We start from the raw sequence: 57671 nt of genomic DNA, 5'->3' as shown, positions 1-57671 counted from the left end.
ATTTTTGCCATAATATTGATTTGCTTATAATGTTAGACAATTGTTTAGAGTAAATTTAAAAGCAAATCCTAAATTGTTTGATGTGAAAACCAGACATTCTTAATGGTGTATTTGGACAGTAACTTTTAGTACCTTTATATAAAAAAAAGAAAATGAAACAGCTTACCATTATAGTTCCTGAAGGAGATAATAATCTTTCAAGCATTTCTGGCGCGTACGAAATTTTTACCAAAGCAAATGCCTTTTATAAAGCAAATGGCAAAAAGGAATTATTTCATATCCAGCTTGCCGGAATTTCTGAAAAAGTAGAATTCAACCAAGGAATCTTTACTGTAAAACCTCATCTTCATATTTCTCAGGTCAACAAAACTGATCTTATCATTATTCCGTCATTAAACCACAATTATAATCTTGCTCTTGAACATAATGACGAACTGGTGCAATGGCTGCAGAAACAATATAAAAAAGGAGCCGAAATTGCCACTATCTGTACTGGCGCGTTTATGCTTGCCGCATCTGGGCTTCTGGACGGAAAAAGCTGTTCTACTCATTGGTCTGTCAAGGAAAATTTTAGCAAAATGTTTCCAAAAATAAACCTGCAAATTGACGAATTGATTACAGATGAAAACGGAATTTACACCAATGGCGGTGCTTATTCTTTTCTAAATCTAATGATTTACTTAATCGAAAAATATTATGGTAGAGCTACTGCTGTATATTGTGCAAAGGTATTTCAGATTGAAATGAACCGAAGCACACAATCGCAGTTTATTATCTTTTCGGGTCAGAAGAAACATGAAGACGAAATGGTGCTTCTTGCGCAGTCGTATTTAGAAAAAAATTTGGGAGAGAAAGTATCTATGAGTGATCTTTCTTCTAAATTTAATGTAAGTAGAAGGAATTTTGACCGAAGATTTATAAAAGCAACAGGAAATACTCCGAGCGAATATCTTCAGAGAGTAAAAATTGAAGCTGCCAAAAAAGCTTTTGAAACAGATCGCAAAACTGTAAATGAAGTGATGTACGAAGTTGGCTATTCAGATGTAAAAGCCTTTCGAGATGCTTTCAAAAAAATTACTGGAATTCCGCCAATGGAATACAAAAAGAAATACCACAAAGGGGCTGCCTAATTATTCTCTTCAAACTTCTCTTTATGAATCAATTAGACCAAAACAAACTTCGGTCTAATTGAAGGTCTTTCCTATTTGATTAAAAAAATGTTAATTAACACAGAAAATGCAAAAACACGTAATACTACTCATAGTAATATTCCTATAGATTGAATAAATTTACACTCCTTTTTACAAGCCACTATTTAATCCAAATGTTTTAATTCTTTTAAATCAAGTTATAAACCATTTTAATGTTTAGTAGAGAAATGACTTTGTGTATCAAAAACTATCGGTTAAACTCTATCAGATACTAAAACGGCTTTATAGCAAGAAAATGTTATTATTTATTTTTCATTTCGTATGATGTATTAGCAATACTATTTCATAAGAAGCAACACCCCCAAAAGATGCTCGAAAAAAAATCTATAGTAATTGGATGTGACGATATCACAATATTGACTGTGATATTGAATGCCATATCTATAGTCTCAGACTATGCATTTTCTACAGTTACTGTCTCCAGAGGAGTAGATTTAAAAAATACGATAAACTCTCTAAATCCTGACTTGGTAATTTTGGGTTTTAAACAAAATAAGCTTGTTCTAAATGACACTAATTTCAGTTCTGATAAAAGGGATATTCCAATTTTATATTTGACTCAAAATTATGAATGCGAATCTTTATGCTGGTCAAAGCAGAATATTGTTTTCACTTATCCGCATAATCAGATTCAAAATACCGACTTTTTAATTTATAGAATACGTTCTATTTTTCTCTTAAAAAAAACAGAATCACAAAATGTGTCCGTTACATCATTTGCAGAAGCAGCAATTCAGCAAAACGATTCAGATAAATTAAGCCATTACGTAATGGAACTTGACCAGAAAGTTGAAGTTCTATTAAAAATAAAAGAACGCATTTCTTATCTCTATCCTAATGTTGACAATGCAACAAGAATTGAATTAATGTCTATTGTAAATTCTATCAAAACGGTGGCAAACGACAATAAACTTTGGGATGACTTTAAAATCTATTTTGAACAGTCCAATCCTAATTTTCTTTTGGCTCTTGCCAAAAAACATCCTTCTTTGAGTTCTAGAGATTTAAAATACTGCTGCTACATTAAAATGAATATGAGCAACAACGATATTACCAATCTTTTGGGTATAAATCAAGACAGTGTTCGAACTCATAAATATCGTCTTAAAAAGAAACTAACGCTTAAAAAAGAAGATGATATTATTTCATACTTAAGAACAGTTTCTTAAAATTTTTTTCCTCTGTTTTACCTTTAATATTTCTATGCTTTTCTTGTACCTCAACATTACAAGAAACAGCTTCGTGCTTTCAATTTTTCTACTTTTTACTTCTTTAAATCTATACTTATTCTAAAGATATTTTTATAAGTATAACACGAAATTTTATTGCTTTAAATCGCAATCTGCAACAAAGTATAGACAAAAAAAAACTTTGTCTACATTTTGTCTACAAAAAACAGATAATCTCTTCTGGTTCTGTCTACAAAAAGTGCATAGCCAATTTTTCGTACAAATCTAATTCTCAGCTAATTTTACAAGTACCAATAGCTAATTTATTAGTTATGGCACTTAATTAATTCTAAGAGTTAAATGCGATGATCAATCAGGCACTTCAATTTACGAATAAATTACTGGGACAGTTTTTAAAAAACCGTTTTGGTTTGACCGAAGACAAAACAGTCTTGAATTACCTTATTGAACCAAGTGGGACTTTGCCAAAAGCAAATCAGAACAAAGTGGTTTTATCTCTTATCAATATTGAAAAAGAAACCAATCAGCCTTTTTATATCAGAAATCAGAAATTAGAAAGTGGCAACTATTCCAATTTTAATCCAACAGAAAGATATAATATAGACTTGCTCATTAGCAGCAATTTTGAGGATTACACCGAATCTTTAAAATTTCTAGATGCGATAATTGTCTTTTTTCAGATCAACAATTATATAGATGCTTCGTCCTCATCTTCTATTCCAGACGGTTTGAGCAGATTAGAATTTGAATACGAAAAAATCTCGTACCATCAGATGCACAGTTTATGGACAGCGATGGCAGCAAAATATCAGCCTTCGATTATTTATAAAATGAAACTGATAAAAGTTCAGGCACACGAAACTATGGAAATCATACCGTCTGTAAAAAACACCAGTAATAACATTGTCAAATGATACAGAGTAATTACATAAAGATTTTCAGCATTGCGGCTTACCATACTTTTTTTGATAACGGAAAATGCAATTGCCTTCACTTTATTCCAAATCATAAAACCGATAAAACATTGAAAAAATTCGGATTCAAAATGAATTCCGTTTCAAACGGATTTGATTTGTATTCTAATACAAAATCTTCGCTATCAGAATTATTAGATTATATTTCTAAAGCATCACAGCAAGATTATTTTGAGTTTGATATCAAATGCAGCAATCCCAATTTTATTCTCTTTACCACATTGCCCATGAACTGGATTGGAGCTATTACGTATTCCAGTCAGGATCCTAAAAACTTAAACAATAATGGTAAAATACTATTGAATCAAACATTAGAAAACAAGCCAGCATCTTCTCATTTTGGCCATTTAAAAATTTATTTTGAAGATATACTAACTGTCTATTCTCCTCTTTTTGAAATAAACTTTACTGCAAGAGCAACACAATGGCAATATTATTTTATTAATAAAAATGCTGTACAGCTTAACAATCCTTCGATTGCCGAAAAAGAAAACATACAATTTGACGGACCTCAAAATGTAACAATCCAAACCGGAGAATCGGCATTATTGTTTACTTCCAATAAAACCTATATCACGCTTAGCGAAAAACCTAAATATAAATTTGATTTGGTAAGCAGTTCAGCATCTGCCAATCAAAACAATACAAGGCCAAAAGTAATTATAAAAGGACTTCCGTGTCCTGATGTCTCCCGAGTCGGAATTATCGAAAATAGCGACCAAAATGAAGTCGCATCACCAATGTATATCTATTTATAAAAAACTATTAAAAATGAACACTAAAAACTAAAATCAATGAATTTATCTACCATTCAAACTCCTGGTGTTTACATTCAAGAATTAAATGCTTTTCCCAATTCTGTTGTTGGAGTTGCTACGGCTATACCAGCATTTATAGGGTACACACCACAGGCCGCATACGAAGGAAAATCGTATACGAATGTGCCAGTAAAAATCACATCTTTTGCTGATTTTCAGGCTTTTTTCTGTTTGCCGGATCCACCTGCGCCAGCAAGTCCGTCCAAACAATACAGCCCTGAATACTATCTGGTAGCAGAAAAGAGTCAACCCCTAAAGGGAGACTACATGCTGATTGCAGGAACGTATTATTCAATTGTTCCAGATCCTAACACGGTGTATTATTTATACAATAGCGTAAGACTATTTTATGAAAATGGCGGTGGAGATGCTTATATTGTTTCTGTTGGTTCTTATGGCCCTCCGTCACAAAAAGCAGGAACTCCAGGCATTCCTGTTGTAAACCCAAATGTACAGCTGAATGATTTGACAAAAGGTCTTTCTTTATTGCTGAATGAACAAGAGCCAACCATGTACATTTGCCCAGAAGCTACTTTACTAAGTGTAGAAAACAACGGAACTCTAATGCAATCTATGCTTCTTCAGGCGACACAAATGCAAACTTCAATGTGTTTGTTTGACATTATTGGCGGTGACGCTCCCGATCCTATTTTGTATACGGAGGATATTAGCAATTTCAGAATGAACACAGGTTCTGTTGGGTTAAACTACGGAATGGCGTATTATCCTTTTATAGGAACTACGATAATGCAAACTTCTGATATTGATTATACTAATTTGTTTGGCGGAGATTTGAAACAGCTCGAAGCGGTTCTTAATCCTCCAAGTGCTCCTAACCCAGCCGCTGCATCTATTATTGCCAATATCCAAAGTCCGTCAAGCACTTTGACTGTGACACAAAATCACAATGCATTGCTTATTGCCAGCCAGACTTACTCTCTCATGATTAAGCATATTTTGGCCGATGCCAATATTCTACCGCCAAGTGGGGCTATGGCAGGAGTTATTACTACTGTAGATAATGCCGTTGGTCCTTGGGAAGCTCCTGCAAATACTTCTTTTGTAGGTGTATCATCATTGCCAATTTCTCTTTCTGAAAGCCAGCAAGCCAATTTAAACGTTGATGCTGTTTCTGGTAAATCGATCAATGCTATTAGAACATTTAACGGTTTAGGAATTCTAATCTGGGGATCAAGAACACTAGACGGAAACAGCCAGGATTGGAGATATATTCCTGTGAGAAGAACTATGATTTTCTTAGAGCAATCTTGTAAACTCGCAGCTCAGGCTTACGTATTTCAGCCTAATGATAAAAATACTTGGGAAGCTGTAATTTCTATGATCAGCAGTTTTCTTAGTTCGATCTGGAAACAAGGAGGTTTGCAGGGAGCGAGTGCTTCTGAAGCTTTCTCTGTAGCCTGCGGATTAGGTTCGACAATGACTGCAGATGACCTATTGAATGGTTTCATGAATGTAACTGTAAAAGTTGCGGTTGTACACCCTGCAGAATTTATCGTTCTGACATTTCAACAGCAAATGGCGACTTCTAGTTAACAGAATAAAGACTCTCATAAATCAAGTAATTTTTTAATTTAAAATAAAATATTATGCCAACAGATGACGGAAGCGTACAAGGCGCAACATGGCCCATGCCAAAGTTTAGATTCGAAGTAGATCTTGGAACAGAATTGACAAAAGTAGCTTTTCAGGAAGTTACAGGAATGGATGTCGAAAATCAAATTATAGAATATCGCAAAAGTAACAGTCCTCTTTTTTCAGTAGAAAAAATGCCTGGTATTACCAAATACGGAAACGTAACCATGAAACGTGGAATTTTTGTAAATGATAATACTTTTTGGGATTGGCATCAGCAAGTCGTAATGAATACGATTAAAAGAAGAACGGTTCTAATAAAATTATTAGATGAAAAAGGCGGTGTAACCATGCAATGGACTTTAAACAATGCTTGGCCAACCAAAATTACCAGCACCGATTTAAAATCTGACGGTAACGAGGTTGCGGTAGATACTATAGAAATTGCACACGAACAACTGATCATTAAAAATGGCGGTAAGTAATGATTATCCTGTAAGCTTCTATTTTACACTCTCTTTTGCGGGTGTAGATGCGGCTTTCAAAGAGGTATCTGGAATTTCTAAAGAACTAAGCGTAGAAGAAATTGTTTGCGGAGGCGAAAATAGATTTAAATATCGCCTCCCAACCATTTCTAATAGTCAAAACTTGGTGCTTAAAAGAGCTATGGTGCCTGTAGGATCTCAGTTGGTCAATTGGTGCGCCAACTGTATCGATCAAGGATTATCAAACCCGATACAGCCCAAAAATGTGATTTTAAAATTGCTCAATGCCTCTGGTGTAGTTTGCATGCAATGGACTTTTAACAACGCTTATCCAGTAAAATATTCCGTTTCTGACTTAAACTCTCAGGAAAGCAATATTGCAATAGAATCTATTGAACTGGCTTACACCTATTTTGACATTTCTAAGAATACCAAATTCGATAAACTTTTTACGTAAACCATTATGCCAATCGAAATAAGAGAACTCATTATCAAAACGGAAATTGTAACAACGAATGCGAAAAATTCGGCTCTGACTAAAGAAAGAGAATTATCCATTTTGAGAAAACAGCTGCTGGAAGAATGTAAAAGATTAATTGCAGAGAAAAATCAGGAGAATAGCTATAAACGTTAAAGAATACCCCAATGGCAAGTTTAGAATTAATGAAAATTACGGGATATACAGATGAAGAATTTCAAAACAAATTCTCTGGAAGTCCGTATGCATTCATGATTAATCCTGACAATATCAAAATGCAGAAAAGCATCGAATACAACGAACAGCAAGCTCCGGCAACAAGTTCGGCCTCGCAAAAGTACAAAAGCACTCCAAGCGATAAACTGAGTTTTGAAATGGTGATAGACTGTACTGGAATCGTAGATGCCAAACGTACCAATATGGCCAAAGAAATAACAGCTTTGGAAACTATTATTTATACGTACAATGGCAAAATACACCGTCCTAATTTTGTAAAAGTACAATGGGGACAGAACATTACATTCAACGGTGTACTAGATTCTATTGACATCTCTTACACTCTTTTTAAACCAGATGGAAGTCCGCTGAGAGCTAAGATATCATTATCGTTCAGCCGTTACATTTCTCCAAAAACAGTAACTAGGACTGATGCTCCAGAATCTCCAGATCTTACACACATTGTAAGCGTTTCTGAAGGAATGTCTTTACCACAGCTATGCAAGAAAGTATGGAACGATGATTCGTATTACATACAAGTTGCACAGTATAATAAACTTAACAAATTCAGAAACCTAAATGGTATCGACAAATTAATTTTTCCACCTATAAACCCTTCTAATTAATGAGTGCCTCAACCGAAATAAAAAGTGGCGGAATCGCAACATTTGTCGTGAAAGTCAATGGTTCTCCAATAGCCGATGAACTAAGCGTGCTTTCTGTTCATATAGAAAAAAAAGTAAACCGAATTGCTTCTGCAAAAATTACAATTCTAGACGGAGAACCCAACACAGGCGAATTTGATGCCAGTTCTTCTGCTACTTTTGTACCAGGCGCAACGGTTAGCATTGAAGCAGGATATGACAGTAATAATACTGTTATTTTCTCTGGTGTAATCATGAGCCAGACCATTCGCATTGATAATCTTGTCGGATCGGCTCTTGAAGTTGAATGTCGTGATAATGCCATAAAAATGATTGTAGGCCGAAAAAGCCTTACTTTTTCAAAACAAAAAGACAGTGATATTATGACGTCTCTTATAGGAAACTATTCGGGATTAAGCGCAGATGTTACTGCTACAAGCACAACTTGGCCAGAACAAGTACAATTTTATGTTACCGATTGGGATTACCTTTTGGCTCTTGCCGAAGCAAATGGACTAATCGTAACCACATTAAACGGAAAAATTTCTGTATTTCCTCCTGATAAAACTACCACTTCTGTACTTACGGTAACCTATGGTGATACGCTGCTTGAATTTAATGCCAAACTAAATGCCGTTACACAGTTAGGAAATGTAGCTGCAAATAGCTGGGATTTCAAAACTCAAGCTGTTGTCACGGGTAATGCAGCACCAAATGTTTCTGGAACTGGAAATTTAACTACAAAAAAACTTTCAGAAGTTGTCGGACTTTCTACGTATCAATTGCAGACTTCTGCCCCACTAGAAAACGCAGATTTAACCAATTGGTCGAAAGCACAGATTATTAAAAGTGAATATTCTAAAATAATGGGTGAAGCCAAATTTCAAGGCACAAATTTAGTCGATCCCGGAAAATATATGACCTTCGCCGGTCTTGGAGATCGTTTTAATGGCGATTATTTAATTGGAGGCGTTGTGCACGATTTGTCGCAAGGAAACTGGGTTTCTGAAGTTTCACTTGGACTTTCTCCATTTTGGTTTACCGAAGAACCAGATGTTATGGCACCACCCGCTTCTGGTCTAGTTCCTGGGGCAAAAGGTCTCTTTAACGCAACCGTAAAACAAATGTATGAAGATCCCGATTCTCAATATCGAGTTTTAGTCGATGTTCCGTTGTTAGACCCGAAAGGTCAAGGAATCTGGGCAAGACTTACCAATTTTTATTCAACAAGCGGAGCTGGAGCTTTCTTTATGCCCGAAGTTGGGGATGAAGTCATTTTGGGTTTTATAAATGAAGATCCGCGTTATCCTATAATTCTCGGAAGCGTTTATAGCAGTACAAGCATAAAACCTTTTGCGGGCTTAGATCCAAATCAGAAAAACTCAATAAAAGCCATTGTTTCCAAATCAGGAATCTCCGTGCAGTTTGATGATGAAAACAAAATATGGACTGTTGCTACACCCAATAAAAACACCATCATCATTAACGATCAAGACAAGAAAATTACGATTCAGGACGAAAACAACAACAGTATTGTAATGTCTAGTAGTGGTATTGATTTGACAAGCCAAAAAAACATCAACATTTCGGCGAATCAAAATGTTACCATCAAAGGAAATCAAGGCGTTAACATACAATCAAGCGGCGGAGATGTCGCTATAAAAGGCCTCAACATCAAAGAAAATGCAGATATGCAATACAGCGCTCAAGGCGGACAAATGGCTCAAGTATCTGGAGGAATGCAATTGACATTGAAAGGCGCAATGGTAATGATTAACTAATTATGAGTTATGAATTATGAGTTGCGAATAATTACAATTTAAGCTTTGTCAAAGTTTAAAACTTTGACAAAGCTACACAGCATCGATTAAACAAATAGACGATTAACCAATTAAATAAAAAACTATGCCACCAGCAGCAAGACTTACAGACTTTCATCAATGTCCTATGGTTACTCCGGGAGTGCCACCAGTTCCGCATGTAGGCGGACCCATCGTAGGACCATGTGCGCCAACTGTTTTAATAGGCGGATTACCAGCAGCCAAAGTTGGCGATACGCTGGTTTGTGTAGGACCTCCAGATTCTATTATAAAAGGATCTGCGACAGTTATGATCTGCGGTATGCCAGCCGCAAGAATGGGAGATTCAACAGCTCATGGAGGTTCAATTATGCTTGGAGCATTTAATGTAATGATCGGTGGATAATATAGCACATAACGATACTGCCTTTTTAGGTTCAGGATGGGCATTTCCGGTGTCTTTCTCTGCAGATAATTATATGCTGAATTTGTCTGCCAATGAAACCAACATTAACGAATCTATAAATGTCATTCTAAACACTCGAAAAGGTGAACGCACTCTTGAATCTGAATTTGGTTCAGGAATACAGCAGTTTATGTTTAGAAAAATTGATAGTACGCTTAAAGGCGAAATTATCGAAGCTATCAAGTTTTCCTTATTGCGTTACGAACCAAGAATATTAGTACAGGACGTAAAAGTCGCATCGACTGATATTGTAAATGGAACAATTGAAATATTGATTAGCTACATCTATTCAAAAACCAATACAAGACACAACTATGTGTTCCCATTTTATGTAAAAGAAGGAACAAACTTAGACAAGAAAAAATGATTTTAATTGATCAAAATAGCGCTATAAATTCTCTCAACGAAGCACTCGTTCCAAGCCCGCATTTAATAGACGGAAGAACTGAGCAAGACTGGCTATACTTTTTGACAGAATTCAGCAAATTGATCAATTTCTATAATGACACCAACTCCATTCATGGCAACTGGAGTCCGTTTTTGCTAAAAGATCCCGTTTTTCTGATGGCTTCAATTTCAAAAACAAACTACAAAAAACTACATACAGATTATAAAAACAGCTGTACAGAAATTCAAAGATTAGTACAAAAAGAAAACGGAGGAATTCCGCATTCAAATGCTTTAAATAATCTCTTTGACCGCATTACGGCCGTTTATAAAATTATAGAACGCTGGGCATATTACATGCTACGAAATAGCGAAATCTACGATCTTAAAACGTATATTTTACAGGAAGTAAAAACCAGACTAAGCGTAGATTTTTGGGCAATTCAGTCCTTCAGGGAATATTTATATAAATTATCTGTAGATGGTTTGTTTATAGTTCCAGCGCCACTGCAAGACTTTAATTCTTTTGATAAAAGTATCTGGTTCGCCAATAAAGACAAGACACCATTCTGGCAAGTTTTCGGATTCGAAACAGAACATCCCATTTTACAGGAAACAGGTTCAATAACGGCATTCAGTCTAGATATTCTAACAAAAATCGGCGATAAATTATTTCAGTTTTTAGAAACCATAATTCATCATGCGGGAAAAGAATTCAAGAAATTAAATCTTAAAAAAGGACATTTTCCAGACACCGTTCTTTTGCGCTCTTTTGTAAAAGTTTTAAAAGTGCAGCAAGATCGTATGAATGGCCTTTCTGAAAAACATCTTGATTTTTATTATAGAGATATTCTAAAACAGACTAAGCTCCCTGCAATCGCAGATCAGACGTTTTTGTGCGCGACGCTTACAAAGCCAACCTCAGTATTTACTTTACCAGCTGGAACTTTGTTTAATGCAGGAATTGATGCGCAAAAGAATCCTATTCTGTTTGCTTCCCAAAAAAAAGTAAACTTAAATCCTGCTACGATTACAAGCGTGCATAAGCTTTTTTATCAGGATAAGAATAACGCATCTTATAATTTACAGACTGTTGATAAACCAACCGAAATTCAATTAGATGCAGAAAATAAAGCAATCAGTTGGGAGACTTTTGGTTCAGATGATATTTCACCAAATCCTTCTTTAATCGGAATTGGTTTTGCTTCGCCAATGTTGTTATTGCGTGAAGGAGAAAGAACAGTAAACCTCACATTGGAATTTGATTCTTCCATAGATATAAAAATCCTGCAAGAAGCCAGTTATTTTTTGAGCACACAAAAAGAATGGCTAAAACTGGATTTGGCTCCTGCAGATTTTACTGCAGACGCTACAAAGCAAAATACTGCTTTTACCCTAAAGATAGTTCTTGATGCGACCGTAACCGCAATCGAACCTTTTTTAGTTAATCCTGACGGATTGAAAAGCGATTGGCCAATGATGAAGATTTTGTTTCAGAATGTTCCAAATCCGCAAGAACCTCCTAAAATTACTTCGATAACTATTGCTTTGAAAGTAACGGGTGTAAAAACCTTTCAATTATATAATGATTTTGGTGAATTAAGCATCAAGAATCCCTACACTCCTTTTGGACCAATTCCGCTGGTAAATGCCAATTTTATTATCGGAAACAATGAAATCTTGAGCAAACCGCTCGATAGTCTAATTGTAGAAATAGATTGGGATAAAAGACCAGCCAATTTTGAAATGTATTATCAGCAATATAATGAATACCTGCATCCAACTAAAACAACTCCAAAAACAGGACTTGGAAGAACACTTAGAAGCATATTATCTAAACCTGAGGAGGATGTTGTTTTTCCAAGCGAATTCACAAACGCCAGTTTTACTGCCAATTTCAATATTATGCAGGACAAATCATGGCAAGGTTTGAAAATGACCAAAATTGAAAAAAGTAACGTTGATAAAGTATTTATTCCAACTGATGAGATTCCACAGCCTGTTTGTTTATTTGACCCTTTTCTATTAGGAGTTCCAAATAATATTCTAAATGCATCTAGCAGTTACTATATATATATTAAGCCCCTTCCAATTTCAAGTGCTACAGGAACTAATGCAAAAGTATGGCAGCCTGATCCAGATATTCAAAAAGAAGCTTTAAAATTTACTGAAGAAAGTTCATCTGGATTTATAAAAATGACTTTATCAAGTCCCGAATACGGTTTTGGCTCAGAATTGTATGCAAATGTCGTGGCTAGTATTGCTTTGCAAAACGGCAATAAACTTGCCATGGCCAAAGACAAAGAAGTAACAGATTTTCTTACTGCAGCCAATGTACCTTTTGCACCAAAAATACAAACCTTTTCAGCCATTTATAATGCTAGTGTAACCTACAAGCTTGATGGCACAGCTGGCGATTATCCGCTGCAGTATTTTATTTATGCTCCATTTTCAAACTATACTGTATTTGATAGTGAAACAGCTGACCAAACTGAAACCAATACATTGAATACCCAAATCATTGGAAGTTCTGAAAGCGATGCCGCAAAAGGTTTTCCGCTTTACCCTTCTTTTAATTATAACGGCGCTTTATTTATCGAACTAGATAATCTCATTTGTGATAGTACTTTGAATCTCTATTTTGAATTGGCTAGAAATTCGACTGCGCTTACCAATCAGAATAGCATTTCGTATTACTATTTAAGCGATTCGGGATGGAAAAATATTCAGCCATTGTCTGATCAAACCAGCCAGTTTAGATGTTCTGGAATTATAGAAATTCCTATTCCAGTAGATTGCAATAATAACAATACCATAATGCCAGGAACTAAAAACTGGATTTCTATTGCGGCTATTGGCAATCTTTCTTCGTTTTCTAAAACCACTTTTATGCAAACCAACGGTTTTAGTGTACAAAGAACAGGAACTTCATTTTTGACCGATACACAAAGTCCGCAAATAGATGCCAATGTAATCACAAAACCAGAAATCAAAATTCCAGAAATAGGCACCATCATACAGCCATTTGCTTCTTTTGGAGGAAAAGCTGCCGAAGACAAAACCGATAGAAACAAAAGAGTAAGCAATAGCATTAAAACCAAAAACAGAGCCAGCACCTTTACCGATTATTATACGCTGATAGCAGAAAAATTTGATACTGTATATTATTCAAAAGTAGTTACTAAAAAAAGCGATAACAGTACCAATGTTTATTTGGTCAAAAAAATAGCATCAGATAACGATTCAAATGCTTTTATTCCTTTGGTAACAAATGCACTTGAGATCCAGGTAAAGCAATATTTAAGCGCCATTTCATCGCCATTTGTAAACCTGAACATTTCCAATTTTAATCTGGAATATGTTTGCATCAATATCTCAATTATAGTCGATCCCAACTATCAAAAGACGTTGGTAAACAAAAATGTAAATCTAGCTTTAAAGAAATATTTATCGCCGTGGATTTCCAATTGCCCTTCTGAAATAGAAATTGACAAACCGCTTGTTGATGCCAAAGTGAGCACATTTATTCAAACTATTGAAGGAGTTCTTACTGTTGAGAATGTTTCCTTTTCAAGCTATTACATCAATCCCGTTACAGGAGTGCAAACCGCTTTAAAAAGCGAAAAAAAAACTTTACTGCCATACGGACAGGCAACGCTTTTGGTTTCTGCTCCCAATCATAATATCTCAAATCTGACATGATGGATACCAATAATCAAATAACACAAACACAGCTTCCGCCGCATCAGGATTTTAATTTCCTGAAAGACGAAGCTATTGATTATATCCAAAATCATATTGGTACCGAATGGACCAACTTTAATCCGAGTGATCCTGGAATGACCATTCTAGATCAGGTTTGTTATGCGCTCACAGAATTAGGCTATTGCATAGATTTTTCTATTCCCGATATTTTGACCGATTCTACAGGGAAAATGGAAATAGAAAATCAGTTTTATCTTCCGTATAAAATCCTGACCACTTCGCCGTATACTCTTGATGATTACAAAAAGTATATTATCGATGGCATCGATGAGGTTTATAATGCTGTAATAACAACTTACAATGGCAATCTTCCGCCTTTTAGCAGAGTATATCAAGTATTTCTTTATATAAATTCGGATATTACCGATAGCATTCAGCGTGATACTATTTGTAAATCGGTATTTTATTACCTTAATCAAAGCCGAAATATTGGCGAACTTTTTAATATGCCAATTGCTCTGCAGCCGCAAAACTGCTTGATTGGCGGAAAAATTGAAATTGAAAAAGACGCAGACGAACAAGCCATTTTATTAGAACTGCAAGACAAAATTCGAGCATATATTTTTCCGAAAATAGCTCAAGTAAATTATGACGCTCTAAAAGAAGATGGATATAATGCTGCCGAAATATATGACGGCCCGTATCTTAAAAATGGCTGGATTTTAAACGAATCTTTATCGGATAAAAAAGATACTCTCAAAACTATTGATTTAATTCCTGTAATTGAGACTGTGGCTGGTATTATTTCAGTTTCAGGGCTTCAGCTTTATCAGAACAACAATCATGTTCAAGCGTTGCAATCAACTGTCAGTCAAATAATAGCGATAGACATTTTAGCTTCTTATAGAGAGAAAAAACTATTGCTAATCAGTAACGGAAAAGAAGTGCAAACTGATGCTTTAAGTCCGTTGCAAATTAATTTGTCCAAATATCAAGAAACCGCGATAAGTTTAAACAACAAGCCGGCTATAAAATTACCAAAAAGCAGTTTTAGAGACATAAACAGTTATTATTCTATCCAAAATACATTTCCGCAACAATATGGCATTGGCGATGATAAAATTGAAGATGATTCTGCTCCTATCCAAGTCGCACAATCACGTCAGCTAAAAGGTTATTTAACCTTATTTGATCAAGTTCTGGCCAATCAGTTTTCGCAATTGGCAAATGTTTCCAATCTATTTTCTTTTACCAATTCGGTATGTGGTTCGCCTTCAGATAAAGATGCTTTTTATGCGCTAAAAGACAAGTACGAGAAAAAACATTTAGAATATCCTGTTCCGTACAAAATGTTTTCTCCAAGCTATTTTTATCAGTCGCTGTACAATGTTCCTCACATCAAACCTTTATTAAAAAACAATAATGTCTTTGAATACACTTATGGCGACGAAACTAAAAAGGAATTAAAAGAAAAAAGCTGGCTAGAATATCAGCAAGATCCTTACAATGCTTACATCTTTGGAATGATGAAAATCATGGAAGAAGAAGATGTCAATTTCGAACGAAGAAATTCAATACTGGATCATCTGCTTGCGAGACATGGCGAATCTCCTAAAATTATTGATGCTGTAATTGATGGAACAATTTATACTGGAAATAAGAAAAAAGATCAGATCATTTTAAAGAGTTTATATCTTCAAAACCTTGATTTATTAACGTACAACAGAATTAAAGCCTGCAATTTTCTGACGGCTTCAAAAATAACTCTGACTCATAATCTCAATATTAAAAATGATCACTACGATCACATAAATGAAAACACCTCTGATTTTATTTTTAAATCAGAACAACTTAATAAAAAGGAAAAATTAAGCAAAACCGATTTCAGCAATTTTTCGGGTTTTGAGTTAAAACTGAATTTGCTTTTCGGGTTAAAAAATATATACAACAACTTTATTACGGCTCAATTTGACGCTTCACAAAATTCTATCGAAGACCAATTGAACGCCAATAAAACTATACAAAAAGTATACTGGTTTAAAGAAAAAAGAAAAGGAAGCATTTTTATTGAAACCTCGATTCTTTTAAGTCAGTTAAAATATAATGTTGAAATTATTAAACAAAGTGATAGTTCAAGTTATACAATTCAAAATATTGATTTTAAATCAATAACAAACATAAATTACATTTTAAACACTTCGAACCAAACTGATTTGGATGCTCAATTTCATAACGGTTATTTGGAGTTTGCTTCGGAGAAATATCTTTTGATTTCTGGCACTTCTCAAACTGTAACAACTCCAGATTATACAAAAAGTAAATTATCCGATTATGCATTTCGTATTACGGTTTCTTCTGGAAACGGACTCATTACAATCAATGACGAACTTTTTAAGAAAAATGCAATTTTAGCATTTCCTGATTTTATTCCTGAACTACAAACTCCTGAATTCAAAAAACGCTTAAAACTGTTTCTTTCAATATGCCTTCCAACAAACATAAAATGCGAATGCCTATTTGTGAGTGTTCAAGAACTAGAAACTATTATACCTAATTACAGTAATTGGCATGACAGTTTGCGTTTTAAAAACACTCAGGATTTACTCAATAAACAGGAAAATAACATAGAAACCACAAATCCTGAGATTTCTTCAGTGAATTTGATCAATAGTTTAACCTCAATTTTAGGAACGAAAAATGGAAGAAATAAATAGCCATATTGTATCGAGTCTAAAGTGGGACACAACTTTTGACCAAAAGAAAGAAAGCTACAGACTTCAGGAACGTTTGAGTGCCTGGAGTAAAATCTCATTGCCTAGAGAAGTTGCGACTATTTTTAATGAATTGTGTCCGCAGGAACAAAGCTGGCGAATTGAATCACTGGAACTTGATCTTGGTGCTTGCGATTATGGCGATCTCGAATTTGACTTAAGCCGAAAAATACGCAATTTATTGCGAGAGAAAATTGCCGAATTAATTCTGTATCAAAACAGCCAGAAGCAAAATGGAATCGCAGTTTATAATAAAGAAAAATCGATTCTGGAAAACCTTATGGTCTTTCTCTTAGAAGGTTATCTGCCATGGAATTACCAAAACAAAGAAGGTTCTGTAAACCAAATTATGGCAGAACTACTTCAGAATAATCTCGCTGAGGTTATTGCAATCATCAAGGAAACTGGAATGACGCATGAAGAAGTTAGAAAACGAATTGCTTGGCAGTTTGATGAAAAAAATATAACCAAAATAATTGCGGCGCTTGAACCTAATAATAGCAGTTCTATTATTGAGTTTAGCTCGATTATGGTGAACATTCAGGTCAAAGAAACTATTATCCAGACCAGCACAATAAGTTTCAAAAAGAATCTGTGGTTCTTTATTCTTAACTTTTTACTGTTAGAACGAGGCACTCTGTTTAATAAACTCGCTTTCATGAAAAGCAGTATTCTGCAAATGGCAAATCATTACAATATTGCTTACGCAGAACTTATTGTTTTGATCGAAAATACGATTGTAAAACTCTCTGATAAAACTTCTCAGAACAACAATTTTATTGCTTGCCTAAAAATACTAACTCAAGAATATGAAACACAAAAAAATGAAAATCATTTACCTGATTTTAATATAAATTATTGGAGTTTACTTGAACAATTACTTAAAGATAAAAATAGTAGAAAACTTAAGGCAGACAAAGACAATCTGAACGAGTTGATTGTCGCATTAAGTACTGAAAACAAAACAAAATTTAATGCACTCATTCAACCTATTTTTAAAGACAAAAACCTACTTGCTTCTTTGCTTCAGGATTTAAACGAAGCTTCTATAAAAGTACTTTTTTCAAGATTAGACACTACTCCATCGCTCCTTCAAATGGAATCTGTAATTTATTTGAATAAGCTGAGCCAGACTTTTAAACTCAAAACAAACAGTAAGGTTTTGTGGGAAATTGGAATGCTTTTTCTAATCAAAAATAAAAATGCTGACAATCGTACTTTTCTGCTTTTCTGTATTAAGGAATTAGGCAGAAAAAACAATCTGAGCCACGAGCATTTATTGGCTTTATTTACCAATGCTAAAGTTCCTGCGGCGGTAAAAAACAATAATTCGGCAACCATTTATACCAATCTCAATGCGATTTACTGCAAGGAAATAAATCGTAACAATTCTAATTATCCAGCCGTTCATTTTAAGAATCTCGTTGCAAAACTAGAACTGGAACTGCAAAAAAACAGCGCCAAAAGTGCCTTTTTCATCGATTTACAAAGATCATTGACGAGAACCATTTTACTGCATCCTAAAATGGCTTTTGAAGTAATGCTTTCATACGGAAATAAAGAAGTTTTAAAGAAAATACTTCCGCTTATTCTTAACCGAGAAATGCTGCAGTTATTGGTAAAAACTGCCAATTATAAAAAGACAAAATTGGTACAGACGATTCAGGTTGTTTATGAAATCCTGAATGAAAAGGACAAATATGATTTTCCTGAAGAATTAATGACGGATAATTTATTGTTTCTCGGAATGCAGGAAATACTGTTTCATCCAGAACATAACTCGTCTTTGTTTCTGGAAACCATTATTGTGCAGTTATCGAAAAAAGTAACCGATACAAGACGCAACGACTATTTTCAATTTATCGCAAAACTGATTCAGTCCAAACGAATCAAATCTTTTGGAGTGGCAATCAAAAAGACATTTTTAAACCAATTAAAAAATACAACTTCAATTGATACCGTTGCGCTTGCATTGTTAATTCAAAACACATCACAGCGAGATCAGCAGGAATTGGCGCAATTGCTAACTGTAAATTTTAATGATTCGGGATTTGTCATGTTGCGAAAACAAGACAGAAAAGAAAGTGAAAATCTATTGCCGTATTTCTTAACAAATGCCGTTGCTCTGAAAAAGAACTGGATTCAGAAAACATCTGCTGTCATTATTAATAGCGTAAAATCGGTTTCAAAAACTAAAATTACTTGGGAATTAAACGAACTTTTCTGGAACACGATTTTAAAATATTCGGCTTATAAAGGCAATGAAATCTTATTTGAAAAACTGCTTCAGAAAGAATTGAAATTGTATTTGAAAAAGACTGTTGCAAAGGAGAAAATACAGTCTGAAAACGAAGCAAAATCTTTTGAATCTGCAAACTCTGTCACAGAATTAGAACATTTTTTTGAAAACGAAATGATTTCTGATTATGTCGTTTCTAATACAATTTCAGAATCCATCAATTCAGATTTACTTTTTCAAATTCAACAATTATCAGAAAAAGAAAAATATAAATGGATTTCTGCCATAATTATCGAACGTCAGATTCCATCTGTTTTCAGCATTTCTAAAACTTTAGAAATCAAAGAGATTCTAAATATTATTATGATAAAAGAGCCTCAGATTTTCTTTAGAATCATGAAAAAAGAATTTATTCCAGAAGCCCAAATGGATTGGATTTGCCGTACTGTCAGCTTTCATAATTTGTGCAATGCCGCAAGCCAATTGGATAAAAACAGAGAATCGTATTTGAGAATTCTGGAAAAATTCAATCATGTTTTGGGATCTATAACTATCAAAGGTTTGGCTTCTAAAGAAATGCAGCATCTTTTGCTTCGAAAACTTTTAAAAGCTGTTGTCAATGACAATTGGAGACTCATTGCCATTGATAAAATCTGGAATGAATTGATCTGGGAAGTGGTGACTAAAAAAGGAATTTCTAAGAAGAACTTTTTAGCAGACATGGAAAAATATATCTACCAATTCCCGCCCGCTTTACAGCTTGGTTTCAAAGAAATTCTTCGAACGGAAAAACAAACTTCGCCAATCTTAAAACAAACCGAAATACTATCGAAAATGGAATCAATTAAAATTAAAGAAAAACCAAAAACTAACCTCAAACAAGGCGTAGCGGTTAGAAACGCAGGAATTGTGCTCTTGAACGATTATATCGCAATGCTATTTGACCGATTGAATCTGACCTCAGAAAATAAATTTATAAGCAACGAACATCAGGTTAGAGCTGTGCAGTATTTGCAATATGTAATTACGGGAATGCAGGAAACCGAAGAGATTTATCTGCCGTTGAATAAAGTTTTGTGCGGTCTGCCATTGACAGACACAGTACCCGATTTTGTAGAAATATCTGACCAGGAAAAACAATTAATTAATGGTTTAATACAAGCAGCAATTTCGCATTGGCCAGAAATTGGAGATTGCTCCATAGACGGTTTTCGAGGAAACTGGCTTGTTCGCGACGGAATTCTGGTAGAACTGGAAGACAAATGGGAACTCACAGTAGAGAAAAGGGCTTATGATATATTGATTAATAAATCTCCTTTTGCCTTTTCTATTATGAAATACCATTGGATGGATAAGCCTTTGCATGTCATTTGGCCTTATTAAAACAGCTTTTTAAGAATCATTCACGCTTATGTTAGTCAGCGCACATTTTTGTCATTTCGAGGAACGAGAAATCACACTAGTTGATCGATAAAGATTGTCGATTACGAAAACGGATTTTCTTGTGTGATTTCTCCCTTCGGTCGAAATGACAAAATCAGATTCCGATTGTGAATGATGAATTAAAAACAAAACCATTGAATACGATCTTGAAATATAAATTAATCAACTAAAAAAACTATTATGAACAGTTACAATGAAAATCTGCATTCTAGTGTATTGTCATCATTAGAAAGTCAGGAGATGACCAAAAAACAATTGAGTTCACAATTGAGCACTTCAATGTTTACTCTTTATTATGCCGAAGGGGCTGAAATTGTTGCGCAGGAAAAACTAGATGCAACAACCAAAATGTACAAAGAACAGCAACATATAAACAATGTAGTTGTTAAGAATAAGAACATGGCAGACAACTTATTATTATCTGCAAATCAGCAGAAAACGTATGTAACACAAGCCGTTACCAATATGGCGGTTTGTGCATCTAACATTCAGATTGCATCAAATTCTATTGTGCGTTTGGCAAGTGATATCGGAAGTATTTACAGCATTATTAATGCTGCAGATTATGGAACTCAAATTTATCAGCAGGCTCTTGAAGCTTACAATCTGATTAACAAGACGGCTTATATTGCTGAGCAGACTTCGCAATTTGCCATGGAAGCTACAGCTTCGATTTCTGAAGTTTCAACCTCAACAGTTGCTGACGGAGCTAAGTTAACGAATACTTCTGTCAACAATTTATTGCAGGTAACAACTTCTGACTTAACAGCCACTACTGCAATATTAACAACAGATAATGATACAAAAGCCAAAGCAAGTATTGCCACAAGAGCTGCAGAAGGTGCCATAAAATGTAGTGAAGTAGAATATGATGCTTCTAAAAAAGCATATAACTACAACAATGCATTATTTAACCAAAGCTTGGTTGTAGAAGTGCCAAAACAGTTTGATCCCACAGCAGGTACTTTTAACGTTTTTTTTGATGCTTACAGAAGTCCTTTTTCACCAGAAGACAGAGATCCTGCGACACAAAACAAAGGATTGGCAAATCCTGTTTTAAGTTATAATATTATTATGGTAAAAGATAGCAAGAAATCATTTTTTAGTGCTTCTAATGCCGAATTATTAGTAGGCAATCCAGCTCAATGCAAAAGTATTCCGGCTTCTCAGAATCCAGATGCCAAAGGAAAATATAAATCACCTATAGCCTACAAAGAACTTAGAGATTCTGACAATGATCCTCTAGTACTTGGCGAAAATTATGTTGCATTTCTTTTAATCATCTTTACAGAAAATTACAAAAAAGAAATCAATACGTTTGATGAATATCTGTCTGCTCCTTCCGAGACGTTTGCTTTAACTTACACTTTAAAAACCGCTAAGAACATTGCAAATTCTAGAGAGCACGCTTCTGAAGACCTGTCTAAAATCACTTTTGTCGTAGACAAAGAAGATGTTTTAAAATCGAATGAAATTGATTACAGATGTTTCTTCTTGCCTTATCCTGATGATATTGCAACAAATGAAGATTTGGAAACTCTAGAGTACAAAATTGAAACAATGGAGTTAGAAGAAGAAATTAAAGCTGTCGATGCAGAAATTAAATCTCTTAACGAAGAAATAGAAACCTTAAACAATTCTGCCAGTCAAGCTGACGGAGCTAAAAAAGATAAAGAAACGGATCAGGACAAACAAAAGAATCTTAGCTTGAAAAGTGCTTTGGCAGATGCTAAAGAAAAACTGCGCATTGCAAAAAGCCAATTAACAGATTTGAATGCTAAACTGAAAGATGTTAAAGAGAAATTTCCAAAACCAATTAAAAACAGCAATGCTTTCTACTTCAATTTAAATTTAGCAGAAAACATTCCGGCTGGCAATTTTACCAGTGCTAAACATCACAAAGCAACTTCTGGTCAAGAATTTATTGTACATATTGATACCACAACAACAGATAATTTTGGAAATCCGTTAATTGAGGATAAAAATTACATTCCTGTTGTGTTGTCTTATTATAAAGGCAGTGAAAATTCTAAAACGAAATACACCAACAGTCTTTCTGATTGGCAAAACACTACGCCGATACCTTATTCTACAAAAGAAAATTTGAAATCATCACCAACCATTTAACACCTCAACCATATGGAAACTATATTATCACCAAGTCCTAATTTGCAGAAATACGGAATTACAGAAAAGAAAAAAGCTGAACTAGATTTAATTAAAAATCAAGTAATTGATGCAACTGCAATTGTACAGCAGCAGCAAACCATTGTAAACTCGCTGAATGAAAAAGCAACGAGATATCAAGGCTATTTATTGGTTTCAGAAAGCAATCGTTCTCATGCTTTAAGCAATAAAAACTTAATAGATCAAGTTGTTCAAAATGCATACGATTTGGCACTTAATTCAGAAAATGCCTTTTCAAAAATGGCTACTGCAACTCAGGATTCAAAAAGAGTGAGCATTTGGATTAGCGATCTGATTAGCAAATTAATTTATTCTGTAGAAATAATTAATAAACTGTCTAATCTTGTTATTCGCAAAAAAGCGCTTAATCCGTTAATTTCTGATGATTTAATTACCAGAATCAACACTGCAGGCACAGACGCTAACAATGCCGTTGCTCTTACGCTTGTTGCGTTAAAATCTACTTTGGCGGCAGAAGCTTCTGTTCTTGAATCTGAAGAAGCAATCACTCTAGAGACTAAACAGGCTGCTAAATTGTATTTTACTTTAACAAACAGCAAATCTTTAGATGCAACTTTACCTGCACCGTCTCCTTCTGATTCTTCGATTAGAGGATTAATATACAATGCGTATAAAAATGCTCAGATTGCTTATGAAAAGGCGAATACTGCGAATGACGAAACTGGAAGACAATTGACTATTGCTACAAGTAATTTAAGCAAAGCTCAAATCAAACTTCAATCGCTTCAAGCTAGTTTAGCTGCGGCAACTGCTGCGGCTTATGCTTCTTAAAATAAATTAAAATGTCCACTGTTTCAATCCTGCATTCAGTGGACTTTAATCCTAATTTTTTAAGGTTATGGATCATACTAACAAGAATTTTTACAGACAGTTTTATCTAAAAACAGGAGGATTTCTCCCTACAAAACCGCTGAATAAAAGTCTTTTTCCTGGTGATTATTTCCAAATTAAAAATGGCGAAATCATTCTTTTAGGGAACATTTATCGCAATGGTATTATATCTCATCATGATGCTGAAATAAGCGAAGTAATTGCATTAAATGACGCCAATTGGAATTTTAGCGATGGCATTTCAAAGCCTTATTCTGGACGATCGCTTGCGCATGGTTCTATAGAAGGCGATTTTGAGTTTAGCAAGCAGATACTAGCCTTTGCCCATAAAGGAAGTTTCATTTTTAAAGCCGAAGAACCAGAATCTGTAAAGATTAATAATTGGAACGAAATCCAACAGCAGTTAATTATAAAACTAACGCAGACCTTATACTCTTTCAGAGAATTGTATGTAGTAACAGAAAGCGCTACAGCCAAAAATACTACTCTAGCTACAGCAGGCGAAGCTAATGCAGAATTGGAATTGGCGTGCGAAGCAGAAAATTTTGGTCTGACAGATATTTTTGGGCATTCTAAAACCAAAACCATCCAGTCAAAAGATATTGAATATTACCACAGGGAAACCAAAAGAAAACCCGCTTATTTTAAGGCTAAAAAATTAGTCGTTCAGGACGAAAAACTATCCTATTTCATTAGTGATTTTATTTCAAGAGAAAACAATGTAAGCGCTTGGACAGATTCTTTTTTTGATTCAAATTTTCATAATGATGTTGATTACAACACTCAGATGATTATGCAAAATGCACAAGGTTTTTATCTGGATATGCTGCAATGCAATGAGTTAAATCCTAATACGGCTTTGTTATACTTTAAATGGGCTGACGCTAATTTGGACGATGTAGAAAAACTATTCGGAGCTTATGGAAACTAATTCCAATATTATCGTTTTGTATAATGAAATGGACTGGCTGCAGAAGGTAATCGATCAGGTTATTTGCAGTTATCTTCTTCAAGAAGGTCACGAAAACCGATGGCAGGATATTCCATTTCCTGAAGCTGATGACGATACTGAAGACAGTGTTTATTACAAAAAAATAACCGAATGGAATCTAAATCTCTACGAGCGGCTTTGTCTTGCTTTGATTCTAGCGCCTCAGATTAAACCAGAAGTTCTTGATATTTTCTTTAGCAAAAATGCCATGTACGATCGCGGTTTTACTGAATTTGGCGGTGTTGTCAATAAAAATCACAGCGGTTTTCTTCCAACTGGTCAAACACTCTCTTTTTTGATAACAGCTGTTAATCCTGAACTGCGAATTGAATTGCTCCATATTCTGAACACATCTAATATTCTTGCCAAAGAACAGGTTTTGGTTTTGGAAAGTACCGAATCTAATGTTCCTATTCTGAATCAGGTTCTTTCGATTAACGAGCGTTGGCTAAACTTTTTCATAACGGGCATTTTGCCAAAGCTTGAGCATAGTGTTTCGTTTCCAGCTCAGCAAATTTCGACCAATTTAAATTGGGACGATTTGGTTCTCGAAGAACATGTTATGAATCAGGTCATGGAAATCAATGCTTGGCTGAATCATGGAGAAACCCTTATGAAAGAATGGGGTCTTGAAAATAAAATAAAACCCGGATATCGAACACTTTTTTATGGTCCACCAGGAACAGGAAAAACACTTACAGCAACTTTACTCGGAAAAAGCACAAACAGAGAAGTTTATCGAGTAGATCTTTCTATGATTGTTTCTAAGTATATTGGTGAAACCGAAAAAAATCTATCCAAAATATTTGATGTCGCACAACACAAAGATTGGATTTTATTTTTTGATGAAGCCGATGCTCTTTTCGGAAAGAGAACTAATGCTTCGTCTTCAAACGATCGCCACGCCAATCAGCAAACGGGATATTTATTGCAAAGAATTGAAGATTTCCCTGGTGTCGTTATTCTGGCATCTAACTTAAAAGAAAATATGGATGATGCTTTCTCTAGAAGGTTTCAATCGATGATTCATTTTACAATGCCAACCGCCGAAGAAAGAATGCTATTGTGGGAAAAAGCCTTTTCAGGAAAATGCCAGCTTGATCCCAACATTGATATTGAAAATATTGCCGAAAACTATGAATTGGCTGGCGGAGCAATTATCAACATTCTGAGATTTTGCGCTTTGGCTGCCATTCAAAAAAATGAAACTATAGTGAGTCAGCAGGATTTATTGGAAGGCATTAGGCGTGAATTTAAAAAAGAGAACAAAACTCTTATGGTTACTCAAATGAATTGACGCATTATGAAAAAGAACGAAAACATAAAAAAAGTTGCCGTTGCTGCGCCTCAATTGCATCGCCTTAAAATGACTCTTAAAATTGGGAACTGGAAAAAATACTTCGATTCCAATTATATAAACACCATAATCGCAATGGCTTTGAATGATTTTGACGACAAGATTTTCTTTTATATAAACGGATATCTTATTACGAGCCAAAATCTTTATTTGATCGTACAAACTACAGAAAAAAGTATAGATGAAATGGTGAGTAAAATTGAGGCTAAGATTATTCATTTATTAAAAACCAATCCACAAAAACTAAAAGAAAATCGTGGTGAAATTTCTTTTATTGCAGATGATGAAAGTCTTTTTTATGCCGCACGAAAACCTCTATTTAAAATATATCCTTTAGAAAATGATCATTTGATAAAACTCATTACAGGAAAAAAGGTAAAACTCCCCTATTTCGATCAAAACCTTGAAAATTTAAAAACTATGATTCATAATCATCCTTTTTGTTCGGCTATAAATTATCTAGGAGGAATTGGTCCTGTAAAAATCACACCTTTTAAAGATCAAAAAGACGAGGAAGAATAAGCAGTTATATAATTCAAAACAGAAGAAAATGACGCAACAACACAAAAAAATATCCGAAAACATATCCTCTATTGCTGCGGCGAATGCTACTCACTGTAATAACACGGCTCAATTAAAAGACAATCGGGAATATTCTATCGTACAGAAAAAACTTCAAGAGAATACATTATCAGATAATTCGGTTACACAGTTAAATGGAAAAAAGAATCAAAAGAAAAGAAAAAGACAAGACTCAGAAAGTGACGACGATGGCAGCGGTGATTATGTTCCGCCGCAAGCTAAAAAACAAAAAAGATTTCATATACCAAATGACACAAGAGACCATGTTATTGAACAGACTGCCCATCAACGTACCAATGTAAATAGCAATTTTGATGCAATTTATACTTGTCCTGGCTGTAGACGCCCACTCGCCTTTACAAAAAAAGGAAGCAATAAGCTGGAGCTAACCAAATTTGCTTATACGAGTAAGGGAGGAAATAAACACGAGCAGCGTGCTTTAACATTAGATCACTATCCTACTTGGGCGCAACGTGAACGTGATTTAAAATCCAAAGGTGCAACTGATGCAGAAATAAAAGAAGATCACAATGATCCAGATCGTCTAAGGGCTTTTTGCAAAGTATGCAATGAAAGTCATAAATATGAGAAAAAGAAAAAAGTCGACTATGAAAGTGAAGATGACGAATCTGGATACCACACACCAGATGACGAACCTGAAAACAAAGATTTTTATAAAGATTTTCGTTACGATCCTGATCCAGGCACTGGTGGCGCAGGTATAACAGCTTAGAAAATGATACGACAATACAAAAAAATATTAGAAGATAAAACGCTTGAAACTGCTTCAAACAATAGCAGCAGTGCCAATGCTATACAGTTAAGAAATAATCGGGAATATTCTGTTGTACAGCAAAAACTTGCTAAAAATTCAACAGCAATCAACTCTTCATTTACTACTATTCAAAGAAAAACAAACAACACTGGTCTGCCCGATAATCTAAAATCAGGAATAGAAAATCTTTCCGGTTATTCTATGGATGACGTAAAAGTTCATTATAACTCAGACAAGCCTGCACAACTTAATGCTCATGCCTACGCTAAAGGATCAAATATTCATTTGGCCTCTGGGCAAGAAAAACATTTGCCTCACGAAGCATGGCATGTAGTACAACAAAAACAAGGACGAGTAAAACCTACTTTGCAAATGAAAGGCAAAGTAAATATAAATGATGATATTGGTTTGGAAAAGGAAGCTGATGTTATGGGGGCTAAAGCTTTGCAAACTAAAACAAAGGAGAATAGCTTAAGATCTCAAAATAAAAACTATTCTGTAGATCAAAAGTCTCCCCGTAACAATTCCAACAAACCCAATCAATTAAAATCTCTTATCATACAAAAAGCTAAAAAGTTAAAGAAAAAGGCTAAGCTAAATGCTAAGAAAGCTTCCCCCCCTAAGGTTGCTTTAAAAAAACAAACAATGACTGTAAGAAATAAAATAGACGATTATACCTCTGGATGGATAAATAGTATATCTCTGCCGACTGGTGTTGAAAAAGGACCAAGAGCGGAAGCGCAAAAGGTAAAGAAATTTCTTGGAGGGAGCTGGGTTGGAGGACACATGGTTAATGATCAATTGGGGGGCTCTGGAAATTTCAAAAATATTGTTCCCATTACTTCTTCAATGAATGGTCGACATAAAACCATTGAGAATAGAGCAAACAATCTACTAAGTGCGAATAATGGCACTCAAATTAAATACAAAATGAAAATTCTTAAAAGAGTAACTGTAAAAAAACAATTAAAAACAGTTAAAAATCTTCCAACAGAATTTAAACAAACCCTTCATGTTCAACCTATAGGTTCTCCTCAGTATACAATAGAAGGAGCTAAACTGAAAGAAACTAATCTATGAAATTATAATACAACCTTTAAACTCCATAACTAAACCTAGCAGAGTACTAATTAACCAAATTTAAAGAAAATATGAATACTTACATTAACAAAACATCTGATAATAGAAGCCAATCTGTAGCAAATGCTGTAGCACAGAAAAAAAATAATGGCAAGAATTCCGCAATTGTGGATAACCGTCCAAAATCTGTTTTGCAAAGAAAAATAGGAAATGGAATATCTAATAATAATGTGATACAACTAGCAGACCATCCTAAAAAAGCTTCAGGTACAGGGATGGATAGAAAAGACCCAGGTCATGGACAAGTAAAAAGTAAACAGCATGCAGCCGCTCGAGCAAGACTAGACGGAAAAAGAGAAGCAAAAAGGGCTGAACTAAGAAAGCATTTACAACAAAAAAGAGCAGCAGCGGCAGCGGCCGCAAAAACTAGCTAATAAGAAATTTGATATTTTTTTAAGTGTTAACACTAGTTTTTCTTAGACTCCTAAGTAGTAAGCAACTTCATTTTCAAAAAAAACTAGAATAAACCTAAAAAAAAATGAAAACTTATACATACAAAACACAATAAAACAAAAAGCCAATTCACAGATTTAATAATGGGTTCCCAATATTCTAATAAAATATGATATGGAAAATAGTTATGAAAAAGCCAAAACGTCATTTGTTGCGAGCAGTCTGAATGAAAAACCCATTCAGAATAAAGCAATGGCTTTACAGGACAATCGCCCTGCCTCTATCTTACAAAGAAAAGCAAATAACACTGGCCTACCCGACAATTTGAAATCTGGAATAGAAAATCTTTCTGGTCATTCTATGGATGACGTAAAAGTTCATTATAACTCTGATAAACCTGCACAACTCAATGCGCATGCTTATGCACAAGGTTCGGATATTCACATAGCATCAGGACAGGAAAAACATCTACCTCACGAAGCTTGGCACGTTGTACAACAAAAACAAGGCAGAGTAAAACCTACTTTGCAAATGAAGGGAAAAGTGAATGTGAATGATGATAAAGGTTTGGAGAATGAAGCAGATATTATGGGGCAAAAAGCTTTGCTAACACAAAATTCTCATAATGTTATTCAACAAATGAACTCGCAAAATAATAATTCATTAACTGGAACATCTAACACAAATAAAATTATTCAACGCAAAATTGGTCCTGATGGAGACGGAAAGCTTGTAACTGCTCCCGCATTTAAAATATATATGGCAAAAAAAAACGAAGATGGAACTTATGATATGTATGACGAAAGCGGAAGATTTTTTAAACAAGCTAGAATATCAGCTGATGATGAAAGATACAATATTTATAATCCTGAAGAAGTTGAAGATTCTGAAGACAACGAAAAATCTTTTAGTTCAGATGAATATTCTAGTTCAGGTGAATCTTCTAGCTCTAACTCATCCACTAATTCTGACTCATCTTCCAGTTCTGATAATGATTCCTCAGGTTCAGACGATGATTCTTCTGTTTTTGATGATGAACAAAATGACGATCATAATATAGTTATGCATGATCTTGATAGTGATGAACATAAAAGATTAATAAGAATCTTAAAACAAGGAATATTTAATGCCATTGGCGAAGGCTTAAACCCACGTTATATCAGAAGTGATAAAAATAAACTGATTCAGCTCATTGGTGACAAATTTGGTTCTAAAGAAAATAAACTCGGTCTTCTACCCGATCTTTTTAAAGGAATTAATGCGGAAATTCTGGATGAAGTAATTTCAGAAATCGTCAAAGAAATTTCCGTAGGCATGCAGGAAGAAGACAGCGGACCCAAAAAAATAAAAAGTATTGATGAATACATTACCATTCAAAGAGAAATATCAGGATCAATCAAAGAGCTTTTTCAAAGTCCCACAGGAAATATCGAATTAATACACGATGGAAATTATCCTCCCCTTATCATTCATTTTCCAATATTAAGAAAATTTATAATTGACCATCAGGAAAGACAGAGCTTAAAAGGAAAAAAAATTAGAGCAGGTCAGGCTAAAGGAATGACAAAACTTCTTTCAGCCAGATTAATGAGCCTATACAATCAAAACAGAGGCGGAAATTTACCGCGTCTAGTTGAAAAAAGCAGCTTTGGATTTCAAATCGCAACCTTGGCAGATCTCGGACCTAATTTAAGCATCAGACTCAGCCCTGGAATTAATAAAAACATCTCAATAATTATTGCAAAAGCATTGAGTATAATAGATAGCGAATTACAACAATTGATTCAAGACGAATCTGAATTTGAATTTAAAGATAAAGTAGCTAAAACGGACCAGCTTTATAAATATTGGAAGACTGGAAAAAAAACAAAAGAAGTTAGCCCATCTACTTTGATGAAAAGTTATAATAAAAAGAAAACACTTCTTAAACATCTTGTTTTTACCCAGATAGAAACTGGATCAAAAGGTTTAAGCATGATTGGACAGGTTCTAGAACGCAATCATGATAACATAATGTTCTTTGCCGAGCAAGATGCTACCTTGGGGCAAATGGCAAGGAAAATTTTTAAACAGAGTAAAAAATTAAAACTTCATGCAAACATCAATACCAACATTCATGGTAAAATTACAGGCATATCTAGTCCAAATTTAGACCCTGACTATGACAAGCGTGTACAAGAAAGAGATGAAATTGGTGATGAGCTACTAGAAGAAAGAATTGCAATTTTTCAGCACATACTGAGCACTCTAAAAGACGACGTTGATTTTGATGATGATCCCGTTAGTAGTAGTGATTATGAAGATGAGATAGCAGACAATCAAAAGCCAATAAATATAAAAACCGGCAAAGTTGTAGTTCCTTCTGGAATGGCAGCATTATCACAATTATTAACTGAAGACGATCGTGTTTCTCTAAAAGCAGAAAGAACAAAACTAAAAAGGCAGCATAAAAATAAGAAAGCAAACAGAAAATCTTTATCTGATCAGGATTTGGAAAAAATAGCGGCCAAAATAAAAGAACTTGAGGAAGAAATTGCTCAAAGAGGTAAACCAAATAAATCTGTAATGAAAGCAATGATTCCTGGAGACAGTTCGGTTTATTATGAAGATCACGATGTAATAGATATAATGCATGGTTCTGGAATTAAAGGCTATAAACCAAAAGACATTATAATGTTGGACATTAATCCAAATATTACGCAGTCTTCTACAATCAAAATTAGTTTCAATAGCGAACTGGCTAAATTAACTAAGAGCAAAAAAAGCGTATGGGTAGTCGATTTAACATCCTCTACCTCCAAAGAGCAGGAACAAGTATATCTTAAATGGAAAAGTACCAAAGCTTCAACTTTATTAGTTACTAGAGTATCAGGAATAAAACAACAGGAAGGCGGACAAAACATGAATCCGCATGGTTTGATACATTGGGCGCATAAAACTGATCAAAAAGATGGCCATGAAGTAGTTCAAGGATTTTTTGCTGATCTTCAGAAAAAATTTCCAAGAAGTAGTATTTCTAATGAAATAAGGAGATTTTTCAAAAAAGAAATGAAATCTTACTCTTGGCAAAGATTAGATATTAAAAAAGGAAAAACAGCCTCTACAATATCAGATTCTTCAGATAGCGATGATGATGGCTATTCTTCTGGAGATGAAAGAAAAGATTCTAAAAAAAGAAAAAATAGAGATATTAAAAAAGACTCTAAAGAAAAAAGAACGGGATCTGAAAAAAGAGACAATAGACCTGAAGGTCGACAAGATGAAATGGAGACACCAGATCTGTGGTATTATGACCCTATTGGCGATGTTGCTATAAATCCTGAAGCAATTCCGTTATTCAAAGAAGCCTATTCTCAAGATGTGGCTACAAGCAGTGCCTATTTAACCGAAGGGGAAGGACACACCTTAGCCACTCAACTCGGAATTGGTCTTACCATACTAGAAGGTCAAGTTGATCCTGAAGAATATCACATTATTCAAAATTCTGGAAGTGGTGATTGTTTAATTCACACATTAGATACTGCCCGTTCTATTTTAAGTGGTCAACTGAGTCAAGATATAGACCATCATGATTCTACCAGAACGAAAGTGCTAAGGGGACTTATTGCTCAAAATATAGATGATACGTCTCTCGAAACTCTGATCTCTGCAGCAGTTTTTGGAAACGAGCCTGGACTTGGGCCAAGAATGCGTAGCTTAATCAATATAGCCCGACGAACAGAAAAAAAATTTCCACCAAAAAAAGTAAAAGCAAAAAAAAGTAGTGCTAGCAGTAGCGCTCAGGGCAACATTGCACCCGTTGTCCAGCTGCCTCAATTAGGCACTGTAGCCCCAAGCACCGAAATATTTGCGAATCATGTAGGCATACATTGGCAATTAGTAGTCAAAAAAAAGATAACACCCGAAATGAAAAACAATTTAAAAATAGCCATACAAAAAGAGCTTGGAAATAGTCATGTTATTGATGAACATCTTTTTAATTATTCATTAAAAAAATCAAGTTCGCTTAGTGACGCACTGTTTTTATATACTGATATATTAGAATCAATGCAATAATGAATGAATTCAAATTTTAACTTTTAAATAAATGACATAATTAATAACTAAAAAACAACCATTATGAATGCAAATTTCAACGGAATGTGTTATGCACCATATCCTCAGGGATATAATCCATCAATCGCAAATCATACTTATATCTTCTTTGGAAGTGATGTTGCTTACGATTGTATGACTCCCGCTTGGGGAAAAGAATATACTTCTTTAAGTGGAAGTCATTGTGATCTTAACGGTCCTAATAAAGCTCGTAATGATATTCAGACATTGGCTGATATGGGCGTTACACTTATCAGATTGTACGATTGGGAACCAAGAAACAATCATTTAAACTTTTTAGATTACTGCAATTCATTTAATATAAAAGTATTGGTATCGGTTTCTAATTACTTTGTTAAACCCGATGAAGGTTTAAATGCTAGAGATGAACAAATTCCGAAGTTAATAAATTCCTTTTCTAATGCACAAAAAACAGATTACCATAGTGCAATTGCTGGAATTGTTATTGGAAACGAACCTAGAATTAGCGGTTTTAGCGCTCAAAACTGCATCGATTTCACAACATCTTGGGCAAACATTGAAGCATCACAATATCCAAACTATAGAGAATTAATGATTGGACATCCTGTTGATTTTGCTACTTATGGCGGAAAATATCCTTGTTTTGGCTTTTGGGACCCATTATTTGATGCTTTGAATAAAGTGACGGCTAAAAACTTAAACAAACGCCTATTTCTTGCTCCACAAACTTATAACGATCGTATCTATCTATTTGAAAATGCAGAAGGATCTGGCAAAGGTTATGTTGATATAGCATACGAAAAATATCAAAAACCTATTTTGTTTACAGAAATTGGCCATGATAGGACAAAGCCAAATTACCAGCAAGTAGCAGATGGACAATTGGCAGGAAGTATAGAATATGGCGCTAAAAAACCGAACATTCTATTAGGCATATGCTTTTTTCAGTTTGCCGATAAAGTTTGGATTCCTGGAACTTCTGACGGTTCCCATGGTACACGCAACCAAGGCGGAGATATAATGTGTACCATTAATTTTGATAATGGAGATTTTACGCATTGGGACAAAGATTGCAAAAATGTTCCTTTGACGGTAAACGCTTTAATACCAAACCCATTAAATGATGTTGTCCTAAAATATTACAAAAAAGGCTAAAAGATGTCATTTTTTTTAAACTAATTTAAAAGAGTTAATATACTTGAAATATATTAACTCTTTTTGCTTTTAGATTTTACTATTCAACGACACTAACAAAATATTGATTTATCTGCATACAGTTTGTACTTTTGCCGTTATGAATGATAATTTTATAAATGAATACTTCGGTATAGGAATACAAAATGGTAAAACACCAGAAAACTTAGGGGTTTTATGGAGATCGGCACAAAACTTAGGTGCAACTTTTATATTTACCATTGGAAACCGATATGCCAAACAAGCTTGTGATACTCACGATGCAGTAAAAGCAATTCCTTATTTTCATTACGATACTTTCGAAGCTTTTTTCGAAAATTTACCAAAAGGTGCAAGATTAGTTGGCGTCGAATTATCTGAAAAAGCTGCTGATCTGGAAACCTTCGAACATCCTAGACGCTGCGTTTATATATTGGGCGCAGAAGATCATGGCTTATCTAAAAAAGTAATGGAAAAATGCCATCATTTAGTAAAGTTTAAATCAGAAAAAAGCTTGAATGTAGCCGTAGCGGGAACTATTGTTATGTACGATAGAAATTTGGCCAAACCACGTTCTTAAAAAGTTAAGCAAAAGTCAAAGAATAATTATTTCTTCTTTAAACTGGTTACAAGTTGTTACCAAAGCAATAATCAATTAAACAAACTCCAGAACTTCTTTCTATACTTCCCTCCCATCTGTAAAACGCCTTATTCTCATTTTTTTAATATTTTTTTTACAGAAAATATTTTTTATTGGTAAAAAAACCATGAAAATACATTTTCAGGACTTTATTGCACCCAAAAATGTATTTTATTTCTCCTTCCAAAAATCATTATTAGTCAATTTTGCACACGAAACTACTGAAGACCTCCACAAGAAATTATGTCTTCAGGAATTTCCAAAACTAACTATTCAATTAACCAAATTACCAACCAAAATGACAAATTTTATCAGGATTAAAATGGGTCCTAATGGGGTATCTGGATTTAGTTTGAAAACAAAATTGATGTTATGCTGCGTTTTGTTTTCTTTATCTCAAGTCCACGGATATGCTCTTAGTTCAAAAGGTGCGGCGAAATCGCAAAATGTACAACAACAAAAAACCATCACTGGACAAGTCAATGATGAAACTGGTATGCCTCTACCAGGTGTTACTATTGTAGAAAAAGGAAGTAAAAATGCTGCCTTAACAGATTTTGACGGAAAATTTTCTTTAAAAGTAGAAAATGAAAATGCTGTATTAGTATTCTCTTTCATAGGTTATACCAATACTGAAGTTTCCATAAAAGGAAAAACTATTGTAAATGTAAAAATGCAGAGAGCAACAGCTTCATTAGAAGAAGTTGTAGTTGTAGGATACGGCAAAATGAAGAAAAAAGATTTAACAGGAGCTGTTGTTCAGGTTTCTCCTGATAGATTAGTTAACCAAAATCCGCAAACTGTTCAGGATATCTTAAGAGGTACTCCTGGTGTACGAGTAGGTTACGATCCTTCTGCAAAAGGAGGCGGAAAGATACAAATTCGAGGACAAACTTCTGTCTATACCGCCAGTACGAATAAGGACGATAAAAGTGGGCCTCATAATGAACCGCTTATTATTCTAGACGGAATGCAGTTTTATGGTGAACTGTCAGAAATCAATCCTGACGATATTGCCCAGCTTGATATCCTAAAAGATGCTTCAGCATCATCTGTTTACGGATCGAGAGCCGCAGCTGGGGTAATTCTTATCTCAACTAAAAAAGGTAAAACTGGTAAACCTATGATCAATTTTACGACCAACACAACCATCAGTAATAAAAGTGCTTATCGTAAAGTGTATTCTCCTGAGGGTTACTTAAAATACCGTGAAGATTGGGAAACTGCTCAAACGTATGGTGTCAACACCGCAACAGGACAGTACGAAGCGTTTATAGCCGGAACAGTGGCTAATGGAAAACCTGGCTATTTTTCAAATCCAAATGATTTATCTAAATGGGGTATTACAGAAGCACAATGGTTAGCCTATCAGCCTGCTTCTCAAACAAATGGAAAAAGCAGTAAAGAAGTTTGGGGAAATCGCTTAGGACTAAATTTTGATCCTTCGCTAATGGCAAATTTCTTAGCCAACAAAACACATGATTGGAGTGACAGCTCTTTTAGAACAGGCATAAATCACGATAATAATTTGAGTATTTCTGGAGCTGCAGAAAGAGTAAACTACTATGTTTCTTTTGGTTATTTAAATTCTGAGGGAGCAATTGTTGGAAATGATTATAAGTCGGCTCGCTCTAACATGAAAGTTGACGCCAAAGTTACAGATTGGCTTGATCTTGGAGTAAATGTTAATTTCCAAGATCGATCAGATGGAGATGTTACGCCTTCTTTAGGTACAAATGCTGGAGACAATAACATGATGAGAACGAGTCCGTTTGGAACCTTCATTGATGCAAATGGCAATTATGAGAGACAGCCTATGGGTAAAAATGTTTCCGGACAAAATTATAACTACTATTACGAGCGTCAATTTATTGATAAAGAGACGGGATATACTACATTGAATACTATTTTCAATGCCAAAGTAAGTCTGCCATTAGGTATCACCTATGCATTCAATATTGCTCCCCGTTATCAATTTTTTCATGATCGCTATTTTAGATCAACACAGAATCCAAACTGGCCAGCAGCCACTACAGGGGTAAATAGAAATAATTCAACAAGATTTGATTATAACTTGAATAATACCATCACGTGGGATTACACAATTGCTCAAAAGCATCACTTTATTGCCACTTTTGTTCAAGAAGCAGAAGAACGTCGTTTCTGGTCTGACGGAATGGACGCTTATAATATTCAGCCATCAGACGCTTTAGGTTTTCACCTTGTTAATACGGCAACAATGGCAAATAGTGCATTGAGATCAAATGACACACATGAAACTGCAGATGCATTGATGGCTAGGCTTTTCTATTCGTTTGATAATCGCTATATGCTTACGGCAACTGTACGTCGAGATGGATATTCAGCATTTGGAGCTTCAAATCCGTACGCAGTTTTCCCTTCTTTTGGAGTTGCATGGAATTTTAAAAATGAGAAATGGTTTAACTGGGAGCCTATGAGCACAGGTAAATTGCGTTTGTCTTGGGGGCAAAATGGAAACAGAACGCTTGTAGATCCGTACGTTTCTTTAGCAAACTTGGTAAATACAGGAACAATGGGGTATCTAGATGGTTCAGGTAAAGCGCTTGAAATAAAATATCTTGCGCTTGACCGTATGGCAAATCCAAATTTGGAATGGGAAAAAACAACGTCAACAAACATTGGTCTTGATTTAGGTTTCTTACAGGATCGCATCACTGCTACATTAGATTTCTACAGATCATCTACTCACGATATGATCATGAGTCAATCTTTGCCTGGTTTTACTGGTTTTTCGACAATTGCTACTAATCTTGGAGAAATTCAAAATCAAGGTGTCGAATTGAGCCTAAATACTCTAAATATGAAAAAGCCAAATTTTGAATGGCGTACTTCATTTGGTATCTCTTATAACGAGAACAAAATTGTGTCATTGTATGGCAACATGGTTGATATTAAAGATGCTAATGGTAATGTTATTGGGAAAAAAGAAGGTGACGATTCTGCTAATGGATGGTTTATAGGAAGACCAATTACACAAATCTGGGATTACAAAGTAACTGGAATCTGGCAGAAAGATGAATGGAAAGAAGCTCAGAAATATGGACAACGTCCAGGAGATCCAAAAGTGGCTAACAGCTATACGGCAGATGATGTAGATGCTGTAGATGCTGATGGAAAACCTTATAAAAAAGCAGTTTATAATGAAAAAGACAAACAGTTTTTAGGTAATTCAAATCCGCCAGTACAATGGATGTTGCGTAATGACTTTAAGATTTACAGAAATTGGGATTTAGGCATTAGCATGTATGCTAATATGGGAGGCAAATCGCTTAATTCAAATTATATGAATACATTCAATGATGCCAGTTTATACAAGTTTAACTTCAATCCATACGTAAATCCATATTGGACATTGGATAATCCAACTAACGATTGGGCTCGTCTTGATGCTAAAGGGCCTGCGGGAACTCCTGTTGCTCCGGGAAGATTGTATGACCGTACTTTTATTCGTCTAGACAATATTTCTGTAGCCTATACGCTTCCAAGAGATCTTATGGATAAAGTGCGCATTAAAAACATAAAAATTTATGCTTCAGTTCAAAACGTAGCAACATGGGCTGCTTCTAAAGAATGGAAATATTTTGGAGATCCAGAAACAGGCGGGCTGGCTACGAGACAGTTTAATTTAGGTTTTAATTTCCAACTTTAAAATTACACAACAATGAAAAAATATATAAAAAATAGCATTTCAAGACTAATACCTTTTGTAGCATTGGCAGTGCTTTCTGTTTCTTGTTCAAAAGATTTTCTCGAAGCAGACCCGCTTTCGTTCTACGAACCAGAAACTACATTTTCTACAGAAGCTGGATTGCAGGCAACTTTAGCACTTTGTGATAAACAGCTTCGTAATAACTATATTCACTTTGGCTATTCTGGTGTTAGCGTGCCAATTGGTACTGAGTATCTTTTCTCTGATATGGCACAATATGGAAAAACAGACACGGGTAGCAATATTGCCGATTACGCCAATACCATTGTTCCTACTGGAGATTTTAGAAGAGATGCTGGTGGAGAACATATTTATCTTGGGTTTATGTGGACAGAAGCCTACACAGGTATTAAAAACGCGAATACTGTATTGACTTATATTGACAAAGTAACAACTTTATCAGAAGAGGTTAAACGCAAATATATTGGTCAAGCCTATTTTCACAGAGCATATCGTTATCTTAATCTAGTATATCAATTTGGAGACATACCATTGATTACTAAAATTCTGGAAGTTCCAAAACAAAGTTATTATTCTACTAAAAAAGAAGCCATCATAGAAATGATTACGGCAGATATGGAAAAAGCTGTAGAATGGGTTCCAGAACAGGCAAAAATTGGATATGTTGGAATGGTGAGCAAAGGTGCTTGTCGTCAGTTACTAATTAAGTGCTATTTGGCATCTGGTAAATTTGCTGAAGCTGAAGCGCAAGCTAATATTTTGATTAATCAATCTGGCTACTCTTTGGTACAAGGAAATTTAGGAATTTTTGATCCAGGAGGAAATCCTACAGCATGGCCAATTACAAGAAATGTAATCTGGGATTTGCATAGACCTGAAAACAAAGTGATTGCTGCTAATACTGAAGCTATTTTAGTAGCACCAAATGGAGGAGCACAATCATTTTTAGCATTTTCATCTATGAGAATTTTTGGTCCAAACTGGAATGATGCCAATCTAATTACTCCTGACGGAAAAACAGCGGCGCCTCGTTTCCCATTGACTGATAAAACAAATTATAATGCAAAATATGATTATCAAAGAGCAATTGGACGTGGAATTGGTACAATCAGCGGTTCTTATTATTCACAACATCCTATGTGGGTTGTAAATGGCGTTGAGGACAAAGTAGACCTTAGACATAACAGTACAGTTGGCAACTGGGTAAACATGGAAGATTTGAAATATGCTCCTGGTGCAGGCGGAAGTGCTACATGGGCAGGTCAAAATTTCAGAATGAAAGATGCTGCAGGCAAACTATTAGCTCAAGATTCTATTCGCGATTGGTTTGATTTTCCGCATTATAAAATCTTTTATCATGACGTTGTGGCTGAAGCAAATCCAGCAGCAAATGACTTTCAAGGAGCTACTGCAGGAGCAAGTGCACACATGTATATCTATCGTTTAGCAGAAACTTATCTATTGCGTGCTGAAGCACGTTTCTATCAAGGCAATGTTTCTGGAGCCGCTCAAGATGTAAATGTGGTTAGAGCTAGAGCTAAAGCCTCAAGAATGTATACTACAGTAACTATTGGTGATATTTGTGCAGAAAGAGGAAGAGAACTTTATATGGAAGAATGGAGAAATGTAGAGTTGAAACGTATCTCTCACTGTCTGGCTCTAAGCGGAAAAGCAGATGAATGGGGAAACACTTACAGCAAAGACACTTGGGATAAACAATCAGGAAAAGATGCAACTGGCGGAAGCTACTGGTGGCAACGTATTGTTCACTACACACTGTACAACAAATATCCGGCAGGAATTTCTCTAAAACCAGGTGTGAAGTTTTATTCTATGGACAAACGCAATAACTATTGGCCAATTCCATACAGACTTGCTATAGAGCCTAATATTAAAGGCCAGTTAAGCCAGAATTTTGGATATGATGGATATGATGCAGGTGTAAAAGTTTGGGACAAATGGCAGGATGCTGTTGAAGACGAAAGCAAAATCTAATCTTCATTCTATCGGTTTAATACTGAAAAGAAAAAGCGAATAGTTTCTTTTATAAGAAAGTAACTTTAAAGCGCTTAATAAAAAAGGCCAAAAAATGCTATTAATAAACATTTTTTGGCCTTTTCTTTTAGTTAAATGTTTTATATGTGATTATCATTTGCTAAAATCGTAGCTTAACGTAGCGCCAAGCCCAAACTGAAATGTTGATGCATAATCGGTTACTGCTACTGGACCCCAATAGTAATCCCAGTAATAGTCATATCCGACAGCTGCTGACATAGACTGCAGATAAGCATGAAGATTAATCGATATTGGCGAATCGGTTTTTACTTTCACACCGCCCTTAATCTCCCATGCAAAGTAAGTTCCATTGCCACTTCTAGGCGTCTCAAGAATTGACACCCCTAGACCTGCGCCAAGAAATGGAAGCGCTTTCTGAGAGCTTGAACCAAAATAATAAGTGTAATCTGCTAAAATGTAATTAATGGCGCCTTTATCATCTCCAGCATTAAGCTGAGTCCCTGCAGGAATAGGGTTTCCATTATTAGGTAAAAGAACTTTTGTATACAAAGGCATATGTGTATCCAGTCTGTTATACTTTAATTCTACCGAAGCATTGTCCATTATAAAATATTCGAAACCTATTCCATACTCAAAACCATCTTCTACCTTTGCATAAGAGGAATCGAAATCTACTCTGTCGGAAAAAGTATACCCTCCGTACAGATTAAGCAAAAATGACTGGCTGCTTTGTGCTGATATCACCAGTGAAAAGAAAAAAAAGACAATTAATAAATGATACTTTTTCATAATTTTTAATTTTAGTTTGTAATAAAGGGATTTATTATTCTCAAGCCTCGTCAGCTTAATCAAAAATTAATTAGAGTTTGCATTAGTGGCTTATTTCTCACCAAAGTTATCCTACATAATTGATTTTCAGCTAAAATACTAAGCCAATTATGTTTCAAATTATAAAATGAAACCACATTATATAATTTTTCTTAAAAAACATATATGTTATTTCAAAATAAAAATCCCTTCAAACATAAATTTGTTGGTTTACAACTAACTCTCCCCTTTTAAATAAATGAATCTTTATAAGCAACTTCTTCCTTACTGGCCAAAATAAAGAATAGAAAAAATCTCAAGCTTATTGATATGAAGCTTGCATAAGAAAGATTATAAATAAAAAAACAGCCCAAAGGCTGTTTTATTTTTTTCACGATCTTATTATAAATCTCTGATTTCCCAAAAATGTTAGGTGGAGCAATTACCCTCGCAAATCTGATAGATCACCTTATTTTTTCAAAATAAATTTCTGAGCTTTAAATGAATTGCGATCTGTTTTTTTAATTAAATAAACCCCATCTGTAAGATTTTCCAAGTGAATTGTATTTAGAATATCTGCATCTAGATTTACTGATTTTATAATTTTTCCAGCTGCGTCTATTATGGTGTAATTTCCATTGTATTTAGTAATGATATTTAAAATTCCCTTGCTTGGAACAGGGTACATTTTAAAGTCGGATACTTTAAAATCGTCAAGTCCCAAAGTGCTTACAGTAATACAGTCAGAAACAATTGTACAGCCTGCAACGGTAATCTCAACTTTATAGTCTCCAACTGCAGATGGTGTAAATGATTGATTTGTTTCATTCGCCATTATTGTGTTAGGACATTTATACCATTGATAAATGGCTCCAGAATGATCCGATGTTAAAATTCCAGAATTTAATGTTATTGTTTTTAGAATTGCAGAAGAATTGTTAATAGTTAATGCTAAAGTTTTAGTGTCACATCCTGAAGAATAAGTGTAATTCCCTGAAGCTGTATAAGTAATGCCATTTACTGGCCACTTATAGCTATCACAAGCAGTTTCAGTTTGTGTCGAACTTGTAGAATTAGTGATCGTTAATGCTAAAGTTTTAGTGTCACATCCTGAAGAATAAGTGTAATTCCCTGAAGCTGTATAAGTAATGCCATTTACTGGCCACTTATAGCTATCACAAGCAGTTTCAGTTTGTGTTGAACTTGTAGAATTAGTGATCGTTAATGCTAAAGTTTTAGTGTCACATCCTGAAGAATAAGCATAAGTTCCTGAACTGGTATATTTGGTGCCATTTACAGGCCAAGTATAACTGTCGCAAGCAGTTTCAGTCTGTGTAGAGCTTGTAGAATTAGTGATCGTTAACACCAAAGTCTTCGTATCGCATCCCGAAGAATAAGTATAAACTCCAGAAGCGGTATACTTAGTGCCATTTACTGGCCAAGTATAACTGTCACAAGCGGTTTCAGTTTGTGTGGAACTTGTAGAATTAGTTATCGTTAATGCTAAAGTTTTAGTGTCACATCCTATTTTATGAGTATAAGTTCCTGATGTTGTATAAGTTGTACCATTTACAGGCCATTTATAAGAATCACATCTGGAAATAGTTTCAGTTGGAGAGGAAGTTGAAGGAGTGATTGTTAAATTTAGAGTTTTAGTATCACATCCAACAACTGCACTATATGTTCCCGAAGATGTATAAACTGTTCCATTTGCACTCCATGTGTAAGAATCACATGCAGTTATTGTTTCAGGTGCAGAAGCTGTAGATGGAGTAATAGTTAAATTTAGAGTTTTAGTATCACATCCAATAATAGTTGTGTATGTTCCAGAAGCTGTATAGGTTGTTTGATTTGCATTCCAAGTATAAGAATCACAAGCATTTACTGTTACTGGCGCTGACGCTGTTGAGGGAGTTCCTGTTACAGTCTTTACCAGAACTCTGTCGCTTGCACAATAAGCTGTTTCACAAGCAACACAATAAGTAGTATTATTTTCTGTAGGGGTCGCAGAAACTGAATTTCCTGTTGCAAAACTTGTTCCTCCAGCCATGGCTGTATACCATGTAGCAGTTGTACCAAGCGGACAAGAAGCGTTTAAAGTAACAGATGTGCTTCCTAAACAAGGAATATTTTGCGTATCTGCAGTAACTGTTGCGCTTCCTGGTTTAATTGATGTTGTGGTAATATTAGAATTTACAGTTGTAAAATTAGTACCGCTAACAGTTGCCTGATTTGTAACTGAACAGGTATTTTGAGGTAACGTACCCGCAGCATTAATTGTCGCACTAAAAGTAATCACAGTGCTTTTTCCGGCTGCTAAAGTAAATGGTCCGGCAGTAAGCGTCTCATTAGCCGCATTTACTGCTACAGTTTTAGCTGATACTGAATTATTAGTGATATTACCATTCACAGATTCTGCTGCAGGAGTAGTTGTTTCTTCTTGTGCTATTTCTTTTTGAATAGTCATTTTTGAAGCGCTTCCATTATCAGGAATAGTGACAGTTCCTGAAATTATAGTTCCAGTACCTCCTTCATCCATTCCTACCCCAGTTGGAGTATTAGGATTGTTACTATTCCAGAAAGCTGTTAAAGCGGCGCTTCTGTTTCCGCTACCTGAAACATAGCCCGGACTGCCCTGCAAAATTACCGAACAATTTGGCCCTTGAGAGAGCACATCAAAATTTCCAGCTGCCAATCCGCTTGCAGAGTTAACTATATTGCCGGTAACCTTTGCAGCACTAATCATTGTGCTAGCAGTATTATCAGCATAGGCAACTACTCCTATATGAGTGTAAGCATTATTTATAACACTAATGTTATTATTAGTAATAGAAGCATCAATTCTTCCTGTACTTAATACGGCATTATCATTTGCTTCAGAAAAAATTCCGTAATTGGCGGCATTTGTAATTACATTATTAGATATTTCGGTGATATGCTTAGCATTTCCATAAGCAGCAACGCTAATGCCGTTACTAGAAGAACTCGAGCCTCCACCATCGATAATATTATTATTTATACGTCCTTTTATAGTTCCCGAGCCTTGATTTCCAACATTGCATGCAAAAAGGCCGTTATAACTTGATTTTAATGTATTATTTATAATATTGTAGTTCAAAGTTGCGCCACCGCTTACCTGTAAAGACAAACCATTGCTTCCCGGACTTGTAATTGCGGCATTTATAATATTAGCATCCGTAGAAGCATTATTTCCCCCAATTTGAACAGTATTTACAGAAGATCCGCTAAAATTCAATGCTAGACCAGTAGTTTTTGAATTAGAAAAATCATTCTTTTTAAAAACTAATGTATTGTTTGTAGTTCCTTTAGCTTGAAAAATAAAATTACTGTCTCCGTTTGATTTATTAAAAGAGTTTTTAAATTGGCAGCCAGTTACTGTCAAATTAAGCGTAGGATTTTGAGAAAGCTGACCATTAAATCCAAAAAAGCCTCTTCCCCAAGAATCATTAACATTTGTGTTTGTAATCGAGCAGGTCCCTTTTAAATTTAATGCAAATATTCCTCCAACATTTACATTCATTCCATTTGCACTTCCGCAGCCTGTAATTGTACTATTAGCCAAAACGAAATTATTAACATCATTTAAATTGATTCCGACAGAGTTTGTAGTACCCGTTACAACAATATTATCTAAATTAACACCTCCAGAGATAGTTTTAAAATGCAGTGCGGCATAAGAATTTGTATTATCATCTTCAGGATCGCTAATTACAGTGCTAGAATTATTTGCATTAGTAAAGTTCATGTTTTTAAGCGTTACATTGGCACATGATATAAACTCAACGCCTCTTAAAGATATATTTTGTATTGTTCCGCCAGATCCCGCAGTAGATCCTGTTCCAGTAACCTGAAAACTTCCTAATGTGCCACTTATTGAAATTCCTTTAGATACTCCACTAGCAGAAATACTGGTAAAAATGCAATCTAAAGCACCACCGCTGGTAATATTAACGGCCTGTGCATTTGTTGTGTTAATAGTAGTATTCCTTACTTTTAAAGCTCCAACAGCCGTACCAGATAAAGTTCCTGTTAACGCAACAGCTTGAATATCATTATTTGCTTTTAAATTGACACCGGCAATAGTAGGATTTGTTCCACCTGTAGAAGGCAAAGTGTTACTATAGGCTGGTAAAGTAAGGCCTAATATAGAAGTCAGACTCGCAGTTGCCCCTTGTCCAATTACTTTTTGATTATCATTTAATGTTAATAGTCCCGTAACTGTACCCGTATAGATAAAAATAGGATATGCAGTGCTGCCAGTAATACTATTTAAGGCTTTATAAGGTGTAGCTAAAGTTCCGTTTCCTGCTGTTGCCGCTGCACTATTAACAAAGATTATAGGAGTTGTTACCGTTATATTTACAGTTGCAGTTGCAGTTTTACCATTGGCTGACGTTAGAGTATAGGTAAAACTATCAGATCCAGAATATCCAGCATTTGGATTATAAGTAAAAGAACCGTTTGCATTTAGAATTGCAGTTCCGTTTGTTGCTCCTGTTAATATAGAAGCCGATAAAGCAGTCCCATCAGGGCTGACATCATTTGCTAAAACACCTCCTGCTGCATCTACATTAATTCCAACATTTCCAATACAGGAATAAGAATTATTGTTTGCTATTGGCGTTGCTTTAAAAGAGTTTGGAATTAAGGTTAGATTAGAATCCAAAATATCCTGAAAATTCACTCCTAAAGCATCATCTATACCTGTATTAGTTATAGTTACAGTAAAATCAAGCTGAGAGCCAGGCTGAGCATTTCCACCTCCATTTACGACTACAGCGTTTGTTACAGAAACCGCAGCAGCGACAGCAGATGTGCTAGTTTGGTTTGTGTTAATTACAGCTTTTTCAACTTTATTTTCTTTTTTTTCATCAATAAAAGTTTGTTCAGCTTTTACAAAACTTTCAACTATAGGAGCAACAAAATTTTTCTTAATAATAGTATTGTATTTCATTCCAAAACTTAGAAATCCAACTAGTATTATTACAACTAAGAGTTTGTTATTTTTCATTTTTTTTGCTTTTAATTAGCCTAATTAAGAAAATACTGCTTCATATTTCATTCCCACTTCATCAAACCCTAGCGGTGTAAGAAATAATTCTAAATTGCCTTCTTCAGGGTGCATAACAGTAAATATGCCCTGTTCGTAATATTCGTCTTTTTGTTGAGTTCGAAAAACAAGAGAAAATGGAGTTCTTTGTAGCGGAGAATAACTATTAAATTCTGTTACAGAAATTAACTCAGCCTTATGCTGAATCTCGTCCGAAAATTTAATAATAAACACTCTGTTAAGCAGAGAATTAAAGTTATTTAAAGTGAGTAAAGATATATCCATATAATTTTGTTAATCGTTAATATCAGTTATTAGAATTCCATTCCATCAAGTGGTAAACACCATTTGTTTCACTTATTTTTTTAAATCCTAATCGTTTATATAAATTCATTGCAGGATTAAAAGCCTCAACATGTATCGAGACATTTAAATTATTACTGCCTGCTTTTTTAAGAATTTCATTTAAAATAGAGCTGCCAAAGTTTTTGTTTCTCCATTCAGGCAAGATTGTAATATCTATAATTCTGACAGGTTCATTTTCAGAAAGAAAATCAATATACAATCTTCCAATTGGAACCTTTTCTTTTTCAATTATATAAAATTTTGCATTTAAAAAATTCTTCTGATAATATTCATGCTGGGCAGAAAATTGTTGATCAATAAAAAGTCTTTTTTGTTCATCATTCCAATCAGTTCCTTTATCAAGTTCTTCTTGACGGGTACTGCCATATATTTCCCTAAGAAGAGTTTTATCACTTTCTTCAATATCTCGAAAACCGATATTTTTTATTTCTAAATTCAAATCCAGTTAAATTAGCCTCTTGCTGGAAAAATCCCCTGAAGAGCAATACAAAAATTCATTGTCAAATAAGGCATCATATTATTGTGTGGAAATCCAGAGCCAGCGATAGATACAGAGTTAAAACTCATATTGGCATTGTTTCCTGTCTGACTATAAACTCGTATAGGATTTCCGCGACCTAAACTATTATTAGTTGGAGATGTTGATTGTGAGTTTAAAGTTGCAGCCATTAATGAATGATTGTGAGATGGAATTTCAGACTCAAGCAAGCTAACATTTTCACTTCCTCCTGTTTCTCCTAAATCATGTAAAGATAATCCTGCTCCTTGTCCTGGATGCATTGGAACACTTCCTTGCAAATTCGGGAGAGCAAAAGTGCTTTTTCCATCGCCTCCATATGTGGTTCCTAGTAAGGAAAAAAGTCCTGTATTTTGAGATATAGGCAATAATTGCCCGTTGCACATTGCCCAACCTACTGGTGCAAAATTGAATGGAAAAAGACGTATTTCGGCAACAAATTGATCCATAGATATATTGTTTTATTTTTGTTTAAAAAGTATTGAAAATTTTAATTTTCTATGTTTGAGTAGGAAACACACCAAACAACGAAATAATAAAATTGACACACAAATAAGGCTGAAAATTAGTATGGGGCTGACTTCCACCTGTAGCTGTAATGGAAGTTGCGCTTAAAGCTGTTGTTGGTGCAGCACTAGAAAACATTTTACTTCCCGGAGGATTAGTGCTAAATAGAGCATTGGACGGACTTGCAGTATCTGCCAAATCTGTAGTTGCTATTAAACTATGGTTGTGAGCAGGAATTTGATTAGTGGTTAATGTAATGCCTTCTGCTCCTCCTGTTTCTGCCAATGTATATGTTGTACCGCTAGTGGATGTACCTGAATGGATAGGAACTCTTCCTTGCAAATCTGGTAAAGCAAAAGTGCTTTGTCCATCGCCTCCATATGTAGTGCCAATTAATTGAAATAATGTTTCATACTCAGAAATAGAGAGAATCTGCCCTTCACAGAACATCCATCCTACAGGAGCAAAGTTTCCTCCAAACATTCTGATTTCCCCAATGTAAGGTTGTGCCATATCTTTACTTTTTACAATTAATAATTAATTTTGAGAAGGAAAAGCACCTTGTAAAGCAATACAAAAATTCAAGGTAAGGAATGGCTGCATGTTTAAATGAGGCTGACTTCCGCCTACACTACTAAGAGAACTAGGGTTCATCGAAGTAAAATTTTGGCTTTGACCACTATAAACTAAATTAGGAACGGTATTACCTAATAAATTTAAAGAACTCGGTATATTAGTGCTTGCCGAATCTGTTTTCGCCTGCAGCACATGAGTGTGCTGAGGAAGTTCTGATATACTTAAGGTATGAGCTTCTTCTCCACCTTTTTCTCCTATTGTATGCCCATTTCCAAAATGAATAGGAATCCTTCCTCGTAAATTTGGCAAAGCAAATGTCGTTTGTCCATTGCCACCATACATTGTTCCTAACAAAGAAAACAAACCTTGATTTTGGTTTATGGGCAAAAACTGCCCATTGCAAAAAGCCCAGCCTTTTGGAGCAAAGTTAAAAGACACAATACGTATTTCTCCTAAATAAGGTGTTGCCATAATATTGACTATTTATAGTTTTTTTCGAAGTAAATTATATTAGACCAAAAATGAATCTGAAGCAAAACTATGCTTAGAAATTATTTCCTTTTGGTACACGATAGAATTACCTTCTTTTATGATAATTTTTGTTACGGTTTGTTCTGAGGCTAAATAAGTTTGCAGATAAACGCTTCCTTTTCTTGTATAAAAGCCATCAGAATTTAATTGCTGTACTGGAGCAGGAAATAAATAATGAGATAAATTAACATCATTACGATGTATATTCAAGTCTTGCATAGCTATAGTAATAGCTTCCAAATCAAATCCTGATAGAGATCGAAGAGATTTCCAGTTACCATTTGAATCTTTTCCCAAGCATAGCAAAACATTATCTATTTTTCCAGTAGCCTCAGTTTGAAGATGCATAGGAAACATTTTTAACAGGCCGTCTGAAGAACTGAAACAATAATTTCCTGAAGCAGCGTATCCCGTTTTTTCCCAATTTAAAATAGATTTTTTATAGCAATCTGCAAGAGATTGATCTAAAAGGAAAGCATCAAAAAAAGTTATTTTTGAGAATTTGGCTAAAATATTTTCTTCATCATTTTCTGAAATCGAAAAATTTTCCAAAGTGTTCTTAGCTACCAGAGAGCCACAAAAAAGAGTTGTTGCACCAACAAATCCGACATTTTTAATAAAATTTCTTCGTGCTAAATTGATCATAATTTCCTGCTTTTCTGTTAAATTCATAGTAAAAGTAATAAAAGGAAATATTAAATGATAATTTTTTGTTAAATAACACAATAAAAACCGTATAAGTACGTTATTTGATTCTTTTTTTAAAGAAAACACTTATAGGTTGATTTGCAAAGAAACTAGAGAGTAGCGTAATAATTCAAATCAACTTACGGAGTTATCATCTTAAGTGAGCATAAAATTGATAAGTGATAAACATCTTGTGTTTATTAGGATAAGCTATCAATTCTAATACTTTTTCTCCTTTCATTATTAAAAAAATACTTTTTAAATACACTGCACTACCTTACCTGTTTTCCTATTTCCGGCCACAATCAAAACAAAAAAATTAAGAACAATCAAAAAGAAAAGAAACAACTATCTAGAAAAGTAATACCGATCTAATTGCATCAGAATGAGGAAAACCGTAAAAATTATCTTGAATTATTCTCTTTATTTGCTTTGGCAATAATACTAGCACCATAATAAACAATCAACCCGATACAATCTATAAAATTGAAGAAAATTACCAAAACCCAAAACAGCCAATCAATTAGACAAACCATTCTAGTTATATGCTGCTTCCTTTTTTTATCGAATATTTTACACACACAAACATTAGGCACAGTTAAAGGATATGCAATAGACACCATAAATAATTCTCCTTTGTCGAAAGCATCCGTCTCTTTATTAAGAGCAAAAGATTCCATTTTAATAAAATTTACCCGAGCCAAAGAAAATGGTTATTTTGAACTAAATAATATTAAAGATGGCAAATTTATTTTGCTAGTTTCTTATCCCAAATATGCTGATTTTGTAGATAAATTTTCTCTTGATTCAACAAAGCTAACCAAAGATTATGGCAAAATTAATTTGGCTGATAAAGGCAGGCTTCTGTCAGAAATCATTATAAAAGGCAATAGAGCTGCCATGAAAATCAAAGGAGATACATTAGAATTTGATCCAAAAGCATTTAAAATAGAACCTAATGCAAAAGTCGAAGATCTGATAAAACAATTCCCAGGAATACAAATTGATAAGGATGGGAAAATTACCGCTCAAGGCGAAACTGTAACCAAAGTTTTGGTTGATGGAGAGGAATTTTTTGGAGATGATCCAACTCTAGTTACAAAAAATCTGCGTGCCGATATGGTTGACAAAGTTCAATTGTACGACAAAAAAAGTGATCAGGCCGCTTTTACAGGAATTGATGACGGACAGAAAACCAAAACGCTAAATGTAAAGCTTAAAGAAGACAAAAAAAATGGTCATTTTGGGAAAGTGGAACTTGGAATTGGAACTGATGGCTTTTATAATGGACAAGCCATGTTTAATAAATTTTGGGATAAGAAAAAATTAGCAGCTTATGGCATTTTAGCCAATACCGGACAGGTAGGATTAGGATGGGGAGATAAAGATAAATATGGCCAAAGCAGTTATCAAATAACTGATGACGGCGGTATTTATTTTTCAAACAATGGAAATGATGAATTTGACAGTTGGAATGGCCAATTTAATGGTGAAGGAATTCCTATTGTACAAACCGGCGGCATACATTTTGACAATAAATGGCATAAGGATAAAGAATCTATAAATATAAATTATAAAATTGGCGATATCAAACTTTCGGGAACCCGAAATGATATTAACCAGCAAAATTTAAGTTCTAGCAGCATTTATAATACTTCAGATAAAAGTTTTGAAAAAAACATGCTTAAAAACAAGCTTGACCTGACCTATGAAATTAAAATTGACACTACCCTCACCTTAAAATTAAATGTAGACGGATTACTTAAAAACAGCAATTCAAGTGAAGCAGAAATGAGAAAAGGCACTGACGAACAAGGTAACCTATTGAACAATCTGAAACAGGCAACTACAAACGAAGCTGATGATAAAATATTTAATATAAATACTCTGTTAACCAAAAGGCTAAAAAAAACAGGCCGAACATTGTCTCTTAATTTAAGCCAATCAAGCACAAGTAGTAAGAGTGATGGCTATTTAAATTCTAGAGCCGAATTTTTTGCAACATCTGTAATTAGCCCAGATAGCACCAAAGTTGTGGATCAAAATAAAGTCAATACTATTAGCAATACGGCTTTTAAATCAAATTTAATCTATACCGAACCGTTATCCAAGAGCCTATCTCTAATTCTTAATTATGGATTCAACATTAGTAACGGAAAAGCTGATCGGAAATCTTTTAATAAGTCTCCAGATGGAAATTATAATGTTCTCGATTCTATTTTTAGCAATAATTATGAATTAGACCAATCGATAAACCAGATCGGCGCAATTTTTAACTATAAAAAAAATAAAACTGTTTTTTCTTTTGGTTCAAAATTTAGTGGTGTACACTTCAAACAATATGATGTTTATAGCGATAGTTCTTTTAAGCAAAAATTTATCAACTACATGCCTCAGATAAACTATCAATATAATTTCAAACAAAGAGAATCACTGCGTTTGTCATATAACGGAAACACTGAACAGCCCACATTAGATCAGTTACAGCCTATCCGAAACAATCAAAATCAATTGAATACAATTGTAGGCAATCCTAATTTAGACCCATCTTTTAAAAATACTTTAAGAGGTAGTTATTATTCGTATAAAGTGCTTACCAATCAATATTTTTCGGTCAATGGATCATATGTTTTTACGTTAAATCCAATAATAAGCAGTGTGGTTACAAATGAAAGAGGAGAAAGCATATCAAAATTTGTAAACTTAGAAAACAAAGCTACAACAAGTTATTATTTGAATAGTAATTTTGGTAAAACAATAAAAGCCATAGACATGACAGCGGGTATTGGCATAAGCGCCAATAAAAATGTAAATTATAATTACATCAATACGCAGCTGAATCAAACTAAAAATTCAAGTTATTCCTTGAATTTAAACTTATCAAAATATAAAGAAAAAAAATACAATTTTAATACCAGTTTCGGCCCTACATACAACGTTGCAGATGCAAGCATCAATGAAAATAGTGATAGTAATGGTTGGGGGTTTAATGGAAATTTCTGGGCCAGTATAGAATTACCTTTCAAACTAGAAATTACCACAGATGGTAATTATCTATACAATGGAAAAACGCAAGTGATTCAGGAAACTTTTGAACGTTTTATTTGGAATGCATCAATCAGCAAAAAATTCTTAAAAACCGATAATTTAAGAGTTTCTATAACGGGAAGAGATCTTTTGAACCAAAATGTAGGATTTAATCGTTCTGCATTCAATGGAAATATCAGCCAAAGCACTTATACTACTATCCAAAGATATTTTATGTTCTCCGTTAGCTGGGATTTTAGCAAAATGGGCGCGGGAGAAATTAAAGCAAACTAAACTATGAAAACAACACTGAAACACATCCTATTATTGCTTATTACATTAACAGGCTTCAATATTTTTGCCCAAAATCACTTTATTGAAAATGGGGTAATCGAATTTGAAAAAAAATCAAATATGTACGCTTTGATTTCAAAAAAAATAAAAGGAGAAACTGATAGCTATTATCAATTAGCTTTTGAAAGTTATAAGAAAAACAATCCCCAATTTAAAACCGTAAAAAGCACACTAAGCTTTTCAAAAAACAAAAGTTTATACAAATGGGATGAAACAAATCAAACAACAAGCAACAGTTGGATTGCCGACGATGCAATGGCTAATTTAAAAAATGTCATTGCCACAGATCTAGATACCCAAACCAGTATTACTCAAAAAAATGTATACGATGATTTATACATAGTTAAAGATAGCTTGCGAAAAATTGACTGGAAAATTACCGATGAAACAAGAGAAATTGCGGGTTATGAATGCCGCAGAGCAAATGCTATAATTATCGATTCTGTGTATGTTGTTGCCTATTACACAATTCAAATTCCATTCTCAGGTGGCCCCGAATCTTTTACAGGCTTACCTGGAACAATTTTAGGTTTGGCTCTGCCACATGAAAATATGACATGGTTTGCTACAAAAGTTACTGAAATTCCAGTTTCTGACAAAGATTTAGCTCCACCAATTAAAGGCAAACCTACTGACAATAAAGGACTAAATAAAATACTTTTGGAAGCTTTGAAAGACTGGGGAAAATGGGCAAAAAAAACATTACAAGCCTACTCTTTATAACTAAATATTAAAACCTATTTCTTATATAAAAACTAATCTAAATAAACTTGTCGTCTATTTAATAATAGATTTACTTTATCAAATAAGAAAAAGAAAGAAGTCTCTTTAAATTTAATTTATATTTTTCAATTAAAGATATTTCTTATATTAGCAATCAGCTAATCCGTAGTTTATAAAAAAGTCTTGTAATTCACACTATTTACAATGCTTTTGGCTGTCTGCCAAAACATCAAACTGTAAAAAATAAAATTTATATGACAAAAAGAAAAACCTCTTTAGCTTTGCTATTTTTTATCTGTTTTGCATCATCTACATTATCTGCTCAATTATCTTCTGCAAAAATTGATTCTCTGATGCAGAATGCTCTCAAGAAGTTTAAGGTTGCTGGAGCATCAATTGCCATAGTCAAAGATGGTAAAGTAGTTCATTCTAAAGGTTATGGAGTAAGTTCTATCGAAACAAATAAAATGGTGGATCAATACACCAATTTTCAGATCGCATCCAATACGAAAGCATTCACTTCTGCAGCACTTTCTATTTTAGAAGAAGAAGGCAAGTTAAAATGGACGGATAAGGTTAAAGATTACCTGCCAGAATTTAAAATGTATGACAATTATGTAACAGAGCATTTTAATATACAGGACTTATTGACACATCGTAGCGGACTTGGATTAGGTGCGGGTGATTTAATGTTTTTTCCAGACGAAGCTGATTTTACTGTTCAGGATGTAATGAAAAGCTTCCAGCATTTTAAACCAGTTTCCGCTTTTAGAACCCAATTCGACTATGATAATTTATTATATATAGTTGCTGGAGAATTAATTGCAAAAGTTAGTGGTATGACCTATGAACAGTTTGTTCAGCAGAGAGTTATAGCTCCCCTGCAGATGAACCATACTTTTGTCGGAAGTCTGCTTCAGGATAAAACAAATCTTGCTACACCTCACTCTTCTGTATCTGGAACCATTAAACCTATTGCCGCTTATAATATAGGAATAGCAAGCGCAGCAGGAGGCATTTACTCAAACGCGACAGATATGTCTAAATGGATCATTATGCATCTCAATAAAGGTAAGTATGGAGAAGATCTTAAATCGTCCTTGTTTTCTTTAAAAAATCATGACCAAATGTGGCGTCTGCATACCATTATGGCGACAGACCCCGATCCGAGGTATAATTCTCATTTTAACGGCTACGGTTTAGGCTGGTTTTTAACAGATGTAAAAGGAAAGCTAAAAGTGGAACACACAGGAGGACTTCCTGGCATGTTATCAATTGTTACTCTATTTCCTGATCTTGACTTGGGCATCGTTATTCTGACTAATACCGAAAATGGTGGCGGCGGTCTTTTTACTGCAGTATCCAACACTATTGCAGATAGCTACTTAGGTCTAGACGATTTTGGTTGGACAGATAAAATGGCTCAATGGCTCGAAGATGACCAGCATACGGGTGACGAAGTAAGCCAAAAAGTATGGCAGAAAGTAGCCACAGAAAAAAAAGTAAAAATAAAAAATGAAGATTTTATTGGTATTTACCAAGATAATTGGTTTGGTAAAGCAGAAGTATTTTTAAAAGATAAGCAATTATGGATCAAATGCCTGCGTTCACCTAAATTAAATGGTCCAATGGCTTTTTATAATGCTAATACATTTGCTGTAAAATGGGAATACCAAGCTATGAACTGTGATGCTTTCATTCTATTTTCGCTCGACGAAACAGGTCAAGCCCAATCTATGAAAATGAAGGGTATTTCGCCAAATATAGATTTTAGTTTTGATTTTCAGGATTTAGACTTCAAAAGAGTAGAAAAATAAATACTTTTTTGTAACAAATTTTCAGTAATATAACTAATTAGTTAAAAAACTATATTAAGCTAAGTAAGATGAGCATTAAACTTTTATTTTTTTCGCTGTTATTTATAACTCTGCCAGAGATGACATTTTCCCAATCGACTGATTTTACCATTCAAGATGTAAAGTTTGAAAGTCAGGGTGTGATTCTTTCAGGTTCAATTTTAACTCCTAAAAAAGTATCTGCAGCAGTTGTAATTGTTCATGGTTCAGATCCTGTAAAAAGAGAAATGAAATTTGCAAAACGTCTCGCAAGCGAAGGCATTGCCGTACTAACATATGATAAACGTGGAGTTGGAGAATCTGGTGGCATATATGTGGGTCCATCTGTTGGTACAAATAACATTGACACTGCTAATCTTAATTTATTATCTCAAGATGCAAGCCAAGCAGTAAATACTTTCCAGACCTATCTGAAGGATAAAAAAACACCTATTGGATTGGTTGGTTTCAGTCAAGCGGGATGGATAATTCCAATTGCTGCAAGCAAAAATCCTAAAATAAAGTTTATGGTCTTATTTAGCTGTCCTACTATTACAACTCTAGAGCAACTTCGATTTCAGTTTTACACTAACGGAAACAATAATTTTTGGGAAAACCATACGGAAACAGATGCTCGTGAACATATTAAAAATGATCCCGACAAATATCAATTCGTTGAGACCGACCCAAAAAAATCTCTAAACATTCTTTCCATTCCTGGAATATGGCTTTTTGGCGAAAAAGACATACAGATTCCTGTTAAACTGTGCATAGATCAATTAAACACAATGAAAGCTCAAGGTAAACCTTTTGAGTATTCTTTATTTCCATCATTAGGCCACAATACTTCTTCTGGCGATATTATAGTACCTTTTGATATTTCAGTTCAATGGATAAAAGAGAAAGCATTAAGCATCAAAAAATAAGAATATCAAATTAAATATTAATAATCCCCTTTAACTATTGATTTAGGAATAAATTAAGCCTCGTTTACTTTAAAAAAATCTATTTTTTTTCTTCTTTTTATGAGTTTAAAATATCTCTTTCAAAATTCTCCAATCTGTTTATACTATTTTTCGCTACTGTTGTCAGTATCCCTGAGAAATTTAATTAATCCATTCATATAGATACTCTGATCGTCATACATACTCATATGGCTGCCATTAGGACAATATAGATAAGTGCCGTTTTTTACTTGAGACGCAATCCACTTCATATGTTCTGGATCCATTGTATCATATTTGGCTCCTATAGACAATGTAGGAACAATCAATTTTGGAAGCTCTTTTTTAATATCCCATTTCTCAAGTTTTCCTGAGAGTCCAAATTCACTTGGTCCCTGCATGGTAACATACAACGACTGGTTTATTTTACTAAAAGATCTATTCACTGGTTCAGGCCATTTATCAGAATCTAAGCGTAATATATGCTTTGAATAAAAATTAGGTATTAGCAACCTCATATATTCAGGGTTTTCGAAATCTTTATTCTTTTCTATTTCTCTGATTCTTGCTAGTACTTTTGGATCCATTTGGTTTGCCAACACTTCATCTGCATATCTATCATAATCAATAGCACTCATCATCATATTCGAAATAATTAGTCCCTTTAAATTATCTTGATACTTAAGAGCATACTGAGATGCTAAAGTCCCGCCCCATGAATGCCCTAATAAATAAAAATTGCTTTTATCCAGATTAAGAGCTTTACGCACTTGTTCCACTTCCTCTACATATCGTGACAAATCCCAAAACGTCGGATCATTAGGATTATCGGAATTACCTGTTCCCAGCTGATCGTAATAAATAAATTCAATTCCCTCTTGAGGAAGAAAACTTTCCATACACTCAAAATACTCATGAGTAGCTCCTGGTCCTCCATTTAGCAGTAATAACTTTATTCTAGGATTATTCCCAATTCGTTTAGTCCATACCTTAAACTTTCCTTTTGGAGTATTTATTTCTACAATTTTTATTCCTCCTGTCTTAATACCCTGAGTTGTATCTTTTAAATATAAACTAAGATTTGCATCTTGCTTTTTTAAATCACCTTTATTATTGCACGCCGAAAAGAGAAGCGCAAAAATAACAGCCATTAAGATATTTCTGTAAACCATAAGCATTCCATTTATATTACACTTAAATTTTAAAATCTAAATATAATAAATATCATTCTATTATTAATTCTTACATTTAATGCAGTTTGAAAAAGATGTTGATAGACTGTCAACGGAGCGCATTATTAATTTAAATCTACTATTCAGTCAGGAGGATGCAAAATCATATAAAACAAAAAAATCCCCATCAAATTCATGATGAGGATTCTAAAAAGAAAGGCGACGACATACTCTCCCACA

General features: G+C 34.4%; 42 protein-coding genes (1 of these 42 running past the window's edge). 32 read left to right on the top strand and 10 right to left on the bottom strand.

What is annotated here, in order from left to right; all coding sequences use genetic code 11:
- A protein-coding gene (locus tag DMB71_RS06395; protein ID WP_204251767.1) for an EthD family reductase crosses the window boundary here: on the bottom strand, window positions 1-2 show a 2-nt sliver of it. Its footprint begins 301 nt before the window's first position; a 2-nt sliver of its 303-nt coding sequence is all that appears in the window; its start codon straddles the left edge of the window (only 2 of its three bases are visible, at window positions 1-2); its stop codon lies off the left edge, out of view.
- 150 nt (window positions 3-152) lie between these two features.
- Between DMB71_RS06395 and DMB71_RS06390 the strand changes: the two genes are divergently transcribed.
- The 28 genes from DMB71_RS06390 to DMB71_RS06260 all read left to right on the top strand — a co-directional run bounded on the left by DMB71_RS06390 (window position 153) and on the right by DMB71_RS06260 (window position 40293).
- Window positions 153-1130: a GlxA family transcriptional regulator gene (locus DMB71_RS06390; RefSeq protein WP_111364645.1), complete on the top strand. Its 978-nt coding sequence runs from the start codon at window positions 153-155 to the stop codon at window positions 1128-1130.
- A gap of 389 nt (window positions 1131-1519) precedes the next feature.
- Window positions 1520-2380 (top strand): helix-turn-helix transcriptional regulator, encoded by an 861-nt coding sequence (locus DMB71_RS06385; RefSeq protein WP_111364643.1) that lies wholly within the window; start codon window positions 1520-1522, stop codon window positions 2378-2380.
- 365 nt (window positions 2381-2745) lie between these two features.
- Window positions 2746-3315, top strand: coding sequence for a Pvc16 family protein (locus tag DMB71_RS06380; protein ID WP_111364641.1), 570 nt, complete (start codon window positions 2746-2748; stop codon window positions 3313-3315).
- Complete coding sequence (locus DMB71_RS06375; protein WP_111364640.1) at window positions 3312-4133, top strand: hypothetical protein; 822 nt, start codon at window positions 3312-3314, stop codon at window positions 4131-4133. The genes DMB71_RS06380 and DMB71_RS06375 overlap by 4 nt, the downstream gene beginning before the upstream one ends.
- A gap of 36 nt (window positions 4134-4169) precedes the next feature.
- Complete coding sequence (locus DMB71_RS06370; protein WP_111364638.1) at window positions 4170-5747, top strand: phage tail sheath family protein; 1578 nt, start codon at window positions 4170-4172, stop codon at window positions 5745-5747.
- 53 nt (window positions 5748-5800) lie between these two features.
- Window positions 5801-6271 (top strand): phage tail protein, encoded by a 471-nt coding sequence (locus DMB71_RS06365; protein ID WP_111364636.1) that lies wholly within the window; start codon window positions 5801-5803, stop codon window positions 6269-6271.
- Window positions 6258-6728, top strand: a complete 471-nt coding sequence (locus tag DMB71_RS06360; RefSeq protein ID WP_111364634.1) for a phage tail protein — start codon at window positions 6258-6260, stop codon at window positions 6726-6728. The genes DMB71_RS06365 and DMB71_RS06360 overlap by 14 nt, the downstream gene beginning before the upstream one ends.
- Window positions 6729-6734: 6 nt before the next feature.
- The gene (locus DMB71_RS21945) at window positions 6735-6905 is read left to right on the top strand and encodes a DUF5908 family protein (protein ID WP_157957661.1); all 171 of its coding nucleotides are present in this window, start codon (window positions 6735-6737) and stop codon (window positions 6903-6905) included.
- An 11-nt stretch (window positions 6906-6916) separates the two neighbouring features.
- Window positions 6917-7591, top strand: a complete 675-nt coding sequence (locus tag DMB71_RS06355) for a CIS tube protein (protein ID WP_111364632.1) — start codon at window positions 6917-6919, stop codon at window positions 7589-7591.
- The gene (gene vgrG / locus DMB71_RS06350) at window positions 7591-9390 is read left to right on the top strand and encodes a type VI secretion system tip protein VgrG (protein ID WP_111364630.1); all 1800 of its coding nucleotides are present in this window, start codon (window positions 7591-7593) and stop codon (window positions 9388-9390) included. The genes DMB71_RS06355 and vgrG overlap by 1 nt, the downstream gene beginning before the upstream one ends.
- 124 nt (window positions 9391-9514) lie before the next feature.
- On the top strand, window positions 9515-9814 hold the full coding sequence (locus DMB71_RS06345; RefSeq protein WP_111364627.1) for a PAAR domain-containing protein: 300 nt from the start codon (window positions 9515-9517) through the stop codon (window positions 9812-9814).
- Window positions 9807-10241, top strand: a complete 435-nt coding sequence (locus DMB71_RS06340; protein ID WP_111364625.1) for a GPW/gp25 family protein — start codon at window positions 9807-9809, stop codon at window positions 10239-10241. The genes DMB71_RS06345 and DMB71_RS06340 overlap by 8 nt, the downstream gene beginning before the upstream one ends.
- Window positions 10238-13963, top strand: coding sequence for a hypothetical protein (locus DMB71_RS06335; RefSeq protein WP_111364623.1), 3726 nt, complete (start codon window positions 10238-10240; stop codon window positions 13961-13963). The genes DMB71_RS06340 and DMB71_RS06335 overlap by 4 nt, the downstream gene beginning before the upstream one ends.
- Complete coding sequence (locus DMB71_RS06330; protein ID WP_162614788.1) at window positions 13960-16680, top strand: hypothetical protein; 2721 nt, start codon at window positions 13960-13962, stop codon at window positions 16678-16680. Before DMB71_RS06335 ends, DMB71_RS06330 begins: the two co-directional genes overlap by 4 nt.
- A complete protein-coding gene (locus DMB71_RS06325; protein ID WP_111364621.1) occupies window positions 16664-20359 on the top strand; it encodes a contractile injection system tape measure protein in 3696 nt (1231 codons plus the stop codon). The genes DMB71_RS06330 and DMB71_RS06325 overlap by 17 nt, the downstream gene beginning before the upstream one ends.
- Window positions 20360-20599: 240 nt before the next feature.
- Entirely contained in the window at window positions 20600-22546 is a 1947-nt protein-coding gene (locus DMB71_RS06320; protein WP_162614787.1) for a hypothetical protein, read from the top strand.
- A gap of 12 nt (window positions 22547-22558) precedes the next feature.
- The gene (locus DMB71_RS06315; RefSeq protein ID WP_111364618.1) at window positions 22559-23398 is read left to right on the top strand and encodes a hypothetical protein; all 840 of its coding nucleotides are present in this window, start codon (window positions 22559-22561) and stop codon (window positions 23396-23398) included.
- Between the two features lie 67 nt (window positions 23399-23465).
- Window positions 23466-24389: a hypothetical protein gene (locus DMB71_RS06310; RefSeq protein WP_111364616.1), complete on the top strand. Its 924-nt coding sequence runs from the start codon at window positions 23466-23468 to the stop codon at window positions 24387-24389.
- Window positions 24379-25746 carry an ATP-binding protein gene (locus DMB71_RS06305; protein ID WP_111364615.1) on the top strand — a complete coding sequence of 456 codons (1368 nt, stop codon included), beginning with the start codon at window positions 24379-24381 and terminating at the stop codon, window positions 25744-25746. The genes DMB71_RS06310 and DMB71_RS06305 overlap by 11 nt, the downstream gene beginning before the upstream one ends.
- Before the next feature lie 6 nt (window positions 25747-25752).
- The gene (locus DMB71_RS06300) at window positions 25753-26328 is read left to right on the top strand and encodes a hypothetical protein (protein WP_111364613.1); all 576 of its coding nucleotides are present in this window, start codon (window positions 25753-25755) and stop codon (window positions 26326-26328) included.
- Between the two features lie 28 nt (window positions 26329-26356).
- The gene (locus DMB71_RS06295) at window positions 26357-27121 is read left to right on the top strand and encodes a GH-E family nuclease (protein ID WP_111364611.1); all 765 of its coding nucleotides are present in this window, start codon (window positions 26357-26359) and stop codon (window positions 27119-27121) included.
- A 3-nt stretch (window positions 27122-27124) separates the two neighbouring features.
- Window positions 27125-28243: a DNA/RNA non-specific endonuclease gene (locus DMB71_RS06290; RefSeq protein WP_111364609.1), complete on the top strand. Its 1119-nt coding sequence runs from the start codon at window positions 27125-27127 to the stop codon at window positions 28241-28243.
- A 71-nt stretch (window positions 28244-28314) separates the two neighbouring features.
- A complete protein-coding gene (locus DMB71_RS06285; RefSeq protein WP_111364607.1) occupies window positions 28315-28677 on the top strand; it encodes a hypothetical protein in 363 nt (120 codons plus the stop codon).
- A 193-nt stretch (window positions 28678-28870) separates the two neighbouring features.
- Window positions 28871-32752 carry an eCIS core domain-containing protein gene (locus DMB71_RS06280; protein WP_111364605.1) on the top strand — a complete coding sequence of 1294 codons (3882 nt, stop codon included), beginning with the start codon at window positions 28871-28873 and terminating at the stop codon, window positions 32750-32752.
- A gap of 63 nt (window positions 32753-32815) precedes the next feature.
- Entirely contained in the window at window positions 32816-33928 is a 1113-nt protein-coding gene (locus DMB71_RS06275; protein WP_111364603.1) for a hypothetical protein, read from the top strand.
- Window positions 33929-34067: 139 nt separating this feature from the next.
- Complete coding sequence (locus DMB71_RS06270) at window positions 34068-34526, top strand: RNA methyltransferase (protein WP_111364601.1); 459 nt, start codon at window positions 34068-34070, stop codon at window positions 34524-34526.
- Between the two features lie 187 nt (window positions 34527-34713).
- A complete protein-coding gene (locus tag DMB71_RS06265) occupies window positions 34714-38277 on the top strand; it encodes a SusC/RagA family TonB-linked outer membrane protein (protein WP_239452938.1) in 3564 nt (1187 codons plus the stop codon).
- Between the two features lie 12 nt (window positions 38278-38289).
- A complete protein-coding gene (locus DMB71_RS06260) occupies window positions 38290-40293 on the top strand; it encodes a RagB/SusD family nutrient uptake outer membrane protein (protein ID WP_111364599.1) in 2004 nt (667 codons plus the stop codon).
- Between the two features lie 153 nt (window positions 40294-40446).
- Here DMB71_RS06260 and DMB71_RS06255 read toward each other — a convergent pair whose 3' ends face one another.
- The 8 genes from DMB71_RS06255 to DMB71_RS06220 form a co-directional block, all read right to left on the bottom strand.
- Complete coding sequence (locus tag DMB71_RS06255) at window positions 40447-41103, bottom strand: outer membrane beta-barrel protein (protein ID WP_111364597.1); 657 nt, start codon at window positions 41101-41103, stop codon at window positions 40447-40449.
- 487 nt (window positions 41104-41590) lie between these two features.
- On the bottom strand, window positions 41591-46153 hold the full coding sequence (locus DMB71_RS06250; protein WP_111364595.1) for an Ig-like domain-containing protein: 4563 nt from the start codon (window positions 46151-46153) through the stop codon (window positions 41591-41593).
- A gap of 24 nt (window positions 46154-46177) precedes the next feature.
- Window positions 46178-46477 carry a DUF6916 family protein gene (locus DMB71_RS06245; protein ID WP_111364593.1) on the bottom strand — a complete coding sequence of 100 codons (300 nt, stop codon included), beginning with the start codon at window positions 46475-46477 and terminating at the stop codon, window positions 46178-46180.
- 22 nt (window positions 46478-46499) lie between these two features.
- Window positions 46500-46997 carry a GNAT family N-acetyltransferase gene (locus DMB71_RS06240; protein ID WP_111364591.1) on the bottom strand — a complete coding sequence of 166 codons (498 nt, stop codon included), beginning with the start codon at window positions 46995-46997 and terminating at the stop codon, window positions 46500-46502.
- Between the two features lie 11 nt (window positions 46998-47008).
- Window positions 47009-47524 carry a phage tail protein gene (locus DMB71_RS06235; protein ID WP_111364589.1) on the bottom strand — a complete coding sequence of 172 codons (516 nt, stop codon included), beginning with the start codon at window positions 47522-47524 and terminating at the stop codon, window positions 47009-47011.
- A 49-nt stretch (window positions 47525-47573) separates the two neighbouring features.
- Window positions 47574-48095 carry a phage tail protein gene (locus DMB71_RS06230; RefSeq protein WP_111364587.1) on the bottom strand — a complete coding sequence of 174 codons (522 nt, stop codon included), beginning with the start codon at window positions 48093-48095 and terminating at the stop codon, window positions 47574-47576.
- 24 nt (window positions 48096-48119) lie between these two features.
- Entirely contained in the window at window positions 48120-48629 is a 510-nt protein-coding gene (locus tag DMB71_RS06225) for a phage tail protein (RefSeq protein WP_111364585.1), read from the bottom strand.
- 39 nt (window positions 48630-48668) lie between these two features.
- Window positions 48669-49463, bottom strand: coding sequence for a hypothetical protein (locus tag DMB71_RS06220; protein ID WP_239452937.1), 795 nt, complete (start codon window positions 49461-49463; stop codon window positions 48669-48671).
- Window positions 49464-50012: 549 nt separating this feature from the next.
- On the opposite strand from DMB71_RS06220, the gene DMB71_RS06215 reads away from it, so the two are divergent.
- The 4 genes from DMB71_RS06215 to DMB71_RS06200 all read left to right on the top strand — a co-directional run bounded on the left by DMB71_RS06215 (window position 50013) and on the right by DMB71_RS06200 (window position 56241).
- Window positions 50013-52697 (top strand): outer membrane beta-barrel protein, encoded by a 2685-nt coding sequence (locus tag DMB71_RS06215; RefSeq protein WP_239452936.1) that lies wholly within the window; start codon window positions 50013-50015, stop codon window positions 52695-52697.
- Between the two features lie 3 nt (window positions 52698-52700).
- Window positions 52701-53480 carry a GLPGLI family protein gene (locus DMB71_RS06210; protein WP_111364584.1) on the top strand — a complete coding sequence of 260 codons (780 nt, stop codon included), beginning with the start codon at window positions 52701-52703 and terminating at the stop codon, window positions 53478-53480.
- A gap of 254 nt (window positions 53481-53734) precedes the next feature.
- Window positions 53735-55297 (top strand): serine hydrolase, encoded by a 1563-nt coding sequence (locus tag DMB71_RS06205; protein ID WP_239452935.1) that lies wholly within the window; start codon window positions 53735-53737, stop codon window positions 55295-55297.
- A gap of 119 nt (window positions 55298-55416) precedes the next feature.
- On the top strand, window positions 55417-56241 hold the full coding sequence (locus DMB71_RS06200) for an alpha/beta hydrolase family protein (protein ID WP_239452934.1): 825 nt from the start codon (window positions 55417-55419) through the stop codon (window positions 56239-56241).
- A 143-nt stretch (window positions 56242-56384) separates the two neighbouring features.
- Here the strand turns inward: DMB71_RS06200 and DMB71_RS06195 are convergent, their stop codons facing one another.
- Entirely contained in the window at window positions 56385-57431 is a 1047-nt protein-coding gene (locus DMB71_RS06195) for a proline iminopeptidase-family hydrolase (protein WP_111364828.1), read from the bottom strand.
- Window positions 57432-57671: the final 240 nt, after the last annotated feature.

Origin of the sequence: Flavobacterium tistrianum, from assembly GCF_003254545.1 — a bacterium.
GTDB classification, from domain to species: Bacteria; Bacteroidota; Bacteroidia; order Flavobacteriales; family Flavobacteriaceae; genus Flavobacterium; species Flavobacterium tistrianum.
The sequence above is the reverse complement of the archived record's forward strand: the minus strand, read 5'-3'. Positions and strand labels throughout refer to the sequence as shown.

Bases quoted from the DNA above. Each gene is read 5' to 3' on its own strand.
- DMB71_RS06390 (WP_111364645.1), top strand. From the start codon at position 153: ATGAAACAGCTTACCATTATAGTTCCTGAAGGAGATAATAATCTTTCA.
- DMB71_RS06385 (WP_111364643.1), top strand. From the start codon at position 1,520: ATGCTCGAAAAAAAATCTATAGTAATTGGATGTGACGATATCACAATA.
- DMB71_RS06380 (WP_111364641.1), top strand. From the start codon at position 2,746: ATGATCAATCAGGCACTTCAATTTACGAATAAATTACTGGGACAGTTT.
- DMB71_RS06375 (WP_111364640.1), top strand. From the start codon at position 3,312: ATGATACAGAGTAATTACATAAAGATTTTCAGCATTGCGGCTTACCAT.
- DMB71_RS06370 (WP_111364638.1), top strand. From the start codon at position 4,170: ATGAATTTATCTACCATTCAAACTCCTGGTGTTTACATTCAAGAATTA.
- DMB71_RS06365 (WP_111364636.1), top strand. From the start codon at position 5,801: ATGCCAACAGATGACGGAAGCGTACAAGGCGCAACATGGCCCATGCCA.
- DMB71_RS06360 (WP_111364634.1), top strand. From the start codon at position 6,258: ATGGCGGTAAGTAATGATTATCCTGTAAGCTTCTATTTTACACTCTCT.
- DMB71_RS21945 (WP_157957661.1), top strand. From the start codon at position 6,735: ATGCCAATCGAAATAAGAGAACTCATTATCAAAACGGAAATTGTAACA.
- DMB71_RS06355 (WP_111364632.1), top strand. From the start codon at position 6,917: ATGGCAAGTTTAGAATTAATGAAAATTACGGGATATACAGATGAAGAA.
- vgrG (WP_111364630.1), top strand. From the start codon at position 7,591: ATGAGTGCCTCAACCGAAATAAAAAGTGGCGGAATCGCAACATTTGTC.
- DMB71_RS06345 (WP_111364627.1), top strand. From the start codon at position 9,515: ATGCCACCAGCAGCAAGACTTACAGACTTTCATCAATGTCCTATGGTT.
- DMB71_RS06335 (WP_111364623.1), top strand. From the start codon at position 10,238: ATGATTTTAATTGATCAAAATAGCGCTATAAATTCTCTCAACGAAGCA.
- DMB71_RS06330 (WP_162614788.1), top strand. From the start codon at position 13,960: ATGATGGATACCAATAATCAAATAACACAAACACAGCTTCCGCCGCAT.
- DMB71_RS06325 (WP_111364621.1), top strand. From the start codon at position 16,664: ATGGAAGAAATAAATAGCCATATTGTATCGAGTCTAAAGTGGGACACA.
- DMB71_RS06320 (WP_162614787.1), top strand. From the start codon at position 20,600: ATGAACAGTTACAATGAAAATCTGCATTCTAGTGTATTGTCATCATTA.
- DMB71_RS06315 (WP_111364618.1), top strand. From the start codon at position 22,559: ATGGAAACTATATTATCACCAAGTCCTAATTTGCAGAAATACGGAATT.
- DMB71_RS06310 (WP_111364616.1), top strand. From the start codon at position 23,466: ATGGATCATACTAACAAGAATTTTTACAGACAGTTTTATCTAAAAACA.
- DMB71_RS06305 (WP_111364615.1), top strand. From the start codon at position 24,379: ATGGAAACTAATTCCAATATTATCGTTTTGTATAATGAAATGGACTGG.
- DMB71_RS06300 (WP_111364613.1), top strand. From the start codon at position 25,753: ATGAAAAAGAACGAAAACATAAAAAAAGTTGCCGTTGCTGCGCCTCAA.
- DMB71_RS06295 (WP_111364611.1), top strand. From the start codon at position 26,357: ATGACGCAACAACACAAAAAAATATCCGAAAACATATCCTCTATTGCT.
- DMB71_RS06290 (WP_111364609.1), top strand. From the start codon at position 27,125: ATGATACGACAATACAAAAAAATATTAGAAGATAAAACGCTTGAAACT.
- DMB71_RS06285 (WP_111364607.1), top strand. From the start codon at position 28,315: ATGAATACTTACATTAACAAAACATCTGATAATAGAAGCCAATCTGTA.
- DMB71_RS06280 (WP_111364605.1), top strand. From the start codon at position 28,871: ATGGAAAATAGTTATGAAAAAGCCAAAACGTCATTTGTTGCGAGCAGT.
- DMB71_RS06275 (WP_111364603.1), top strand. From the start codon at position 32,816: ATGAATGCAAATTTCAACGGAATGTGTTATGCACCATATCCTCAGGGA.
- DMB71_RS06270 (WP_111364601.1), top strand. From the start codon at position 34,068: ATGAATGATAATTTTATAAATGAATACTTCGGTATAGGAATACAAAAT.
- DMB71_RS06265 (WP_239452938.1), top strand. From the start codon at position 34,714: ATGAAAATACATTTTCAGGACTTTATTGCACCCAAAAATGTATTTTAT.
- DMB71_RS06260 (WP_111364599.1), top strand. From the start codon at position 38,290: ATGAAAAAATATATAAAAAATAGCATTTCAAGACTAATACCTTTTGTA.
- DMB71_RS06255 (WP_111364597.1), bottom strand. From the start codon at position 41,103: ATGAAAAAGTATCATTTATTAATTGTCTTTTTTTTCTTTTCACTGGTG.
- DMB71_RS06250 (WP_111364595.1), bottom strand. From the start codon at position 46,153: ATGAAAAATAACAAACTCTTAGTTGTAATAATACTAGTTGGATTTCTA.
- DMB71_RS06245 (WP_111364593.1), bottom strand. From the start codon at position 46,477: ATGGATATATCTTTACTCACTTTAAATAACTTTAATTCTCTGCTTAAC.
- DMB71_RS06235 (WP_111364589.1), bottom strand. From the start codon at position 47,524: ATGGATCAATTTGTTGCCGAAATACGTCTTTTTCCATTCAATTTTGCA.
- DMB71_RS06230 (WP_111364587.1), bottom strand. From the start codon at position 48,095: ATGGCACAACCTTACATTGGGGAAATCAGAATGTTTGGAGGAAACTTT.
- DMB71_RS06225 (WP_111364585.1), bottom strand. From the start codon at position 48,629: ATGGCAACACCTTATTTAGGAGAAATACGTATTGTGTCTTTTAACTTT.
- DMB71_RS06210 (WP_111364584.1), top strand. From the start codon at position 52,701: ATGAAAACAACACTGAAACACATCCTATTATTGCTTATTACATTAACA.
- DMB71_RS06205 (WP_239452935.1), top strand. From the start codon at position 53,735: ATGACAAAAAGAAAAACCTCTTTAGCTTTGCTATTTTTTATCTGTTTT.
- DMB71_RS06200 (WP_239452934.1), top strand. From the start codon at position 55,417: ATGACATTTTCCCAATCGACTGATTTTACCATTCAAGATGTAAAGTTT.
- DMB71_RS06195 (WP_111364828.1), bottom strand. From the start codon at position 57,431: ATGGTTTACAGAAATATCTTAATGGCTGTTATTTTTGCGCTTCTCTTT.